Below are 57,671 nucleotides of genomic sequence, written 5' to 3'. Positions count from 1 at the left end.
ACCTGCCGGGGATCCCAGCTTTTGCTTTGTGTCGGACGCTTGACCCGCGTGATGGACCGTGGTAATCTATTTGCCGCACTGTTCGTAGGCAACCATGGTCGTATGCGAACAGAACATCTGCAGTCATGGTGAGTGTGGCGAAGTGGTTAACGCACCGGATTGTGGTTCCGGCACGCATGGGTTCGATTCCCATCACTCACCCCACGGTTCCTTGTGCCCGTAGCTCAGCTGGATAGAGTGCTTGACTACGAATCAAGAGGTCGGGAGTTCGAATCTCTCCGGGCACGCCAGAGCAAGAAACAACGAGGAGACGAACGATGCCGCGTGGGTATGCGGATCGATTCGTCTCCTCTTTTTTCACCTATGCCCGCGACGGAGAGACGGAGAGGGTCGGCTCGCTCACTTCTGATACGCCGACCATGGCGAGGGCCGTCAGCAGAACCACCTGAACTCCGTGGTGTCCATCCTCTGGATGATAGAACTCCTGCAGCGTGTGGATGCCGCCGCAACGACCACCCCCACCCAGAGTGACCGCAGGCACACCGAGATGAATAGGCACATTCGCATCGGTGCTGCTGGGCTCATCCAACGACGGCATGAAGCCAAGCGACCGAATGGCCGCCATCGCGTTCTGAACCGCCGGGCTGTCCACCGATTGTTGCCCCGCCGGCCGATTTCCAACCAACTCCACCGACACCTGTATCCCCTGCTGGTTCCATCGGGCGTTCTCAGCGGAGACCGCTTCATGGACACACGCCAGCAGATTGGACTCGAGGGCGAGCAGCGCGGGTTCTGAATCGGATCGGATATCCACCATCATCTCCGCCTCCGCCGCGATGGTGTTGATGGATGTGCCACCACGAACCACCCCTACGGTGAACGTGGTCTTCGGATTCTCCGGCACCTCCAAATCCGCGATGGCCGCAATGGCCCTCCCCATCGCGTGAATGGCGCTCGGGGTCCCGAAGTCGCCAAAACTGTGGCCACCCGGCCCCCGAAACGTGATGCGGTAACGATGACTCCCTGTGGCCAGGTACGTGATGCGATTCGGGGCGTCCGGTTCCACCGAGATGAACCCATCCACCTGATTCTCATCAAAGAAAGCTTTGACACCGCGCAAGTCTCCCAAGCCTTCCTCGCCCACGGTGGCGCCGAACCAAAGATCTCCCACAGTTTGTACGTTCGCGTGGTTCAACGCGCGCAACACGGCCAAAACCACGGCCAATCCCCGGCCGTCGTCCGCAATGCCCGGCGCGTACAGCACACCATTTCGTTGGCGCACCTCCGTGTCCGTTCCTTCCGGGAACACCGTGTCCAAATGGGCGGAAACAAACACAGTCGGTCCACGCCCCGCACCTTTTCGAACTCCGTACACATTCCCTGTCGCGTCCACTTTTACATCGGACAGGCCGAGCGACTCGAGCTCCGCCAGAAACGCCTGTCCCCTGTCATGTTCGTGGAATGTGGGCGCTGGGATTTCCGTGAGTCGGATTTGATCCTCCACCGTCCGGGCATGATCCGTCTCGGCGAAGGCCAGCGCAGCCCGCACCGCGTTTGCACCCATCAGCCGCTGAACGGCCTCCGTTGCGGCATCGCTATGGGTACGTGCCGTCGGTCGAGTATCATTCTTCATCACAAAACCGCCTCCTCGTTGTCGTCGACTGAATCCACAAAAACACGGCCCGCGCACGAAACGCGAGCCACACAGTATCCCGAATCAGCCGCGGTAGTTCACCGACCCGTTCACACAGGCCGGGAGCGGCTTTCCATCCAGTCCGGCCATGAGATTTTCCGCCGCAAGCAGAGCCATTCTGTGCCGCGTCTCGTGCGTGGCGCTCCCGATGTGGGGCGTAATCAACACGTTGCCGAGCGTGAGCAGCGGATGGTCTCCGGGAAGGGGTTCCGGATCTGTCACGTCCAGCGCCGCGTAAGCGATTTGCTTCGTCTTCAACGCTTCGTACAGCGCGTCGGTGTCCACCACCGCGCCCCGCGCCACGTTGACGAAGTAGGCGGTCGGCTTCATCCTCGCAAATTGTTCCTTCCCGAACATCCCGCGGCTCTCATTCGTCAAGGGGGCCAATACGAGCACAAAATCAGAGGATTCGAGCAGCGCATCGAATTCGCTGTAAGTGGTCCCCAGCACGGCGTCGTCGGACCGCTTCCGGCGATTGTGGTAAATGACCCGCATCCCGCTGGCCTGCGCCCGCTTGGCCACGGCGGCGCCGATGCTGCCCATGCCGACAATCCCCAGCGTCTTCCCGAACAAATCCACTCCGTAGGGGATGTCGTACCCGTTCTTCCACGCCCCGTTGCGCACCTGCGCCGCGCCTTCGAAGATGCGTCGCGCAGCGCACAGCACCAGGCCAAACGCCAGGTCTGCCGTGGCATCCACAAGCACGCCGGGGGTATTGCCAAACGGAATGCCCCGTCGCGTGCAGGCATCGATGTCCACATTGTCGTATCCGACCGAAGCCTGGCTGATCACGCGCAACTTCGGCGCATGCGCCAGCAGCTCATCATCCACCCTGACGTCTCCGGTCGTAAACAGCCCATCCGCGTCCTTCACCCACTCATACAGGAGCTCTCGCGGGATGGAGGTCGCCTCCTCCCAGCGTTGCACCGCACAGCGCCGGCTGATGACTTCAAGGGCCGATGGCAGTATTCTTCCGGTGACCACAACTTTGTACGACGCCATGCCACCATTCCTCCTTGTGCAGACACGTTCCCAGCCCGACAGATTCGCATCATCGCGGCTTGTCCAATGTTGTCAGGCTTTGTCTCGCTCAGTCTAACACACTTCTTGGGGAAAAGTTCCGGCGCTCGTGCGGATCAACCCCAGCGATGAAAGACACCGGACTTCAGATCCTGGTCGCTGACGGGTGTGTCCAGGAGATCCGGATCGAAATTCACGTGGACATTGACCGCCTGTTTGTTGCCATCTCCATAAATGTCCCCGTGGCCTTTGTTGGTTTTTTGATGCTGATCCCACCCAGTGTTGCTGCTGTCTCCCACAAACACGCCGCAATTCTGTTGCATCGTGTTCACGCCCAGCGACCGAAACCCGATGTTGGTCAATTGCGGCTGATGGTTGGATTGGCGCAAGAGATGCACATCCCTGTCGTCAATCGGCGTATCCACCACATCCGCGTCGTGAACCGCGCTGATATTCTGGTACAGCCAATTGGAAGATTCCACCGTTCCCAAGCCCGCATTCAACTTCGAATGGGCGCTCCAACCGTAAATGACGTTCTGCCCCGATACAAAGACGCCCGAGCAGGCTGAAATGTTTTGAATCTGCAAGTTGAGTGGCACGTTCGTCTGGCGAACTTCCATGGCGCTTCCCCTCCCGTTGGCAGTGGACCGACCGCTACCCCTGCACCGCCCAACACGTTTTCCAGTCCTGGTCCTGGATGACGCCATCCAAGACTTCCAGGCCATCGAAATTCACGCTTCGGGATCCCATGACGACATTGAACGATCCGTACAGTGACCCATACCCCGCGTTGTACTTGATGTGGGCATCCCAGCCATTGACGTTGATATCGCCAATGAACACGCCCGAATTCTGCTGAACCGCCAGCGCGTTCACCACCCCGAGCGAAATGATGGTCGGCATCCGCATTCCTCCTCGGCGCCTGTGCCGCGCCGTCACTGTCCCTCAAAGTCGATGGCCACCCGGTTGTCGACCACGTCATCCGCCGTATCTCTGGTCAGATAGACGACCAGGAGTCCGCTCCGATACACCGCGCGGACACCGTCGGTCAACACGCGCCCCGGCAGTTCAATCTCTCGTTCAAAGGCGCCGTGGTGGCATTCCGAGAGAATCACCGAATCTCCGCGGTGATGAAAACGCGCCGTGATATGCCCGCGCACCGACAGAATGTTCCCGCGCACCGCAACCTGTACGTCCTTGCTGCTCGTCAATCCCGGCAGTTCCATCACGGCAATCATTTCTTGACTCCCCCGGCCATACAGATCCACACGAGGAAACGACGAGGCATCCGAACCGTCCGAGTCAGAGAAGAAAGAGCCCCCATTGATGTTCGGCATGGGCAGGTTTTTAAAGAAATCCGGACCGAGGAATTTACGAATGTCTCCCAAATCTCCGAGGTTGTTGAGAAAGTCGAAGGGATTGTTGGATTTGCTGTTTTGATTTGCGGCCATGACCACCCCTCCAGCACTGCATCGAAGCTCCACCGCCTCGGAACCGTTGCAAACGCCCCACCACGGCAGACGTCAGGTGGTCGTCGTGGATGGATGACCCGGTGTGGGCGAATCCTGGATGAGTCTGCGCATCCACTCCGGCAGTTCTGACGAAGTGGGCGGTGCGCCCAACATGTCAACCGTGTCCGGATCGTTCAGGAGACTTCGAATTCCATGCACCACGTTGTTGTCGCCGCGGACGGATCCAAACCCCTGGTTGTGCTTTTTGAAACTGCGAAAATCAGATATCCAATTGTTCCCCATATTCAGACAGGACGCTCCTTCAATTTGGCCAATTCGAATGGCGCCAATGATGAATGTAGGCGATAGCGTGCTGGTCATCCGGTCACTCCTCACTGTGCGGCGTTGGGACGCTTCACTTTGAAGCCGTTGCCGGTATGTTCCATCGTCCACCCGCCATCCGCCGCTGCGGCGGCCTTTGGAGATGATTGCTCAGCAGACTTGAGACCGCCAATGTGAACGTCGCTTTTTGGGCGCACCACATCGGTTCCGAAGTTATTCCCCAAATTCAACGATCCGCTCAATTCATCAATATCCAGACTATCCAGTTTGAACACCAACTGTTCCAGTGCGCCTTTGTCCACGTGCAGACTTTGTACAATCACTTGGATTCTATGTTCCGACGCCTTGTCCAATGCTTCAATCAAGCGTTGGGTGAGCTGGAGCATCTGCTCTGCGGCGAGCTGTTCCGCTTTCTTTCTGCGCCCAAACACAACCCATCCTCCCGCCGGGGATACACTTTGCGGTTGTCCGCGACACCCGTCGATTCAGTCTATGTTTGTCCAGCGAAGATTTAGGACACCAGACCGCAAACGGTGGCGTCAGGACTGAGATGAAAACAGCCGGTTGGCATGGGACATCCGTATTCAGCGTACAATCCAGTGCAGGACCATTCAGGTTCCGAGGAGGAGTGGTATGCCGTCATTGATTGTGTTGGGAATGGTCAACCAGAACAGCCCGCAGCAGAACGCTGGATTATTTCTCGGTGAGGGAAACATTGGCGGTTGGGACTCAAACTACAAGCTGAATCAGGGGCACGGCAGTACATTTGGCGTTGGCAACGTGGCCCCTGCCTGGCTCAGCGTCAACGTGGATAATCTGGAGGTTTTTGATGGTGTCATGAACGACCAGGACCTCAAAGTCACCATGGCGGTCGATGTATGAGTAGTAGACGGCTGACGAAGGGGGCGAGGGAATGCCTTCACTGATCTTTTGCGGCGCACTCAATTTGAACACCGCCCAAACGAACGCCGGTTCTTTCATCGGAGAATACAATTTTTCCGGTTGGGATGCCAACACCAAGCAGAACCAGGGCGAAGGAACACTGTTTGGTTTTTTCAACTTCCTGCCACTTCACGCCAGTTTCAATATTGATAATCTCGAATTTGCAGACGGGGTCATCAATGACCAGGACGTGAAAACACTGGGAGCCGCCAACGTGTGACATGCGGGCTGTGGCGGAACACGCGAGCCACCGGCGTTCCACCACAGCCCGTCTGCTTATCCCCGCCCACAACCGCCCCCGCGACAAGGGATCCGTCCACACAATAACGAATGATGAAACAAAGGGAGACGCAATCGAGAGGGGGATGTGAATGAGCCCATTCCCACTGACTCCCACACCAGTCACGTGACATCCTGGCGCATGTCGCCGACGTCGCGGTAGCGCAGGTGCCAGGCGAATGCCTGTTCCAGTGCATGCGGCGTGTGTCCGCCGTATTTGGCCGCGATTTTCACATAATCCCACAGCATTTCCCGGTACATCGGATGCGCGCAGTGCTCAATGATTCGCGAAACGCGCTCTCTCGGAGCAAGCCCGCGCAGATCCGCGATACCCTGTTCCGTCACCACCACGTCCACGTCATGTTCCGTGTGATCGACGTGCGACACCATGGGAACAATTGAAGAAATCCGTCCACCTTTCGCCGTCGACTTTGTCATAAAGATGGACAACAGCGCATTTCGCGCAAAATCGCCCGAACCCCCGATTCCATTCATGATGTGCGTGCCAAGCACATGTGTCGAGTTCACGTTGCCGTAGATGTCGACTTCCAGCGCCGTGTTCATGGCAATGACGCCGAGTCTCCGAATCACCTCCGGGTGGTTGGAAATCTCCTGTGGGCGCAGGACCATCCGAGACTGGTACGCCTGCAGATTGTTCATAATCCGCTTGGCGTTGTGCGGTGCCACGGTGATGGCGCATCCGGAAGCGTAGCGAAGCTTGCCCGCGTCCATCAATTCAAACACCGCATCCTGCAAAACTTCCGAATACATCACCAATCCGTCGAAACGCGTATCCTTCATGCCGGCGAGCACTGCGTTGGCAACGGATCCAACACCGGACTGCAGCGGAGGCAGCGGCGACGGCAAGCGACCTCTCTTCAACTCGTGGCTCAAAAAGTCCATCAGATGTCCCGCAATGCGCTCCGTATCCGCATCGGGAGGCGCCAGTTCCACAAAGTGGTCCTCCCGGTCGGTGGGGACAATCGCCACGATTTTTTTCGGATCCACCGGGATGTACGGGGTCCCAATCCGCGAGTCCACCGACAGAATGGGAATGGGAGCGCGGTTGGGACGCGCGTGCGGCATGTAGATATCGTGAATCCCCTCCAACAACGGGGATTGCCTTTTGTTCCACTCAAGAATGATCTTATCCGCGTGGGCGGCAAATGTCGGCGCGTTTCCAACGGATGTGGAGGGCACCAGGTACCCGTCCTCCGTGATGGCCACCACTTCAATCACGGCGACGTCCAGATGCCCTAACGTACCCTCGCGAATCATTTCCACCGTCAGACTCAGATGTTGATCCACATACATCACGTCGCCGCGGTTGATGGCGTCGCGCATCGTGGATTCGGACTGAAACGGCAGTCGGCGCGCCACCACCCCCGCCTCCGTCAGCGTCCGGTCCACTTCCTCCGCCACAGACGCGCCCGTCCACAGGTTGATATGAAAAGGTCGTCCCAGGGCTTTCGCTCGGTCGGCCAACGCCATCGGCACCACCTTGGCGTCGCCGGCGCGGGTGAAGCCGCTGATGCCGACAGTCATCCCATCTTCAATACAGGCCGCCGCCTCCTCGGCGGTCATCACACGCGAGCGAAGCGCGGGCATGCGCAGATGTTCCTCCATCGTCATGAACGACTCCCCCACTCCTCGCTATTTGGCAATCAGCACAGGCCGCTGTACCGAATTGAGCACCGCTTCGACCACCGAACCTCCGAGCAGCCCGCTGCTTCGTCTGTTCGGTCCGCCGAGAATCAGGAGATCCGCGTCAAGTTCATTGGCGATACGGCAAATCGTTCGGGCAGGGTGCCCGGTCTCGTGCCGGAACCGGACGCGTCCAGGCCAAGGCCGAAATTCTCTCGACACAGCGTCCGCCAACTGCTGCTTCACAATCAGTTCGTGGCGCGGCAGCGTGACCTGACGCCCGATATCCGTACGGTAATACACCGGTGGTGTGTCATTGGACACATACAACACGGTCAATTGGCAGGTGCAGTCCATCTCCAAACACTTCTTGGCCAGCTTCACCGATTTCGATCCGGCATGGATTTTGTCCGCAGCCAACAAAATGTTCATTCGGAGCATCCCCTTCCCCGTCCCAGCGCCAATCCCGCCAGTCGGATTCAATGGACACAGCATCATTATCGATGCATTCACGCGCTCTTCGGAGAGCCGATTGAACGATTTTCACAGGTTGGGTCGGACCATGGCCGCCATCCCCCGAATGGACCACGCCGCCGTCCTGCCGCGATGTTCCTGCTGAAAATAGTCTTTTTTTCTCATGCAGCGAGCCCCTGTATTTAGTACACTCAGCCTAATTGGAACACTGAGTTGCAAGTCGGTCATCCTGGAATCCTGACGCCTGGTGATGAGAACATGACGAGACAAGCGGGGAATCGCGCAGACCATGAACGGCGGTTGGCAAAGTGGGACAGACATCTGATCCAGTGGACGAAGAACCACACCAATTTGCTGCTCCTATTGGTCAACCTGATCATCCTGATATGGACGTGCTTCGTGGGGATGGGCGAATATCTGCTCGGCATGGTGGTCATCGGTGCGCTCGGCTACTTCGCTGGACTGACCGTGTCCATCAGTGCGGTGCCCATCGCCGCAGCCGTCGACGTATTGTGGCTGCACCACACCCATGCAGCATCCGGAACCATCATGGTGGAATTGGTCGGTTACGTGAACATCGCATGGCTCGGATATCGCCACCAGCGCCTCAAGCAAACCCAACAACGGGCCATCACCGAGGCGTATCCGGACCAGGTGATGTCGTGGAACGCGGTCAATGAAATTCGATCATCGCTTGCCGCCATTCGCTTTCTGCTCTTTCCGCTGCACAGTGAGCACGCCAACAACAAAGAGCTTCAACAGGCGACGAACGAGCTGTCCCGCCTGGAAAAAATGTTTCAAGAGATGGAACATCAGCAGACCTATTCGGAGGGCCGGCGCAACGATTAGCCGCGCGGCCCTTCACGCCTCATCGGTACATCTGAAAACAACCGACACGCAAGCAACCCTATTTCCCATCAGTTTTGACATGTCTTGAGATATATACGAGATTCCGACATCTCGGCCGTAATCTGCTCCTCAGCGCGCCGGCACTTTGGGACAGCCCCTTCATCTCCGGAATGGCTGCAGCCGTTCGCTGATGGACCGCGTGGCGGGATACACTTCGGTGTATGCCCGGTACAGTTCGCGGTATCGCTCCACGTGCTCCGCGACGGGATGAAACGCCTTGGCCACGCGGATGAATGCATTGGCACAGTCCGCCAAGCTGTTAAACCAACCGCAGCCACACGCCGCAATCACCGCCGCCCCCATGCCCGGCCCCTGTTCGTTGGCCAACTTCAGAACGGTCGCGTTGAAAATGTCCGCCTGCATCTGCAGCCAGTCGTCGTTCTTCGCGCCGCCGCCGATGGACACAATGGTGTCAACGCGTTTCCCTTCCCTGCGGAAGATCTCGATGGATTCATGTAGAGAGAAGGTGATGCCCTCCATCACGGCGCGCACGAAGTCGGATCGTCTATGTGATCCGTCCACACCGATGAAACTCCCTCGAATCACGCTGTCGGCATGAGGCGTGCGTTCGCCAACGAGATACGGCGTGAACAACAGCCCGTTGGATCCGATGGGCGTGCTGCCCACCTCCGCCACCAACGCTTCAAAGCTTTCGTTCCTCGCAAACGTGTCCCGGAACCAACTGAGACTGAATCCGGCCGCCAGGGTGACGCCCATTGAATAGTAGGCGTTCGACTGAGCATGGTTGAAAAAGTGAACTTTCCCGCGATAATCCTTCGTTGCGTCGTCCTCGTAGGACAACACCACACCGGATGTCCCAATGCTGCAGAGCGTGGCGCCCGGAGACAGAATGCCCGCGCCCACCGCGCCGCACGCATTATCTGCACCTCCGGCAAACACCTTGGTTTCCGGGCGCAATCCCACGCGCTCCGCGAATTCGGGCAACAGCGTTCCCACCTCGGCGCAGGATTCGACCAACGGCGGACACAGATGGTCCGGAATTTCGAACCGGTCGCAGATTTCCTTGCTCCAGTGGGCATCGGCCACGTCCAGCATCAGCGTGCCCGCCGCATCCGAAAACTCCATGCAGACCACACCCGTCATCCGGAAGCGCAGATAGTCCTTCGGCAGCAAGAAACATCGCGCTTGCCGGAAAACGTCCGGTTCGTGCTGCATCACCCACAAAATCTTGGGCAGCGTAAACCCTTCCAACGCTGCATTCTTGGTGATGCGCAACAAATCATCGCCCAGCGCATCCGTGATCTGACGGCACTGCGGAGTGGTTCTCGTGTCGTTCCAGAGGATGGCGTTGCGCAGCACCTGCCGTTGTTCGTTCAGCAGCACCAGGCCATGCATCTGGCCCGAGTAGCTGAGCCCTTCCACGTCCTCCGGCCGAACTCCGGATGTCGCCATCAATTCGCCGAGTGCGGCGGCGGTTTGCTCCACCCACGACTCCGGATCTTGTTCGCTGTACCCTGACTGCGGTTGCAAAAGCGGGTAAGCCTTGGACACTTCCTGACACACCTCGCCCTGTTGGTTGACGAGGATGACCTTCACGGCGCTGGTGCCGAGGTCAATACCGATGACGTACTTCACTGCCATCCCTCCGTTCAGCAGGCTGTCAACGCATTCACCGCCCCCGCATCCGGGTCCCGCAATGCATCGATGAACCTGTGCTACAGCTTCATCACATAGCTTTTCGTAGGAATACAAGTTCCCCATCCCACATCCATCCGGTGGATACCGTGTGACCGCCGGAATTTGGTATCATCGGGGAGTCGGAACGACTGCACACGCAATGGAGAGGAGAACGACCATGGCCAGCATTCAGGAAACCCACTACCAGGGCGAGCGAGCCGTTCGATTCGGGTTTGGCCCCTACGAAGCGGTTGTGCTTCCGCAGATTGGCGCAAACCTCATTTCCCTCAAAGATCCCGCGCGCGGACTGTCCATCCTGCGCGAGCCGCACCCGGAGGCGATGGACGCATTCCGGGCGAATCCCACAACGCATGGCATCCCTGTGCTCTTTCCGCCGAATCGCATTCGCGATGGAAAGTGCACCATATCCGGCGTATCGTACACCTTTCCCGTCAACGAAACGTCCACCCACAACCACCTGCACGGCTTTTTGCACAGCGCCGCGTGGAACGTGGACGCGGCAGGCCTCACGGTCCATGACGCATTTGTCACCCTTTCCATTCACGTCGATGAACACCACGACGTATTCCGGTGGTTTCCACACCGATTCCGGATGACGCTCGAATATCGGCTGTCGGACGACGGACTGCGTCAACAGGTGACGGTTCACAACCTGGACACCCGTCCGATGCCTCTGATGCTCGGATTTCATACGGCATTCAACATCCCCTTCGCCGAACACAGCAGTGCCGACCACGTCACGTTTACCGCGACCATCGGCGAACGGTGGGAAATGGATGGCCGCATGCTGCCGACTGGACGGCGCCTGCCGCTCAACGCGCAGGAGGAAGCCATTCGCCACGGTGGTATCAGCCCATTCTTTGCTCCTCTGGACAATCATTACACCGCGAACCCCCAGGGCGGACACAACCGGGTCACCATGACGGATTCGCAGGTGGGGCTCCGACTCATCTACGACGTCGGCCTAAAATACCGTCACTGGATGATTTGGAATCACGGGGCCGATGGAACCGTGCTGTGCCCGGAACCGCAAACCATCGCCGTGAACGCGCCGAACCTGAACCTTCCCGACGTGGAGACCGGTCTGCAGATGCTTGAGCCCGGACAACAGTGGAGCGAAAACAGTCGCTTGTTCGTGGAGACGCTGCCGTTGTAAACCGCTGCAGGATCAGCCGGAATGCCGCGATCCCGTCAAAGGATGGGCGAGTATCTCGGCAATCCGGCGACCCATGCAGGATCAGAAGATCAGGTCTCCAACAGATATTGGTTCAAAATGGCCAGCAGTTGTTCCTGACGGCCGGAGCTGTGGACCGACAGTTCCTTGTCAAGAATGTACGCCTCCAGCGATGACAGCGTGGCGGTGCCGTTCACAATGGTTGCGCCGATGCCGTCCGAGTAGCTCTGATAGCGCTCTTCCACCACCTGTTCAAATACCTTGTCCTCCAGCAATTTGGCTGCCACCTGCAGGCCGCGGGCAAACGCGTCCATCCCCGCAATGTGGCCGTGGAACAGATCAACGGGCGTCATCGAAGCGCGCCGAACTTTGGCGTCGAAGTTCAAGCCTCCCTTGTGCAACCCACCGTTCTGCAGAATTTGATACATCGCCAACGTGGTGCTGTACAGATCCGTCGGGAACTCATCCGTGTCCCAGCCGAGCAGCGGATCCCCCTGATTGGCGTCCACGGACCCCAACATGCCGTGAATCCGGCTCACGTACAACTCGTGCTCGAACGTGTGTCCGGCCAACGTCGCATGGTTGGCTTCCAGGTTCAGCTTGAACCGGTCAGCCAAGCCGTGCGTCTTCAGGAACGCAATCGTCGTCGCCGCGTCGAAATCGTACTGGTGCTTGGTGGGTTCTTTGGGCTTGGGCTCAATCAACAGCTGTCCCGTGAATCCAATCTCGTCCGCGTAGTCCGCAGCCATCCGCAGGAGGCGAGCGAGATTATCCAGCTCCAGTTGAAGATTCGTATTCAACAGCGTCTCGTACCCTTCGCGGCCACCCCAAAACACGTAGTTCTCCGCGCCGAGCCGCTTGGCGACCTCCAGTCCTTTCTTGACCTGAGCGGCTGCGTACGCGAATACATCGGCGTTCGGCGAAGTCGCGGCCCCGTGCACAAACCGCGGATGGGAGAACAGATTCGCCGTGTTCCAAAGGAGCTTCTTTCCCGTGGATTTCATGTATTCTTCCAGCATATCGACAATTTCGTCGAGGTATCGATTCGTCTCACGAAGGGTGGCGCCCTCCGGCGCGATGTCGCGGTCGTGGAAGCAAAAATACGTGACGTTCAGTTTATCGAAGAACTCAAACGCCGCCTCCACACGCCGTTTGGCCAGATCCATGCCTTGATACCCGTCCCAAGGGCGAATCATGGTGGGCAGCCCAAACGGATCGTTCCCCTGCAGCGTGAACGTGTGCCAGTAGCTCACCGCAAAGCGCAGATGCTCCGCCATCGTCTTGCCGAGCACCCGCTCCTGTGGATTGTAGTACTTGAACGCCAGTGGATTGCGGGACTTTGGTCCCTCGTATTCCACCTTGGATACTTCTGGAAAGTACACCATGCAGCCATCCCTCCCGTGTGGTGAATCCGCCGCCTTCGTCTGATAGCGTTTTCAAACCAGAGAACTTACCCTTTGCGAAACAGCGACGGATCAAGTAAAATACAACCTATTAGTTCGTTTACTAAACTTATTTATATAGTATCAGAACATTTGAATGCCCGCAATGTGATCGTTGCAGAGAGTCGCGTTCATCCCTCACAATGAGAAACATACGCATGTCCGACACGGATGAGAAGGCGGTCATTGGAAGTGACAATTACAGGAGATCAGGCCTATATCAAAAATTTAAATCGCTCCATCGTCCTCAACCTGCTGAGGTTTCACAGTCCGTTGACCCGCGTGGAAATCGCGCGCAGGACGGGACTGACCAAAGCGACCGTATCCAGCATTGTGGACCAGTTGATCAAGGAGGCGTACGTGCTCGAGGTGGGTCAGGCTCCGTCCAAGGGAGTGGGCCGCAAACCGGTGTCCATCCGCTTCAATCCCGACGCTGGACGGGTGATTGGCGTTGACCTCGGCGTCGACTACTACCGCGTGTTGGTCCTCGATTTGTCGGCGTCCGTGGTGCAGCATTACGAAGGTACCCTGCACGACGCCAGTCGCGTGGACGAGGCGATGGAACCGATGCTGCGGGACCTCAAACGGGCCGTGGCGCAGTCGGGATCGACGCGGCTCGGTGTGATAGGCGTAGGCATTGGCATCCCGGGTCTTGTCGACGCCAAACGGGGCGTGGTGTTGAACGCGCCGAACCTGCGCTGGCGCGATGTCCCCCTTCGCGCCATGCTGGATGAGGCACTGGGGCTGCCCATCGTGATTGACAACGAAGCCAACGCCGGTGCGATTGGCGAACAGTTGTACGGCGCGGGCAAGGGTGTGGCGAATATGGTCTACCTCAGCTTGGCGAGAGGTATCGGCACGGGAATCATCCTCAACAACCAACTGATCCGCGGAGAGTCCGGGGTGGCGGGTGAATTCGGCCATATGACGATAGATCTGAACGGGCCCACGTGCTCCTGCGGAAACCGCGGCTGCCTGGAACTGTACGCCTCGGAAAAGGCGGTGGTCAATCGTTACCTCGAGTTATCGGGAGAGTCCCATGCCTTTGTGGACATCGTTCGCCGTATGGACGCCGGGGACCCATACGCTGTGGATGCGATTCGATTGGCCGGTCAGCACCTGGGCATTGGCCTCGCGTCTTTGGCGAACGGACTGAACCCGGCGCTCATTCTCATCAGCACTCGATTTCAATCGGTCAACCACCTGTTGACAGAGAGCATTTCGGCAGTCTTGCGCGAACGTTCATTCATTCACCCGTATTCTCCCCCGCGCGTCCAGGGATCCGCATTCGGTCCGTTGTCCTGCGCGATTGGTGCCGCATCGCTGGTGCTGCAATCGCACTTCTCCGGACCTTAGGCTGCGGGGATTCGCGGCACAGAGACAAACCGAACACGATGAGCACTTCGACTTACAGGGCAGCGGTTCGCTGTTTCAACGCGTTGGCCAACTGTTCGATGTGCTCCACCGCCGCAGCCAATTCCTGCGCGCCCGCGGCCTGCTCTTGACCAATGCCGGACACTGCCTCGGAGTGCGTCATGATTTGGCCAATCAGCGCCTTCAAGTTGTTCAGCTTTTCCGAAATCTCGAGCGCCGACCGCTTTGCTTCGTCCGCCAATCGGCGAATTTCCGCTGCCACAACGCGAAATCCACGTCCTTTGTCGCCGGCCCGGACCGCTTCGATGGCGGCGTTCAGCCCCAGCATGTTCGTCTCTTTGGAAATTTGTTGAACGGCCGCGTTGATGTCCGAAATCATGTCCATGTGCGCCAACAGTTTCTGGGCCAGCGCCACCGTTTCCACGTTGGATTCCGCCAGCACACCGGCGTGCTTGGCGAATTCTGTAGAGGTACCCGCCAAATCCATCGCTGTGTGCGATAGGGCATCCGACAACTCCAACCAATCCGCTCGCAGCACGGCGTTGCGCCGAGCCTCGTCATCCGCCTCGTACTGGGCCAACGTTAACACCATGTCAAACAGCGCGAGTCGGACCACGGCAGCGGCCAATGTCAGCGCTTCCTCCACGCCGATGCCCGGTATGCTTGGAATCCGCTGAATCGTTTCCGCCGTGTAGAAACGATAGAATCCCACGTAGTCCTCCGGTTGCAAGCCGATGCGCGCATGCACTCGTCCAATGTTGTATCGAAGCTCGACATACGCGGCATCAATGACGCCGGCCGACAGGGACAGGAAGTACTGTGACTGCATACGCTTGTTGCGCTCCAGATCGCCGTGGCGCATGAACTTTTCCTTAAGTCGCTCCACAGCGTGCACTTGTTCATAGAACCGTTCCACAACCTGAGATACGATTCGTTCAAAAAACGGTCGATGTTGGTGCAGAATTTGCACGTCCTGATCGGTGACGCCGACAATCTGAAGATACGTGAGCACACTCGGATCTTGTATACGAATCATGTCACTCTTTCCGCCTCCTAACCTCCCATGATATGGTCAATATACCAATTGTCTAATATTGCCGCAATCTGTCGATCATCGTGAATCGACAGATTTTGTGAATGTTCTGTTTCACTCATCATCCCCTCGACTGACGAATCGCCATCGGAGGAACCCATGTGTGACAAACGACACAGAATCGGACGAGGGCGTCCAGTAAAATCAGAACAGAACCAGGGTCTCTGGTCAGGGACCCGAATGTCCTCGGTGTTGAGTTGGGAATACCCGGGGTTCGCGGAAGGGTGAAGGCGATGAACAGAATTCTCCTGGCGATGAAAACCCCCACCTTGAGTGAGCGGGCGGTCGCCGTGATCCGTGACTTGATGCAGGCTTGGCCCAAGGCGGAGTGGATAGTGCTGCACGTGATTCCAGACATTCAGCCAGATTCAGTCTACCCTTACCAGGCCCTGCTGCCGCGGGAAGTGGCGAGGGAAAATGGCCTGGCAGATCAAATTGAAACGTTTGTCAGAACCACGTTGTTCCAGGATCATGTGGACAGAATGGAGTTTTGCACGGTGATTGGAAAACCGGCACCAAGCATTTGCGTTGTGGCGGAGGATCGGCAGGCAGACCTCATTCTGCTCGACCATCGCAGAAACGGAAAAGTCGACCGCATGCTGCTGGGAAGTGTTAGTTACGGCGTGGCGCACATGGCCCAGGTGCCGGTGTTGCTGATGAAATAGTCTAATGTGGACATTTCGTCGGGCGAAGACCCGTCCCGCTCCAACGCGGGGACCATCAAACCGGAGTGCGCGGGGTATCTGCCCCCCGAAACCGAGGGGCCCCATGCAGTACGGGTCCCGTTCAGTTCATACCGCGCCCACGGCAACGGCGTTCTCCGTAGGAAGCGCACGTCCCTCGCTGTCAAACATCAATACTCGCTTCACGTGAATGCCCACGCGACTGCCAACGCCGAGCGCGGCCGTTTGATCCGGACTGAGAGACGCCTGAATCTGCATCCCGCCCTGGAGTCGAACGTCTGCGGTGTAGTATGTTCCCTTGTACGTCAGGTGGATGATCTCGCCCTCAGCATTCACGCTGTTCCCTCTTTCGCCTCCCACGGGGGACAGTTGTACATCCGACGGACGAAACACGACGCTCAGCTTGGCCCCGTCGGCTTGATCCACAGAGAACATCAGGGGCCCGACCACCAATTTCCCGCGCTCAACCGTCCCTTGCCCGTGGTTGGCCTCGCCGACAAAATTCGCGACGAACAGACTCTTCGGCTGATGGTAGACCTCCTCCGGCGTACCGAGCTGTTCCAACCTGCCTTGGTTCATCACCAAAACTCTGTCTGCAATCTCGAGCGCTTCCTCCTGGTCATGCGTCACAAAAATGCTGGTGATGCCAATTTCGTCGTGGATCTTCCGCACCCATTTCCTCAACTCACGACGGATCTTGGTGTCGATGGCCGCGAACGGTTCATCCAACAGCAACACACTCGGTTCCGGCGCCAACGCACGAGCCAACGCCACCCGCTGCGCTTGCCCACCGGACAGTTGATGGGGGTAACGCGATTCCAGTCCGGAGAGGCGGACCAACTCCAACAAGGTGTGCACCCGTTCGCGGATGAACGCCTTGTCGCGCTTCTGTACGCGCAGGCCGAAGGCGATATTGTCGAACACCGTCATGTGACGAAACAACGCGTAATTCTGGAACACCACCCCGACGCCGCGGCGCTGGGGAGGCACCTGATTCACCACCTGTCCGCGAATGCGAATCTCGCCGGACGTGGGCTGGTCCAAACCGGCAATCAGGCGCAGGAGCGTCGTCTTGCCGCTGCCGCTGGGCCCGAGGAACCCTATCAATTCGCCTTCTTCCACACGAAACGTGACGTCGTTTAGGGCAGCCGTTTCCGCCGTAAATCGGCGAACGACCTGGCGCACTTCAATGCTCATGCCGTGAACCTCCTTTGCCGCTTTTTCAGGTACTGAAGGATGAGGAGAATCACAAAAGAGATGGCCGCCAACAAAAGCGACATCGCATAGGCCACCTGCATCTGACCGTCTTCCGTGGCTTGATAGATATAGAGTGTGGCCGTCTGGGTTTTCATGATGACACTTCCGGAGACCACCAATACCGCCCCGAACTCCCCCAGCGCCCGCGCGATGGTCAGCGTGATGCCATACCACAAACTCCAGCGGATGTTGGGAAATGTGACCTGCCAAAACGTGCGCCAAGCGGACGCCCCGAGGGTGAAAGCCGCTTCTTCCTCGGTCACTCCGGCAGCTCGCAGCACGGGTACCAGCTCACGCACCACAAACGGAAACGTGACAAACAGGGTTGCGAGCACCATGCCGGGAAAGGCAAACATCACCTGGGCGCCCTGCGCTTGCAGCCATCCTCCAATGAATGTGTTCGGCCCGTACACCAGCACCAAGGCCAACCCCGCAATCACCGGCGAGACTGCAAACGGCAAGTCGACAACCGCGTTGAGAATGCGCCACCCTCGCATGTGACGCCGGGCGATGTGGAGCGCTGCAAGAACGCCGAACACCGTATTGATGACAACGGTCAAGACGGTAATTTCCAGCGTCAAGCGCAGTGCAAACCGTCCTTCCGGGCTGGTCAGGGCCATCCAGACCTGATCCGCCCCTCCTTGAAAGGCACCGACAACAATGCCCACCGCCGGCAGGACCAGGAGCACCAGAAGCCAGAAATACACAAAACTATACAGTCCCATTCGCCGAATCATGGATCACCCTCCCCGCCTGACCGGGTGTGGATACCACCGAGGCCTGTCGCCATCCGCGCCGCTCCCGCCGTTGCAGCCACACTTCAGCCACCATGGCCAGCAGCGACAATACCAGCAGTACCACCGAGACGGCCGCAGCCCCTTGCGTATCGTAGTTCTCCAACAGGCCGTACAGATACACAGCGGAAATTTGCGTGTGCATGGGCAGATTGCCGGACACAATCACCACGGCGCCGAACTCCGCCAGCGCCCGGCTGAACGTCAATGCGAAACCGCTGAGAATGCCGGGACGGAGCGTCGGCAGCACGATGGACCAAAAGACCCGCGCGGGGCTCGCGCCGAGCGTGTAAGCCGCTTCCTCCATCCGCGCATCTTCGTGGTCCAGTATCGGCTGAACAGTGCGAATACTATAGGGCAGCGTCACAAACATCATCGCCAGCACAATGGCGAAGGGGGAATAGATGAGCTGGATCCCGTGTCTGGCGAACCAGGCTCCCACGGGGGACGCGGGGCCGTACAGAAACACCAGCATCAGCCCGCCGACCGTGGTTGGCACCGCAAACGGAAGGTCCACAAGGGCGTTCAGAATGGACCGGCCCGGAAGTTGCATGCGTTCAAACACGTACGCCACCACGGTGCCCGCCACCGTGTTGATGACTGCGGCGAGCAGGGCTGTCTCCAGCGTCAGCCGCAACGCCGCCACCCCCATCGGCTGGACGACAGCGGCTGCAAACGCGCCCCAGCCCGCCGCGAACGCCTGTTGAAAGATGGACGCCACCGGCAGCACAATCAACAGCAGTGCGTATGCGCCAACACTGAGAAACGTGACCCTCCCGCCAAGAGTTTTCATCACTTTGCCTCCAACACCTGATTCCACAAACCGCTGGTCGAGTACAACTGCTGATTGATGGTCGACCAACCGCCCAATTCTTTCACCGTGAACAGATCCTCTGGCGTCTTGAATTTCGCCGCGGCGCTCTGCTGCAGCGACGGCAGCACCGGCCGGAACCCGGCGGATTCAAAGATCTGCTGCGCCTGAGAGCCCTCGAGCCAGTCGATGAACGCTTCCACCACTTTTCGGTTGCCGTGCTTGTCAACGTTCTTGTCCACGAGAGCCACCGGATTTTCGATGAGCATGGTGGAGTTGGGCAACACCTCGTCAAACTTCTGGAGATTGTCGCTGGATTCCAGGATTTCATTCTCGTAGCTCACCGCCGCATCTCCGGTGCCATTGACAAACGTGGTCATGGACGCCTCACCGGACTTGTCCAATACCTTCACGTTTTTCACAATGTTCGCCAGGAGATCTTTGGCGGCCGCTGCCCCGCCGTGCCGCTCGGCGGCATAGTAAATCGCGTTGATATCCCACTTTGCCCCGCCAGATGTGGCTGGGTTGGGCAGGTCCACCACAACCCCCGGTTTGGCCAGATCCGCCCAGGATTCGATATGCTTGGGATTTCCTTTGCGCACCGCGATGGCCACCACCGAATCGGTCAGCATGCCGCCGGTCGGTGTATCTTTCCAGTTGTGCGTAATCAATCCGGCCTTCTGAATCTTGTTGATATCGTCCTCCAGCGAAAGAGCCGCCACGTCCACGGGCAATCCACTGGCAATGGCGCGCGCTTCTGCCCCAGATGCGTCAAACGAGGCCTGAAACGTGACGGTTTGCCCCGTCTTCTGTTTCCAATAAGCTTCAAATGCCGGAAACAACTTATTCTCGTAGACATCCTTTGTGACGCTATAGGAACCAAAGTAGATGGTAACTGGTTTGGAAGATTCCGTGCCGGTGGTCTGATTGTTTGTACTCCCACCAGAACCGCATCCAATCAACCCCATCGATGCTGTCAAAATCGCTGCAATTCCCGCTGCCTGTCGTTTCAAGGCGTTTCACTCCTCCCCCGCAACGAATACTGCTACGATACAAGACCGGTCAGGCGTCTGCGCGCCTGACGCTGGCATGTTGAATCATTGTGAAGAGTATATGCCCCGGACGTCACGGCGGCCAGCCAATATAATAGAATTCCGATGCATTTTGTTTATATTGTTCTGTTGTTATAACAAGTTGAGGGAGATGGCCAGGGGGTGGCCATACCATGCGGCGAAGACAGCGGCACGCAGTCCTGGGGCAACCGACGGATTCATTCTCGGGTCAGTTTCACCTCAAATTGATAACGGCTGGAAGGATAGCGAACTTCAGAAAATTCCACCGGCGTACCGGTTTGATCACAGGTGACTCGGCGAATCATGAGGATGGGTTCGTCACTGCGGACGTTCAACTCCTGCATGTCTTCGTACACGGCCCGTGTTGCCGAAACCTGTTGCGTCCCAAACGAGATTTTTACGCCATGCTGTTCAAAAAATCCGTAGACATGATTGTATGTGTCCCCGTGTTCCGCCAAAACGGCCAGTGTGGCTTGCGGCGGCGGAACCAGATAGGACGTCTCCCGAAATATCGGACTGTCCCCAACCGTGGCAACGCGACGGATTTGAATCACCTGCGCAGACGGCGCAATGCGCAGCGATTCAGCCACCGTCTGCGGGCATGTCATCGTGCGCAGCCCTTTGACTTCAATGTCCACCTGATATCCGCGGGCGCGCAGCTCTTCAGCAAAACCGTGCAGCTTGGATGCCGCCACAGAGTGTCTTTGATCCACGAGAAACGTGCCCTTCCCCTGCCGGCGCGTCAGATATCCGAGCGAAACCAAGTCCCCCACCGCCTGCCGCACCGTGATCCGGCTGACACCCATCTCCTGAGCCAACTCCGCCTCAGACGGAATCTGCTCACCCGGGCGCCATCTCCCAGCTTGAATTTCGCGGAGAATCTCGGCTTTCAAGTGTTGATACAGCGGAACACTCGTCTTCACACGCATCCCTCCTCAGCAATGTATGGATGAAATGGTTGCAGCGTGTGCAAAGCCCCCTGCTTCGTTTCAAACGGATCAAAGAACCAAAGTAGGACTGTGCATCCGATTATATTCCAATAAATCCGATGGATAAAGGTCAGTTTTGTCCTGTCGACGTCAAAATTCCATTTTCCTTTTCGGATCGTTCGGATTTTTGACCGTTTTTTGCATGCCACGAGCCCCCTTCGTTCCGTCTCCGGATTGACGTTCATCCAACGTTCATCGACCCCGTGCTCGGGATGATTCACGCGGCCGGTATCGACGGGGAATTCGGACGATGAGTTCGGTGGGAGGAATCCACTTTTTCAATCACATCGCCAGTGCCTTGAGAAAGAGGGTGAGGGTTTTGAAGTCAGAATTCAAGCGGGTGATTGTGGAAGGAGGTATGCCGCGGACGGTGGTACTGCTTCACCTGCCGTACGCTTTGTCAGGTGAAGCATCCAGCGGTATCCGTCCGCGGCATCAACAGGGTGTCAGGAATAATAGCCGGGTTCCGGCCATTGACCATTGAGGAACCAATTGCCGACGTTGCGCAGCTTGAACTCAGCGGGATTATGCAACGTATGTGTTCGAACGTTGCGCCAAAACCGGTCAAATCCGTAGTGCCCAGCCGTCGACCTGGCGCCCATCACCTCAAAGATGCGCGATGTGATCTCCAGCGCCGTGTTGCCGGCGTGCACGTTGGCCGCCGCCACCAGTACGGCGCATTCGCCTCTCTCCGCCTGCGTCAACGCGACATCTTTGGCCCAAATCTGGTCCAACGCGGCCGCCGCCTTCTCCACCAGACTCAACGCCGCCTGAACACTCGCCCACATCTCGCCGTAGCGGCTCTGCGTGGACGGTTCTTCGGCGGCGCTGGACACGCCGGAGCGATACCAGGCTCTCGCCTTTGTGGTGGTGTAGTTTCTCGCGGCCTCCAACGCGCCGATGGCGCTGCCCACGAACACGGAAGCCAGAATGCTCTGCGACAGAATCGGTGTCAATGTCGAGAACGCCGTGTCCTGCGCATACGGGCGAACCAGAATCTCTTCATCCTCCAACCTCAGGTTGTGGAACGACACCGTACCGCTGCCCGTCTGCCGCTGACCCATGCAATCCCAGTCATCGTGCACCTGCACCCCGAGGCGGCGGGTTGGCACCATGCCTTTGTAGAATTCGCCCGTCTCCCGATCCCGCCAGGATATCACCAGCATATCCGAATCAGGAGAACCGGAACTGAAGGATTTCGCGCCGTTGACAATGACCCCTCCTTCGGTCCGCTCTCCAATCGTACGGTCGTCCAAGGGGTTCACGGAATTGCCCCAGAAATAATTGTGCTTGACCGTTTCTTCGTAATAGCGCCGTTTTTGTTCTTCGCTGCCCGCCAGGTGCACCGCGGACAAGCTCAGGAAGTGATACCCGTAGAGGTGTGCCAAGGCGGCGTCGGTGCGGGCAAACTCGCGGACCACCCGCAACACCGCCGACCACGGTTGGCCGTCTCCGCCGTACGCAGCGGGAATCAGCAATCTCAACAGTCCACTCTCACGGATCCAATCGCGCTGCAGTTTCGGTGTCCCGCCACGCTTGTCGCGCTCCGCCGCGTCAACGCCAAATCGTTCCGCCAGAGCGACAGCGGTCTGCAGATAATCGTAGTTCTGGCCAGGGGGTGCGATGGACACAAGATCTCCTCCCTGCTTCAAGTCATTCGGCATCCATCAAAATCTTGCCACTCTGTCACCAGATGAGCACGGTGACCGCATAGACCACACCCACCCAAAGGAACGGTACAATGGTGTAACCCATCATCTGACGCACGTTCAAACGGGCCAAGGTCAGAATCGGAATCAGCCAAAATGGTTGGACGAGGTCGTTCCAGGAACACCCCATTTGCACCGCCATGCTGGTTTTGGCCATATCGGCACCGAGGCGCTGTGCCGCCTGTATCATGAACGGCCCCTGAATGGCCCAATGTCCACCCGAAGACGGCGCAAAGAAGTTAATCAGAAATGAGCTGAGCAGTCCGAAGAACGGAAGGGTGTGGACAGTGGAAATGCCAACCATCCATTTCGAAATGGCGACCGCCAAGCCCGAACCTTTCATCATCCCCATCATCCCGGCGTAAAACGGAAACTGCAGGACAATACCGCCAACACTGCGCACCCCGTCGGTCACCGCGCGCACGTAGGCGGCCGGCGTCCCGTGAAACAAAATCCCGAGGAAGAGAAAGACAGCGTTGAGCGTATTGATGTCGAACGATCCGCCTGTGTGGAAATGATAGATGAGATACCCTGCGCCGAGGAGCACCACCACCGCACTCAGCCACCACGTATGCTCCAGGCGTTCCGCGAACGTCCCTGTCCTCTGCACCGGTGCCGGCTGACTTTCCGTTTCCCAGGTGGCAGGATTGACGTCGAGCACATCCTGGGCTTTGGGATGAATCCACATGTTGAGCAGGGACAGCGTCACCATCAGGACAACCACGTCGACGAGCACAGCAGGCAAGAAGATGGTATGGGTCAGCGGCACCACACCGCCCATGGACGCGGCGAACGGGTTGCCCGCCGTCGCAAGCGTGATGGGAATGGTCGCTGATACACCGAGACCGTACAGAATCCAGCCGGAATAGGCGCTGGCAATGAGCAGTGGGTAGTGAATGCCGCGAATGCGTTTGGCCAATTGCTGCGCCATCAGGGTCCCTGCCACTAAGCCGAAGCCCCAGCTGATGTAGGAAGCGATGCCGGCCACCACGGTGGTGCAGACAATGGCGCCCTTCGGCCCGTGAACACGCGTTGCCACCCAGCCGAGCAACTTGGCCACGGGACGCGAAACGGCCAATGCGTAGCCAGTCACCACCACGAGCGCAACCTGCATCGAAAATTCGAGGAAATCCCAAAAACCGCTGGACCAGTCGCTGACCATGGCCGCCAGGCTCTGGTGGACAATCGTCACACCGAGCAAGATCATCACCAGCGTCAGGACAATCACCAGCACAAAGGGATCAGGCAGATACTTTTCCATTAAGACGGCGAAGAAGTACGTGATGCGTTGCAACAAATTCAGCTTTCCCGAGACGCGGGCCTCAGGCTGTGCCAGGAAAAGGTCCTGTTCCATGGTCATCCCTCCTTCGACTTGCCATCCTTCGTTTGGCAGGACCCTACCACGCCAGCAGTTCAGGAAGACGTGCCTGCCACGGCGCCGACATCGGCTGACTCGCCTTGCCCCTGGCGGCGGTACTGCCGCGCCGGATGATGATCCGGCAAGTGCCGGCGGCCGCCGTACAGATTGCCGCGCAGCGTGTCAGCCGCATAGTCGCGCCAGACCAAGCCCCGCGCCTGCAGCTCGGGTACCACCAGGTTGACAAAGTCGACAAAGGTGCCGGGCGTCACCGCATAGGCGATGTTGAACCCGTCCACATCCGCTTCATCCACCCATGCCTGCATGGTGTCGGCAATGGACTCGGGCGTGCCCACAAAGACTGGGCCACGGCCGCCAATCCCAATGAACTTCGCAATTTCCGCGACCGTCCACTGCCTGTCCGGATCCATCTTCGTGAACACCTCGACGGCCGAATAAATGGCCTCGTTGCGCACGTATTGCAAGGGCTCATCCGGCCCGTACTGAGACAAGTCGAGTCCGCTCCAGCCGCCGTACAGCGCCAGCGCACCGTGGTAACTGGCGTGCCTGGCGTAGTCCAGATACTTCTCTTCCGCCTCCGCCTGCGTCCGCCCCACAATCGGCGTGAACATGGAGAACACGCGAATTTCCGCAGGATCCCTGCCTATCTTCTCCGCCTCTTGCCGTAGCGCCCGGACATAGGTTCTCGCCATGGGGATGGTCGGCGCAATGATGAAAACGCACTCTGCGTGCTTGGCGGCAAAGGCGCGCCCGCGGGCGGAAGCCCCAGCCTGGTACAGCACCGGCGTCCGCTGCGGCGAAGGTTCGCACAGGTGAATGCCAGGCACGCTGAAGTACTTGCCCTGGTGCCCAATCTCGTGCACTTTGGCCGGATCTGCGTAGATTTTCTGATTGCGGTCGCGGACGACCGCATCATCTTCCCAGCTCCCCTCCCACAATTTGTAGCAGACATCCAAATATTCGTCGGCAATGTCATAGCGCGCATCGTGGCTGACCTGACGCTGCAAGCCCAGGTTGCGGGCGGCACTGTCCAAGTAGGAGGTGACAATGTTCCAGCCCACCCGGCCCTTGGTCAGGTGATCCAGCGTAGACATGCGGCGAGCGAACAGGTATGGGGGCTCGTAACTGACGGACGAGGTCACGCCAAAGCCCAGGTGTTTGGTGACCTGCGCCATGACCGGCACCACGAGCAGCGGATCGTTCACGGGAACCTGAGCGGCGTCGCGCACCGACGCGTCGCGCGAACCCTGGTAGACGTCGTATACGCCGAGCACGTCCGCCAAGAATACGGCGTCAAACCGCCCACGCTCCAACGTCCGGGCCAATTCGCTCCAGTACTCCATATCCGTGTAGCGATAGCTCTCGTCTGCAGGGTGCGTCCAGAGCCCCGGAGACTGGTGGCCCACGCAGTTCATCACGAATGCATTGAGATAGATCCGTCCATGCTTCACGTTTGTTTCCACCCCTTGTTGGATTCCCGCAAGCGATTCACCGGCTCCGCGTCGCCTCGCCGGTGCGGCCAGCTCCCATCACACACCCGCTTGACGAATCAAATCCCAGACCGGTTTCGTGTAACGCGCCTTGTCCGCGTTGACATATTGATTGGCGAACGTCCGGACCGGATCTCCCGCGTAGTAGCGCTCGTACAGTTGATGCCGCGCCCCCAGTTGGCTGCCAATGAGATCCCAGCCCAGTTGGAACAGCTTGATTTTGGCCTCAGCTGACACCCTGGCGCCGGCGAAATATTTGTCAATCAACTGCGACACGGAACCCGTGTAGTCCGTGGCTTGAGAGGGCACCTGCATAAATCCCCCGGCCCCGATTTGCTGCAGGATCTCAATGGCGCGTGGATAATAGCGGCTGTTCAGGTTGCGAGCCGTCTCCAAGAAGCCAATGGCCGGAATTTGATTGCCGAAGTCGTCGGTGTAGGAATGCACCTCCGACGCGATGGCCAGTGCCTGCAACGTGTCCACCTGTGTCAGCAGTTCGCCGAGCTTTTCCTGAACGTGCAGGAATCCATCCACCCCGATGGATTCAGCAATGGCGCAGGCCACGCCGGCCACAAACCGCAATTTGGCCGCCGCCCGGACCACGGTTTGGTGAAATGCGAGTGCGTTGGCGGACGTGTTCTGGCGCAGGCGCCAGACCGCCTCTGGGTTGTCCTTGAGCAGCACGCGTTCCCAGGGCACGAGAACGTCGTCAAAGATCAACACCGCGTCCATCTCGTCATAGCGGCTGCTGAGCGGATGCTGCACCGCATCCACGCTGGCGAACGACTCCCGACAGACGATGTGCAGTCCTTTGAGATTCGCCGGCACAATCAACGCGTGGGCGTATTGCGGATGCGCGCTGTCCACGTGGTGGAACGGGAAAATGAGAAAATCGTGCGTGTAGGGAGCTGCCGTGGCAATCATCTTGGCGCCGCGCACCACCACACCCTCGTGGTTTTCCGAAACAATGCGCAGGACCGCGTCCGGATTCTCTTCGTCGATGCGCTTGGCGCGATTGATCTGCGGATCGAGCAGTGCGGTGGTGAGAAACAGGTCCTGGTCGCGCGCCGCCTCGTAGTAGCGGCTGATTTTATCGGCGAAGTGCGGATCATCCTGGGAAAACGCATCCCGCACCGCGTACCAACCGGTGACCATGGAACGGGCGTAATCGGACAATCGGCTCATCACGCCGTGGGTCTGTTCAGCCCAGTATGTGAACGCGGCGGTTCGCCGAGCCAGGTCCTCCCGCGTTCGCGGCACCAGAAACGCGTTGTGTGCATATTGGCCGACACGGGGGCTTGGAAAACCAATTTGCTCACGAACGCCGGCGGTATCCAAACTGTCAAACAAGCGCGCAATCGTCTCCAGAGTGCCGGTGAAGGCGGGGTGCCGCGTCACATCGGGCACCTGCTGCCCGTCCAGCCAGACCGTACGACCGTCGTTCAAACTGTTCAAAAAACGCTGTCCCCTCGTCATGACGGTTCAGATTCCTCCATCCCTTTCACGAAGTGGTTGTCCCCGATTCAACCGCACCGTGTGGATTTGGAATCAGCTCGTTGGCAATCATCTCTCCAAACGGACTGATGTAAGTTCGTTCTTCTGGATTGCGCGGTACGTTGACTGGCAACAGCGGGAACAGTAATTCCGCGACGCGGTACGCTTCTTCCAGATGCGGGTAGCCCGAGAGAATGAACGTTTCGATCCCGAGATCGGCGTATTCCCTCATTCGCGCCGCGACGCTCTCTGGATCTCCCACCAACGCGGTCCCCGCTCCGCCGCGTACCAGTCCAACGCCCGCCCACAGGTTGGGGCTTATCTCCAGGTGTGACCGATCGCCGCGATGCAGTTGACTCATGCGCTGCTGCCCAACCGAATCCATGCGAGCGAACACGGATTGCGCGGCCGCGATGGTGTCATCGGTCACATACTGAATCAGTTCGTCCGCCGCTTGCCACGCCGCTTCCTCCGTTTCCCGGACAATCACGTGCAGGCGAATCCCGAAGCGGACTGTCCGTCCCGCTGCCGCGGCCAGTTCGCGTACCTTAGCGATTTTCTCCTTCACTTGCGCCGGCGGTTCGCCCCACGTCAAATACACGTCCACATGGCGCGCGGCCACCTGGATGGCGGCCGATGACGAGCCGCCGAAATAGAGCGGAGGATGTGGTTTTTGCAACGGCGGATAGAGCACCTCGGCTCCCTCTACGCGAAGGTACTCCCCTTGAAAGTCGGTCTTCCCTTCCTCCGTCAGCACCTTTCGCCAGATGGAGAGAAACTCATCCGTCACCGCATATCGTTCGTCATGGGACAGGAACAACCCATCGCCCGCGTTTTCCACCGGATCTCCACCGGTCACCACGTTGATGAGCAAACGACCATCGGAAAACCGATCCAGCGTCGCAGCCATGCGTGCGGCGAGCGTCGGCGACATCAAACCAGGCCGTACGGCCACGAGAAATTTGAGTCGTTGCGTCAGCGGCGCCAATGTGGAGGCCACAATCCAGGCGTCTTCGCAAGATTTCCCGGTCGGCAGCAGAACGCCGCTGAAGCCGAGTTCATCAGCGGCTTGCGCAATTTGCCGACAGTACGCGTGATTCACCGCGCGCGCACCCTTCCGCGTCCCCAAATAGCGGCCATCGCCATGTGTTGGGATGAACCAAAACAGTTCCACCAGGCACTCCTCCCTTCTCCGTCGAAGCTTCGGATTAATGCGTAGCAGCGCGAAGCAAGACCGGGTTCACCTGTTGCACCAGATGCTCCGCCGCCTCCGCCAAACGGGGCTCCAGGTCCGGCGCGACTTCGTAACCATCCAGAGAATCCAGTCGGGAAAACTGCGTCTCCAAACCGAACACGCTCTTCTCCAACACGGTCGCGCCAAGCACCGCCAACACGGGCTTCAAGGCGTATTCGAGCGCCAACAGGTGCGCGATGGTGCCCCCCACCGCGACGGGCAGCACTGGCTTATTGGCCAGGGCCCCGTTGGGCAGCAGGTCCAGATACGCCTTGAGGATGCCGGTGTACGCGGCTTTGTAAATCGGCGTTCCAACAACGACGGCGTCCGCCTCGCTAATCACGTGGTTCGCGCGAGCAATGGCTGGACTCTGGGTGCGGGCATGGAGCAGGTCGTCCGGCGGTAGATTCCGAACGTAAATGGTCTGCGTCTCAATCCCGTGCGTCTCGAGGCGCCGGCTCAGCCAGGCCAGCAGTGATGCCACTCTGGACGGCTCCGACGGACTTCCAGAAACCAATGCAATCCGTGTCATCCGTGAATCCTCCTCACCCTGGGTCCGCCACGGAAAATTCGTGGATGCGACGAGTATATGTGCCGCGTGGCCAACCGCTCAATGAAATATCGACAAAACAAAGCTGTTTTATCCGAATTGGATATAACGTGATGATGAGCTTGGATTTCGTCGGAGGGTGCCCAGGCAGGGGGTTTCATGGACGAACGAGATCGTGTTATAATTCCTGTAATTAAAATCGGATTACTTAGTATTGGAACTGACAATGAACTGTCTGCGATCGCCATCGGCATCACAGGCCCAAAAAGGGGGCTTGCATGTGGAATACTGTTGTCAACTTCATTGCGGGGATTATCAATTGGCACTCACCGTTCACCAACCAGAAGCCGCGCTGGGCAACGACGGGCAGCGCTGGCCGGCGGTGGTCATCTGTCATGGTTTTGTCGGTACGCGCATCGGGGTCAACCGATTGTTTGTGCAGGCGGCTCGCTGTTTTGAGCAAGCCGGCTACGCGGTGGTTCGCTTTGACTACGCGGGATGCGGCGAGAGTACGGGCCGGTACGGCGATACTGGGTTGACATCGATGGTGGACCAGACCCGCGCTGTACTTGAATATACGTCGTCTCTGCCGTTTGTGGACGCGGACCGCATCACGTTGCTCGGGCACAGTTTGGGTGGTGCCGTCGCGATGCTGACAGCCGTCCAAGAACCGGCCATTCGGCAAGTGATCCTGTGGGCGGCTGTGGCTCACCCGTATGCCGAGATCTGCGCCATCACCGGACCCGACGTGGTGCGGCGCGCGTACGAACAGGGCGGGGCCAACTACCTCGGCTACACGCTGAAACCCGGTTTCTTTGACTCGCTCAAGCGCCATTGCCCCGTCGACGCGGCGGCGCAGTTCACCGGCAACGCGCTCATCGTGCATGGTGCGGCCGATGCAGAGGTTCCCGTCCGCAACGCGTCGCTCTATTACCAACAGCTGGAGAGGCATGGCGCGTGCTGTCAACTGGAAATTCTGCAAAATGCGGACCACACGTTTTCCACCCCTGGCAGCGCCAGGGCGGTTCGAACGCTGACACGGTCGTGGCTACAGTCCCGTCGGTCGGCGGAATTCGATTGGAAAATCGTTTCTCTGGAAAATGGGGGGGTTGTGGATGGAAGGACGCACCGCCAAGGATTTTTTGACATACACCCTGTCCAGGCGACAGGTGGCCGAAAACCCACATCTGCTTCGTCGTATTCAACAGGAGATTGAGCAACACGAGATCAAGGTTGTGGACATCCAACGGAATAAAGAAGAACTGGTGATTTTCTACCGACGTCTGCGCAATCCAGCCGAACACCATCCCTTGGAGCCCGACCCGACGGCCCATGGGAAAGTGTCCCCCGGTCACTGGCGAAGTGGCCGGCTGGCGGGATGCTGAGGCTGTCCGCCGCCTTCGCCGCCGGCCGGCCCCGCTGCCACCATCAACCGATGATGAGGCCAATCTTTCCAAAGTTCCGGGTGTCCTGCAGCCGCGTCAACGCGGACACGGCTTCCGCAAGAGGAAACATCGCGTCCACAACGGGGTGAATCCGATGTTCCGACACGAATCGAAGCATCTCATCGAACTCCTCCCGACTTCCCATGGTGGAACCCTTGAGATTGAATTGGCCGTAGAAGAACGAACGCAGGTCAAAGCGCACTTCGTCGCCGGCTGTCGCACCGAATGTCACCAGTGTACCGCCCGGCTTGAGCACGGAAAAACACTGGTCGAACGTTGCCGCACCCACGCTGTCCACGACCAAATCCACCCGCTCTCCGTTCAACTGGGGCAGCCAGTCCTGCGTGGAATCGATGGCCATATCCGCTCCCAGACGGAGGGCGGATTCCCGCTTGTCGGCGCTGCGCGAGGTCACCACCACGCGGGCTTTGCGGGCCTTTGCGAACTGAACCAGGTAGGTGGCCACGCCACCCCCCACGCCGGGAAGCAGAACGGTTTGCCCCTGATGCAGCTCACCCCGTGTGAACAGTGCGCGATACGCGGTCAAGGCGGCCAACGGCAGGACGCCGGCCTCTTCAAAACTGAGATGGTCCGGTTTTTTCGCCACATGATCCGCATCCACCACGATGTACTCAGCGAATGTACCGTCGGTGGGGGAGCCGAGAATTTCGTAATCCGGCGGTGGCGCTGGCGTATTGCGGATCCACTTCAGCGCCGGATGAATGATGACCTCGTCCCCAAGCGCCAAATTCTCCACGCCCGATCCCAGCGCGTCAACGACGCCCGCGCCGTCGGAGCCGAGGATGACCGGCGGATTACCCGTCTTGGCGAGTGCAATCACCCGCAGATCGCGGCGGTTCAAGCCTGCGGTCCGCAATTGAATCCGGACCTGTCCAGGCCCCGGTTCGGGTATGGGAACATCCTTGTAACGCACACCGGCGAGCCCAGCCCCACCTTCAGCGACAATGGCCTTCATCATGTTTTCCTCTCCCCGCTTCCACTCCGATTCAGCTCGAAAGCAGCAGTTTTTTCATCTACTTCTGTAAGTATAGTGAAAACAGCCCCAATCGCAAGGCGACGGGGTATCGTTCATCGGTGGCGGCATGGATGCGGACCCTTCCTCACCGAAAGAGGGTGTTGCGGCCGTGGCGGGCCGAAACACCCTCTGGTTGCGATAACGTCCACAGGGACAACTATCGGAAAAATTACAGGTCGTAGTAGAGTTGGAACTCGTACGGATGCGGACGAAGACTGAGCGGCGCCACTTCGTTGTTGCGCTTGAACGAAATCCAGTTTTGAATGAAGTCTTTCGTAAATACGCCGCCTTCCAACAAGAATTCGTAGTCGGATTCCAGAGCCGCGAGCACCTCATCGAGGGAGCCCGGAACACTGCGAATCTTCGCCTTCTCGTCGCCGGACAGTTCATAGATATTCTTGTCCAGCGGACCATAGCCGAGTTCAATTGGGTTGATTTTCCGCTTGATGCCGTCGAGACCCGCCATCAACATCGCTGCGAATGCGAGGTACGGGTTGGAAGTACAGTCTGGTGTGCGGAATTCAATGCGCGCCGTCTTCGGCGAAACAGCCGCCACCGGAACGCGAACCGCGGCACTGCGATTCCCCTTCGAGAACACCAGATTGACGGGTGCTTCGAATCCGGGAACCAGTCGCTTGTACGAGTTCGTGCTCGGATTGGAGAAAGCCAGGATGGCCGGCGCGTGCTCGAGAATACCGCCGATATAGTACAACGCCAACTCACTCAGATTCGCATACTTGCCTTCCTCGTAGAACAGCGGCTGATCTCCGTCAAACAGGCTTTGGTGAACGTGCATGCCGGAACCATTGTCGCCAAAGATGGGCTTCGGCATGAAGGTCACCGATTTGCCGAATTTTCGAGCGACGTTGCGAATGATGTATTTGTAGGTCATGACATTGTCCGCCGTCCGCGTGAGGGTGCTGAAGCGGAAATTGATTTCCGCCTGGCCCGCCGTGGCCACTTCGTGGTGATGGCGCTCCACACGAATGCCGGCGTTCATCAACTCTTTGACCATCTCGGTTCGGATATCTTGTTGAGAATCCAGAGGCGGTACCGGGAAATACCCCCCTTTGTTCTTCACCTTGTAGCCGAGGTTCTTTTCCCCGGTTCCCGTGTTCCACATCGCTTCTTCGGAGTCCACCTGGTAAAACGCTCCCTGATGGCTGCTGTCAAAGCGAACGTCGTCGAAAATGAAGAACTCCAGTTCCGGGCCGAAATAGGCAGCGCTCGCGATACCACTCTGTTGGAGATACGCCTCCGCCTTCTCTGCAATATACCGCGGATCTCTGTCATACCGGGTGCCATTGGGTTCATAAACGGTGCATGCGAGGGATAACGTGGGGGCAGCCATGAACGGATCAATGAACGCGGTCTCCAACACGGGCCGCATGACCATGTCACTTTCCTCAATCCCCCGAAAGCCCTGAATACTCGAACCGTCGAACGCCACACCGCGCTCAAGCACTTCCTCGTCGATTTCAACCGCCGGAATGGTGACATGATGCTGCCGACCAGGAACGTCCACAATCCGGAAGTCCACCATCTCAACGTTGTTCTCTTTCATCAGCCTCAGTATGTCTTGTGGGGTCACCTTTTTTCACTCCTTAAGCGTGTGCTCAATAGTACTATAGAAATGAGGTGCAATTCCGTCAACACTTTATGTAAGGAAACATGACACGAATAGCGTATTTTTTGTTGAAATTGGCGACTGCCACCGCCCGCGCCTGCCGGAAGAACAAATGCGCGCTCCGTGCATCGGTGGATGCACGGAGCGCGCCTAGCCGACACCCTGATAACACGCTTGGTTTTCACGAAAACCTTCCACAAGTCAGCAGTCCGCCTGCCTGCGTATGGACTTCGAGCGATACACCAGCGCCATCCCAGACGCGAGGGTCCCCGCGATGGCTCCCCACAGCAGGTGGTGAAACGCCACCCCAAGCGCAGCCCCCATCGGCAGGAATGCGTCGGTGACATGCCACTTTGTCACGTGGATTGGCCTCCCATCCCGTCGCTTCATGAACCACATCACCCCTCACCGGTTATCCTGATTTTACCCACGTTCCAAATTCATTTTTCCATGCCTCTTTCCAAGTCGAATGGAAGCGGCGCCATCAACCCCCTGCCATTGACATGCGTTCCATCGACCACGTCCTCACAACCGACTTGCTGTTCACTTGGATGCATGGTGGTCCCATGCCCGCCAACCCTGGAAAGAACGCCCTCGTCGTGTCAACTTCGCAAAGAAATCCGACGCCTTTATGTTAGATAATATAACATAAATCGTTGACTTTCCTATAGCTCGCTGGTATGTTTACAATAAAAAATTCAGTGAATTCCGGAGGTGTGGTAATGGCTAAAGCGTTTCGTTCGAAATGGGCCTTATTTCTGGCTTCATTCTTTGGCCTGCTGTCCATTCCGTGCGTAAGTTTTGCTGACACAACATCCAAGGTGGATACTGGCGACACGGCCTGGATTCTCGTGTCTTCCGCGCTCGTGCTGCTGATGACGCCCGGCCTGGCGTTCTTCTACGGCGGGTTGGTCCGCGCCAAAAACGTCATCACCACCATGCTCCAGGTCATTGCGGTCATCCTCGTGGTGTCCATCCAATGGGTCGTGATCGGTTACAGCTTGGCGTTTGGCCCTGACTTCCATCACATCGTGGGTGGCTTGCAGTGGTTCATGCTTCACGGCGTCGGCGCGCAGCCGGACAGCGACTACGCGGCGACCATTCCGAGCATGGTGTTCAGCATCTTCCAGATGATGTTTGCCATCATCACTCCGGCCCTCATCGTCGGAGGATTGGCGGAACGAGTCAAGTTTTCGGCATTCGTCCTGTTCACCGTCCTCTGGGCCACACTGATTTACGATCCGCTCGCCCACTGGGTCTGGGGCGCCGGCGGTTGGCTGCATCAACAAGGCGTGCTCGACTTCGCGGGCGGTACCGTTGTCCACATCTCCTCCGGCGTCGCCGGGTTGGTGGCGGCCATCTACCTCGGTCGGCGCACGGAACTGGGCTCCGGTTCCATCAAGGCGCACAATGTGCCGTTTGTCCTGCTCGGCACCGCGCTCCTGTGGTTTGGCTGGTTCGGGTTCAACGCGGGCAGCGCCCTCGGCGCCAATGCGCTGTCGGCCGACGCCTTCATCACCACCAATACGGCAACCGCTGCGGCATCCATCGGTTGGATGATTGCCGAGCGGCTGCGCACCGGCCACGTTTCGCTCGTCGGCGCCTGCGCCGGCGCCGTGGCGGGGTTGGTCGCCGTCACGCCGGCCGCTGGCTTCGTGACCCCCGGCGGATCCATCATTCTCGGTGTGCTCGGCGGCGCCATCTGCTACTGGGCATCCACCTTCATGAAGGCGAAGCTCGGCTACGATGACGCGCTGGACGCCTTCGGCGGCCACGGTATCGGCGGCACCTGGGGCGCCATTGCGACTGGACTGTTTGCCACCACGTCAGTCAACTCCGCGGGCGCGAACGGCCTGTTTGCAGGCAATCCGCACCAGTTGCTGGTGCAGCTCATCGGCGTGGCGGCCACCTGGGCGTTCTCAGGCATTGGCACGTTCATTCTGTTGAAAGTGGTCGATCTCATCATGGGACTCCGTGTCACCAAGGAAGAGGAGCTCATGGGCCTGGATGTGGCGCTGCACCACGAGTCGGCCTATCCGGAGCAACTGACCCGCGAAGAACTTCCGAAAATTCTCGGGACCCCGCCAATCACCATCCCAGCCAAGGACTGACCCGACGCTCGGCCCCGTACGGCTTTTGGTCATGGAACCAGGGATTCAGAAGAGGGCCCGGCACACAGGTGCCAGGCCCTCTTCTCTCGCTGGGCGGGCGTTGTTGCATCGCCGCACGTCACAGCGTCAGATACTGTTCCCACTCCCACGGATGCACGGTTTTTTCGTACTGTTCCCACTCGAGGAGCTTTGCCTGAACAAAATGGTGATAGGCGTGTTCACCGAGGGCGTCGCGGATGATCTCGTCTTCTTCGAGCGCCTCCAACGCCTGTTCCAAATTTCGCGGCAGGGTGGCAATCCCCTCGCGAAAGCGCTCCTCTTCCGACATCGACGCCACCGATGCGTACACGGGCGGCGGCGCGTCCATATCATTTTGAACGCCGTCCAATCCCGCTTTCAACGCCACCGCGAAAGCCAGGTAGGGATTGCAGGACGGATCCGGAGAGCGGAGTTCAATTTTTACACCCGTCCCCTCCTCCACCGCGACCCGGATGAACGGCATCCGATGTCTCGTGGACCAAAAGATGTGAGACGGCGCTTCAAACCCGGGAACCAAGCGTTTGTAGCTGTTCACCACCGGATTGGTGATGCAGGTGAGGGCTGGCGCGTGACGAAGCAGACCGGCGATGTACGACTGCACGGTGCGGCTGAGCGAAAATGTGCCATCCTCGCGCGCTTTGCCCCGGTCAGCGGAAGAGCGTTCCGCGGGCAAAACGAAGTGACAGTGCATGCTGCACCCGTCCTCGTCCTGCAGCGGCTTTGGCATGAACGTGGCGTGCAGGCCATGTTTGCGGCTGATGGTCCGAGCCACCAGCTTCGCGGTGGCCACGTTGTCTGCGGCCGTCAGAATGTCCACCAAACCGAAGTCGATTTCATGCTGGCCCGGCGACGTTTCATGGTGGGATCCGGCCACGTCCATCCCCATGCGCTCCAGCGCCAGCACAATGTCGCGCCGGCAATTTTCGCCCGCATCGGTGGGTGCGATGTCGAAGTAGCCGCCGAAATCATTGGGCTCGGGTGTGGGTTTGCCCCGGGCATCCTGCTTCAGCAGGAAGAACTCCAGTTCCACACCCACCCGGCACGCGTCGAGTCCGGATGCTGCAGCTTCGGAGACGACCCGTTGGAGAATCGCACGCGGATCCCCCGCGAACGGTCTGCCGTCCGGCAGGCATACGTTGCAGATGAGACGGGCCACGGTGGCGTCGGTGAACGCCGGCGGAAAGACGAGCCACGTGCGCAGATCCGGTCGGAGGTACATATCCGACTCTTCAATGCGGACGAATCCCTGGATGGAGGAACCGTCGAACATGATGCGCCCATCCAGGGCATCCTCGAGCTCGGTCACCGGAATTTCCACATTCTTCAGGATGCCAAACAGATCTAAGAATTGCAGCCGCACAAACCGGACGCCGGCACGTCGGGCGGCCGCCAGGATTTCGGATTTGTTGAACATGCCGCATCTCTCCAGGAATGGGGATATCCGTCGTTCCCACGATGGGACACGGACGAACGTTTGACGTTATGCAGAAAGTTCTGGATAGTATTATATAACGAAGAGAAACGAGGCGTACGGACATGATTGCTTTTCCACCGCCGGATGGCGCCCTGTTTTCCCCAGACCAAGACGTGGATGCCCGAACGCAATACATTCGGAGTGTGCTCGAATTATCTCAGTCCTACCTGTCGGACGGCGGGGACCTGCTGGTCTGGATGGACGCCTTCCAACGGTGGAGAACGCGAATGCTCGAGCTCGGATGGGAAGCCACCGTTCCTGCGAAACACCGGCTGCACCTGCAGCACATTCGCTTTGGTTCGGCGGCCAGAGGCGAAGAACTCCCAGGCAGCGACCTTGATTTCGCCGTGGTGTCGAACGGCCGACTGTCCACAGAGGATGTCATTTCACACATGCGGAAATTCATTCGCCTCATGCACGGGTTCGGTTTCCCGCCGTGCCAGGGCTTTGTGATGGGGAGCAACCCTCGCTGGGTCGGCACAGCGGCGGAATGGCAGCAGCGAATCCAAGAGTATCTGGCGTTTCCCGACTGGACGAATACGCGATACCTGTTCATCATGGTCGACAGCCGTCCGCTCGGAGCGGGCGAGGACGACTGGACTGGAGTTGTGGCGAACGTCCGCGCAGCCATCCGCCAGTCCCCATTCATCTGTTGGGAGATGGCGCACCTCGGGATCCACAAAAGCGTGGCGGTGACCCTGCGCGGTCAGGTGAAGACCACCCGGATGGAGGCGCAGGAATACTTCCCCGTTAAGGAAGGCCTGCTGAATCCCCTGGTGCAGGCGGTTCGCCTGCTCGCGCTGGTGAACGGCTGCGAGGCGCTGCCGACGCTGGAACGACTGCACTTCCTGCAGTCGGCGGGGCTGCTGACTCAAGATTTAGCGCAACACCTCCGAGAGGCGCTCCTGTTCGGATGGCGCCTTCGACTGGATCAACAGATGAACGATCTCCTCGCGCATCGGGAGCCGCAGGATGCGGTGCGTTGGCATGCGCTGAGCGAGGCAAACAAACGCGAGGCGGCGATCCACGTGCGCGCGGTCAAGACGCTGGAACGGATGGTGCACCGTACTTTTCCGAAACGCGGGGGATGAAGATGAGGTGGTTTCGAGGCGCCAATCGAGAATCGTCGCTGTATCGACCAGGAGTGTCAGAGGAGGCGGCGGCCGCCAGCGCGGTGAAGCTGTGGGAGTCTCCGCTCACGGCGGCGGACTACTTTGTCGTGGACATGGAAACGAGTGGATTCTCCGCGGAAAAGGACCTCATTCTGTCCCTCGCCGCCGCGTGTTTCACAGGCGTGGACCCACAGTTCACGGAAACCATGTACGAGCTCATCCGCCACGAGCACCTCGAAGGCGTGCCGCAGGCGGTTTGGAACCTGACGGGACTGTCGCCGGAACAGGTGAGGGCGGGCCGGGATTTGGAGCAGGTGCTGCGCCGCGTGCTGACCCTCTCTGTCAACCGGGTGTGGATTGCCCACCATGCACGCCACGAATTGTCTTTTCTGGGACGCCAGGCGCGCCTGCTGTGGAAGCTGAAACTGCGCCCCATCGTCGTGGATACGGCGGTGGTCGCCCAGGCCCTGGGCCGGATGACGAGAGTTCCCACCTTGGACGAGGTGTGCGCCTGGCTGAATGTGGACGTGCGGGATCGGCACAGGGCGGATGCCGACGTTCGCATGACGGCCGAGGTGTGGCGCAAAGAGATTGCGTTATGCCAACGCATCGGCCTTCGGACCATCGCAGAGGTGATGGACTGGACAAGTTCGCGGGCCTATTGATTGTGCGACCGCCGATTCCACGGCGAATCGACGCAAATGGCCGTCGGCGCAACGATGGCCAGACATTCCGTTTTGTTCTGCCGAATCCTTGGTGAACATTTCAATCCGATGCGGCGGGGCGGTCAGGCCGTTCCAACCGCAGGTCACGCATTGGCTGTGGGCCCGGGTCCTGCGGAACGCTGGCGCAGCCGTTGATTCAATGCCGCGGCGGAACGAAGGGCCGCTTCATCCGCCAACACGTCCCCCGGTCGGTTGCCCTCGCCAATCACCCATCCGTCCAGCGACATGCCCATGAAATCAAAGATGAGCTGAAACTGCTGAACCAGCGGCTTGGCTTTCTCGTGCGGATGATCGCCTCCAGCAATCACGACGTAGCCGGGGATGGCCTGCATCCGCTCACGAAAGCCAAGCCCCGGCTGGCGCAGGCTTTGGCTCCAGCGATCCACGAAGTTTTTCATCAATCCGGACATGCCGTACCAATACAAGGGTGTGACAAGCACCAAGGCGTCGTGCGCCAGGACTTCTTGAATCAGCGCATCGTAATCGTCGTCCACATCCGCAAATCCAGCGGGACTGTGCCGTTGGTCGACAATGGGTTGAATCTTCAAGTCCATGAGGTAACGCTTCGTGTGCGGTATGCCGTCCAAAACTCTGTCCGCCAACAGTTCGGAATTTCCTTGCCGGCGGGAACTGCCGTAGAGCACAATGGGTTTCATGTGAGAAGCATTCCTTTCCACCGCGGTTGACGCAATGACCATCGGTCACGACTCGTTCTGAAACAGCGATACGAGCCGAGACACCGCGCCAGCGTATTGCGGTTTGCTCCAATTGTTGTAAGACGGGTGCGGAATCCCCGTCACCACCTGCCATTGCGGAGATACCAGATCTGCCAGAGCGAAGAATTTTTGTGCGAATCGCCCGCAGGGCACCAGGAACAAGGACCTGTCCCACAGTTTGCGAAGCCGCTTGCGCAGGTTCTCGAGGAGGATATCCTGCGTCAGCGCGAGCGCCGGATCTTTGTACGACGTGGACTGACCAGCGGTGCGCAGGGTCTCCAGCGCGCGCAGCAGGTCCGCGTATTTCCGGACGACGTCCGGATTCCCATAGGCGCTTCCCTGCATGGGAATGTTGCAGACGTTCATCAGGCCGACTTTGTCCAGCGACGGACGATGCAGCTGTTCGTCGCGATTCTTTTTGACGATAATCCCCAAGGGCAGATGCCCGTACGCTTCGCCGAACAAATGGCGGCTCATGGATGCCCCCGAACTGCCGGACACCGGAGCTCCGTACTTGAGTTCCTGGACGTGCGGACTCTCCAACAGAAACACGAACGATGCAGTGGTTGGCACAATATCCGGCACCATGTACCCGTCCGCCAACTCGTTGCACGCTCGTCGCAGCGCTTCCTTCAGTTCTTCTTGCACATTCTGCATGGCCATGCGATGCACCACCGTGAAATGGGCAAAATTCCCCAAGAATCCATCGTCCCCGATTATAGCATACAGAGAAAGCGCCTCAGGCGAGGTTGCCCCCGCCTGAGGCCATTTGTGTCAAACCAGGTGCCAAGCCGGACGAAATCCGGACATCCTCCCGCCCGCGGGGTCAGTTGCGGGCCGCCAGCGCTTCCTGCACCGCATGCAGCGAGTGCGCCTCCTGCGCCGCCTGGTTGCAGGCGGACATGTACGCGTGCGCCACCGCGACGATGATATCCGGATGCACGCCCGTGCCGCGGAACGTCTCTCCGCCCATGGCGATGGTGACCGTCGCCTCGCCGTTGGCGGTCTCTCCGACGCTGAGCGAGTGCAGTTCCAGGTCCACAAACTCCGTCGGGAACGGGAAGGCTTTCTTCAGACTGCCAATCACCGCTTCCACCGGCCCACTGCCGGTGCACGAATGGCTCTCCTCCACCCCCGTCCGGTTGTCCCGCACCGTTACGGACGCCACCCGAACCTGGTCGTTCGCGGTCATCACCTGCATGTGCACCAGAGTGTACGACGTCATCATCTCACCCGTTCCCTCTGCCGCGAGCCGGATGAGATCGTCGTCGGACACCGTTTTCTTCGCATCGGCCGCGTCCTTGAACCGGCGAAAGACATCGTCCAGTTCCGGATCGGACAGATGAATCCCGAACTGGGCCAGACGATGCTGCAGGGCGTGGCGTCCCGAATGCTTGCCGAGCACAATCATATTGCGTGGAACGCCCAGTCGCTCCGGATCCATGATCTCGTACGTGCTGCGGTGCTTGAGCAGGCCGTCCTGGTGAATGCCGGACTCGTGCTGAAACGCATTGCGCCCCACCACCGGCTTGTTGTGCGCGATGGGAAAGTTCATCGTGCGACTGACCAGCCGACAGGTCTCGTAAATTTGCGACGGGTCGATGGCGGTGGCGAGCTGCAGCGCCTCGCCGCGCGTATCAATGGCCATCACCAGTTCCTCCAGGGAACAGTTACCCGTCCGCTCGCCGACGCCGTTGACGGTCACCTCCACCTGCTCAGCACCGTTCCGCAGCGCCGCGAGACTGTTGGCCACGGCCAGCCCCAGATCATTGTGGCAGTGGGCGCTCAGCATCACCCGGTCAATGCCGCGGACATTCTCCCGGATCCGTCGAAAAATGGCACCGTACTCCTCCGGCAGTGCGTACCCGACCGTGTCCGGCACGTTGATGATGGTGGCGCCCGCTTCAATCGCGGTTTCAATCATTTCCCAAAGAAACGCCTCATCGGTGCGGCTGGCGTCCATCGGCGAGAACTCAATCTTGTCGACAAACTGTTTCGCGTAGGCGATGCATTCCCGGGCAATCCGCAGCACCTCCTCGCGCGATTTGCGCAGTTGAAAATCCAGGTGGATCTGCGACGACGAGATGAACAGATGCAGGCGCCGCTTCGGAGCGTCCTCCGTAGCTCGCACCGCCGCGTCGATGTCGGAAAAAATCGCACGGGCGAACCCACAAATTTCAGCTCGGGTCGCCGCTCTCGAAATCGTCTGCACCGCTTCGAAATCGCCGGGGCTGGAAGCCGGGAAACCGGGCTCAATGACGTCCACCCCCAGGTTTTCCAACTGACGGGCAATCCGGACCTTTTCCTCGGGATACAAACTGCATCCCGGCGCCTGTTCCCCGTCACGCAGGGTGGTATCAAAGATCACAATTTGCCGTCGTTCCATCTGAACCGCCTCCCTGTGTTTTCGAAACTTCTGACACACCACCGATGCATCGACGCCGGTCCCGCGACGCTTGGCCCAGAAAGAAAACGGCCGCATCGACTCCCGAAAGAGACGATGGGCCGTTTCATCCGCCGCACCGCGGTACCACTCTTGTTGGCCTTCGCAAAGAAGGCCCGCTCCGCCCGCCACCGGATTGCGGCCACGCAAACGGGAGGAGTGACGGCGGCGGTCCAGGAACGGATTCTAGCGGATATCCTCGTCCCAGAAATGAAAAACGGACTTGATCTTCTCTCAAGAGACGATCAGTCCGTGACTGCCGCGGTACCACTCTTGTTGACATCGCATCCGGAACTAAACCTTGCGGTTCTCCTACGCGACATCCCCTTTGCGCCGCTTCCGATGGCGGCTCCCGTAACGCGGGCAAACGTCAAGGTATACTGGAATCACGTTCCACCTTGCCACTCCCGGGCGAGTTCGGTGGTGCACCGGACTGCGTCGCAGCGAACCGCAGCTCTCTGAACCGGTGCGAACGCCCTACTGCTCCCGTTCCTCGTGTTTGTGCGTATCTTCGATCCTTTGATTGTGACTCATCTTAATACAGAGCAGGGTAAAAGTAAAGCGAAAATTTCCACAACGACAGGGTGTCTTTGCGCACCCGATGAAGCGCGAGGGCGACGCCCGGTTTGAATCGCGCCGCAAGTTCGATATCATCATGATTGGAAGGTTCACTCCACGTTTCGATAGATCACGAGCGAAGGGGCGTTGCACATGGACGAACAAGCGAAGAAAACCGCGCTGCGAGGCATCTCCTACGGTCTGTACGTGATTGGCACCAAGGTGGGCGACGATGTCAACGCGTTCACCGGCAACTGGGTGACGCAGACGTCGTTCTCGCCGCCGCTGGTCGCGATTGCGGCGAAGAAAGGGACCACGTCCACCGAAGGGATCCACGAGAGTGGCGTGTTTTCGGTGAACGTGCTTGAGAGCGGACAGAAGGATTTGGCGTTCGCGTTTTTCAAACCCGTCTCCCGCGTCGGCAACAAGTTTGGCGACGTCGAATTCTACACGCAGACCACCGGCAGCCCCATCCTGAAGGACGCGCTGTCCTGGTTTGAGTGCAAAGTGGTGCACGAGTACGACCAGGGCGACCACGTGGTGTACATCGGAGAAGTGGTAGACGCTGGCGTACACCGCTCGGGCAACCCGATGACGCTGCAGGAAACCGGACTCTTCTACGGGGGATGACCCCAGCCATGATGGATTGAGGCCGACCGGCGGCGGGCGGAATCGAGTGGCGAGACTCACGCCTCCGCCCGCGGCCCGGCCAGGTCCACGCATGCCTCCCATCACAGCGGGTGTCCCCGCGATGATAAAAGTTCCAGCCCCTCCAACGCGGCCCACACAGTCGACAACTCCGCGGTGTTTCGCAGATTCATGCCCAGCAGTTCCTCAATATGCTTCAAGCGATACATCAGCGTGTTGCGATGGATGAACAGGGCCTTGGCCGCGTGGGTCACGTTCTGATTGAGTAACAGGTAGAGGCGCAACGTCTTCAGCAGATCGGCGTGTTCCAGCGCCAATATCGGGCCTAATGTGCGGTACACCCACTCGTACACCTGCTCCTCCGACAACTGCAGCAGCAGCGACGTCAATCCGCTGTGCCTCCGCGGCCGCACTACGCCGGTCACACAGGCGCGTTCCGCGAATTGCAGCGTGGCGTCGATGTCGCGCACCGCCTGGTCGAGCTCGTGCACCGTGGCCACCGAGGTCACGCATCCCCGCACGGCCAGCGGCGGCTGCATGCCGGCATGCGCCTGATACGTCTGCCATTCTCCCATCCACATTTCCAGTTGACGCTCCCACGCCTCGGCTGCGCTGTCCGGAAAAATGCCCACCAGCCCGCCACTGCGAAATGCCACAAAATCCATGGTCGGGCGGTACCGCCACATGCGCACCAGCATGAACATCCGCAGCACATCCATGTACAGGAATCGATCCGGCCCCGCCGCCAATTCCAAGCCGACCAGCGTGTACGCCGATGCCGCAGGCAGGCCGCATAGGGTGAGCAGATGCTCCACCTCCGCCGTGACCCCCTCCGCCAACAGCTTCTGAATCTTCTCCCCGCGGCGCTCCCCCTCCGTCTGCAACCAGCGCTCCAACTCGCTGAGCATGAGGACAATCGGCGCCACATCCGCGCTTCCCAGGGTCACCATCGGCCCAGCGCAGCGAATGCAGCCAAACCATCGACCGTTCAACGTGAGCGGAATGCAGTGCCATGCGAATGTGTTCCGCTCGCCTTCCGCCGCCCCTCCCAGTGCACGAACGGGCACCCCATACGGATCCTCCAGCACCATCGGCACGTCCGGAAACCGCTCGCGCAGCGCCTGCAACGTACGGTCCAGTTCCGCCAACAGCGTCTCCCCGCGCCGCAGGGTGGAGAAATGTGCGTCCGACCGCCTGTTTCCTCCGCTCGAAGGCACCAACTCTCGCATCCCAACCCCTCCTTTCCCCGCTGTCCGCCGTCCCCCGGCGGTCCGGCGGCGGCAGCCCAGCCCGCATCCAAACGAGCGTTGTATCCATGCACAAGAAAGGTTATGCAGATGCCTGAAAGTAACCGCTTTCAATCATTCCAAGGCCGTTATTTTATAGAATTCTCCGAGAAAAGAGTATCACAAATTGTGGCTTTCGGAGGTGGCATCCATGCCAGGGAATCGGGCTGTGGTGTACAAAGGACCAGGACGAGTCGGGGTGGAAACCATTGATTATCCGGAATTGGTGCTGAAGGACGGCCCCGGCGTCAATCCGCTGAATGTCGGCCGCAAGTGCGAGCACGGCGTGATTCTGAAAGTGATTTCGACCAACATCTGCGGCAGCGACCAACACATGGTCCGCGGCCGGACCACTGCCCCCGAGGGGTTGGTGCTGGGCCACGAGATCACCGGCGAGGTTATTGAAATCGGGCGCGATGTGGAATTCATCAAGAAGGGCGACCTCGTCTCCGTGCCTTTCAACATCGCCTGCGGCCGGTGCCGCAACTGCAAAACCGGCGACACCCACATCTGCCTGAACGTCAATCCCGACCGTCCCGGCTCCGCCTACGGGTACGTGGACATGGGAGGCTGGGTCGGCGGGCAGGCGGAGTACGTCATGGTACCGTACGCCGACTTCCAGCTGCTCAAGTTCCCGGATAAGGACCAGGCATTGGAAAAAATCCTCGACCTGACCATGCTCTCCGATATCTTCCCCACCGGCTACCACGGCGTGGTCAGTGCCGGCGTCACGACCGGATCGACCGTGTACATCGCCGGCGCCGGACCGGTCGGCCTGGCCGCGGCACACGCCGCCCAACTGCTCGGCGCGTCCGTGGTCATTGTGGGCGACTTGAACGCCAAACGGCTGGAGCAGGCCCGCAGTTTCGGCTGCGAAACCATCAACCTGAGCGAGCACGACGACCTCGGCGAACAGATTGAACAGATTCTCGGCGTTCCGGAAGTCGACTGCGCGGTGGACTGCGTGGGCTTCGAAGCGCACGGCCACGGCAAGAACCACACCGAGGCTCCCGCCACGGTGCTCAACTCCATCATGCAGGTCACCCGAGCCGGCGGCCGGTTGGGGATTCCCGGGCTGTATGTGACCGGAGATCCGGGGGCGCAGGACGAAGACGCGAAAATCGGATCGCTGAAAATCCGCATTGGTCTCGGCTGGGCAAAGGCGCACTCCTTCGTCACGGGCCAGACGCCGGTCATGCGCTACCACCGGCAATTGATGAACGCCATCCTCAGCGGACGGGCGAACATCGCCAAGGCGGTCAACGCGACCATCATCGACCTCGACCACGCCCAGGAGGGCTACCGCGACTTCGACCAGGGCGTGGCCCGCAAATTCGTGATCGATCCGCACGGCCTGGTCCGTAAACGCCACCCCGACCACGTGGCGGAGTTCGTGAACGGCTGAAGTGCAGGGCATGCATCGCCAGGACGGGAAACCGTCCTGATTTTTTTACGTCTCCACAACCTCGTCGCGGAACATCCCCCCGCCCACCTCGGCATCAGACGTGCGTTCTGAATAACAATTGTTTATAATGAACTAACAAGTGTTATTCAGTGAGCCTGGGAGGTGACCCCATGCCCCATCCGGACAAACGGCTGGACATCCTGCAGTGCATTCGTGAAAATCCGTTCATCTCGCAGCGAGAGCTGGCTGACCGGTTTCAGATCTCCCGATCCGCCGTGGCCGCTCACATCTCAGCCCTGATGCGGGACGGGGAAATCCTCGGCCGCGCGTACGTGTTTCCGGAACGGCGCGGTGTTCTGTGCATCGGCGGCGCGAACGTCGACCGCAAGCTTCAGACCCGCGCGCCACTCGTGTACGGTACGTCGAATCCCGCCGAGGTGGTGGAATCCCACGGTGGCGTGGCGAGAAATGTGGCGGAAAACCTGGCGCGCCTCGGACTGCCGCCCGCGCTCGTGACGATGGTGGGCGACGATAAGGAAGGGGAGGCGCTGTTGGCGCACGTCCGCGGGCTTGGCGTGGATGTCGGACAAACGATTCAAACGTCCGACGCTCGGACCGGGACGTACACAGCCGTGCTCGACGCGGACGGAAACCTGGCCGTTGCCCTTGCCGACATGGAGATTTACGACCGGTTCACGGTGGATCGCTTGGCGCCGAAGGTTCGCGTCATGGCCCAGTGCGCCGTGACGGTGGTGGATACCAACCTGCCCTCGGACAGTCTCGCGTTCGTCATATCGGCGGCGGCCGAGACGGGAACCCACCTGGTGGTGGCGCCTGTGTCGAGCCCGAAGGCGAAACGCTTGCCCGAGCGCCTGGACGGCGTCCGAACGCTGATTGCCAACCGGGACGAGTTGGCTGCCATCTCCGGACTGCCCGTGGTGGACGAGGCGGACCTTCAACAAGCCTGCACGTCGCTTCTCCGCCGCGGCTGCGCCACGGTGGTGGTCACTCTCGGCGCGGAAGGCGTCGCCTGGATGGACGAGGCGGGCACCTTCCAGCACCTGCCGGTGGACCGCGTACAGGCGGTCGACGTCACCGGCGCTGGAGACGCGTTCGTCGCTGGCTTTGCGTACGCCATGCTGCATTCGTTGCGCATTCGGCAGGCCTGTTGGTTTGGCGCGCAGCTATCCAGAATCACCCTGCTCACGCAGGAAACCGTAGCAACGGACATCACACCGAAACTTGCCCACACCTGGCTGGCGGAGTCTCGGTCCCTGGATTGAGGAGATGAAGAGATGAACCTGACGTTGGAAACATGGCTCAGTTTTTCAGACGAAGTGAAGGCGGCCAAAGCGGCCGGTCAACCGATTGTGGCGCTGGAGTCGACCATCATCTCGCACGGCATGCCGTATCCCACCAATGTGCAAACGGCGCGCGAGGTCGAGGCGATTGTGCGCAGCCACGGAGCGGTGCCCGCCACCATCGCCATCCTCAACGGACGCATCCGCGTCGGCTTGTCCGACGATGATCTGGAATTTCTCGGACGCCCGGAAAACCGCGACAGCATCGCCAAAGTCAGCCGAAGAGACCTCGCCTACGTGCTGTCGCAGGGCCGCCATGGCGCGACCACAGTGGCGGCGACCATGATCTGCGCGCGGCTGGCCGGTATTGAGGTGTTTGTGACCGGCGGCATTGGCGGCGTGCATCGCGGCGCCGAGCGAACGATGGACATCTCGGCCGATTTGATGGAATTGGCCCAGACCAACGTCGCGGTGGTGTGCGCCGGAGCCAAGTCGATTCTGGATCTGGGACTCACCCTCGAGTACCTGGAGACGCACGGCGTGCCTGTGGTGGGATACCGGACGGACGAGTTCCCTGCTTTCTACAGCCGCACCAGCGGGTTTCCCACCAACTTTTCACTGGAAACCCCCGCGGACATCGCTGTGTTTCTGCGGACCAAATGGGCGCTCGGCTTACAGGGCGGCACGGTCATCGCCAATCCGGTGCCGGAGGACGCGGCGATGAACGCCGCGGACATGGAATCCGTGATTGCCGAGGCCCTGCAGGAGGCGGAAGCCAAGCACATCCACGGGAAAGCCGTCACCCCGTTCCTCCTCGACAAAATCAAGGAACTCACGGGCGGAAAGAGCCTCGAGACCAACGTGGCGCTCGTCAAGAACAACGCGCACCTCGGCGCACAGCTGGCGGTGGAGCTCGCCAAATCACAGACGGCTTGATGCAGCCTGACACGCCGTGCCGGTCCGGACGACCAGCGCGGCGCGCAGAGCGTGTGAGCACGAACGGATCGTCCTCACACGCTCTTGTTTTGAGTTGCACCCGTCCCGATTCCGTATTACAGTATGAATACGAACGTGTGTTCGAGTTCTTAACGGGAAGAGGGGCGAAAGATGCGGCGAGGACCGGAGTTTGAAGAAATGCGCGCCAAACAGGTGATGAACCGGGTCACGGCGCCGAGCATGCCGTTTGAATGGTCGCTCAATCCATATCGGGGCTGCACGCATGGCTGCAGCTTCTGCTACGCCCGCTCCACCCATTCCTATATGGGGCTGACTGCGGACGATACGTTTCAGACGCACATTTTCGTAAAGGCAAACGCGCCGGAGGCCCTGGAGGCGCAGTTGAAGAGGATGGCCAAGCGGTTTCACAACGACCTGCAGGCGCTCGCTGTGCACATCGGGCGCGTGGCGATTGGCACGGCCACAGATCCGTATCAACCGGTGGAAGCCAGATGCGAGTTGACGCGGCGGTGTTTGATGGTATTGGCGCGGTATCAGGTGCCCGTGACAGTGACCACGCGCTCGCCGCTGATTCTGCGGGACATTCCCCTGTTGCAGCAGATGAACGTGGTGTCCATCCAACTGAGCGTGCACACACTCAACAAAGACATCTGGCGCAAACTCGAACCGGCGTCGCCCGCGCCGATGAAGCGCCTCGAGGCCGTGCGCGAACTGGTGCGCCACGGACTGCCTGCCGGCGTCTTCGTCGCCCCCATCGTGCCCTACCTGACCGATTCTGACGAGGACCTGGAAGCGGTGATTGGCGCCGCCAAGGCGCACGGTGCCACTTTTGTGGTTCCCTCCCTGCTGCGGTTGGCGGACGACGTGAAACCCTGGTTTCTGCAAACGGTGGCCCGCCATTACCCGGACGTGGCCCCGCGCCTTGAGCAGTTGTACAAGCAGGCATACCCTCCCCGCAGCTACGCCGAACGCGTGATGCAGCGCGCCCGAGGCTTGATGTTGAAGCACGGAGTCCCGACGCTGCGGTATGGCGAGCGTCCTTTACCGCCGAGGATACAGCCGGATCAGGCCATCCTACCGCCGATGAACAGCGATGACCGTCCATCGGAGCAACTGCGGCTGCCGATTTGAGGATGACGTCTGCGACGCTCTATTCACGTTGGTCGACAGGGGTTCAACCACCTCACTACACCAGGAACGCCTCCTGCTCCAACGTTCCACCGACATCCAACAATTTCCGTATCAAATCGTACCATAATGCGTAACGGGGCTGCTGAAGTAGAGTCTCCAATTTTTTGCGATAGCTGTCCGTGAATGGTTCAACAAAGTCAGCGAGCGTGTCCAGCCACTTAGGCTCCATCCGCCAGGGCGTCATGTCCGGCCAAACGGTGTCGCGCAGTAACTGACCAATCAGGATGCCACCGTAGTCGAGATCTCCCCAATGCTGGAAGACCACCTCAGCATGTCCACCGGAATCACCGAGGCAACCATGACGTACAACGTCCCATAGCTTCTTCAGAAATCTGCGCTTCGCAGGGCTTGGGAACCCGCCAAGATAAATCACCAAGTCGTCCGGTTTCCGATCCGTCCGGACGTAATATCGATAGTTTGCCTTGTTCTCGATGGAGAGGACACGACGCACCGCGCCCCATTCCACCACGTCCATACGCCCCAGTGATTCCGCATCCACCGCCACGCCCGTGGACACCGCACAGCAGTCGAGCCGGCGTCCGTTCTGCATCAGAACGAGCGGGCCACAGAACGCCACATCTTCATGCGCTACCTCTATCCCCACCTCGTTCAGCAGCACTGAAGCCTCGTCCTCGATCGTCCTGAATTCAGCACTCGCTTCCGTGGGTAGCCAATACTGGCGCAACAAGGATTCAAATCGGGAGCGAATGCCTTGTTCAAACGCTTTACTCGACTTGAGGTAGCGTTTGGAAAATAGACGCATGGCCATCACTTCATCCCCTTTGTCCACGAGGCCGGCCAACGACTCCAACAACAACTGCCGCTTCTCCGGCTGCGCCGGAAGCAGAGACTCCGGAATGGCTTTCTTGGCGTCCATCGCCGCCTCCACGTCGTCCAGCCAACGCTGCATCCAATGCGGCGTCAAACGCGTCCGATACGCAGCCAACTCCTCGCGGACGGATTGCAGCACATCCTCCTTTCGCTTGCGGCCCAATCCATCATAGACAAGATCTATCCCGTCCCATTGAAGGATGACGCGCGTAAGCAGATTGCCGCGTTCAAACCGATCCCAGTCCAATTCCACCCATCCGAGCCGTTCCAAGCGCTCAAGCGTGTCGTGCAAGGTTTTGCGCTCGTCGGGATCCATCCCGCCAGAACGATAGCGCGGTACCACCGCGTCTGTCATGGGAACCTGTACCCGCCGGGTCGTCCGCTCGCCCCGTAGAAACGCAGCACTGGTTTCGTACTTGTCCAAAAGCCTGTTCAGGATCACGCGCGACCACGGATCCAACTCATCCCACCTTGCCGCCACGGTTGCCCGTCACCGCCTCGTCCAACATGTCGAATTCCAGCACTTTGGTCTGGCTTTGTATACGCGTGACAATCAGCGTTCGATCCACCAATGGTGCGATGTCCGCCAATTTCTCCGTCGGCGCTGACAGAATGACCTGAAGGCCGAGTTCGCGAATCAGCTTTACGCTTTCGCGGATGCGCTGGTGGTCCATTTTGCTGTACGCCTCGTCGAACACAATGAGTCGCAATGTATTATCCGAGCCCACCCGACCGACGCGATAGAGTTGTACAAAGGATGCGAGGACCGAGATATAAAACGGAGTCTGCGTCTCCCCTCCGGATTTCTTCGCAATCACGCGCGACAGTCTGGACTCGCGTCCTTCCTCGTCCTTTACAATCAGGTCAAAGTTGAGGAACGTGCGATAGTCCGTGAAACGCTCCAGGTTTTTCTCCAGTTCCGTCATGGCCAACGGATCGGACTCATCCACGTCCACGATGTTGCGGAACAATTCTTCCACCACGTCCCCGTGCTTCTCCTGGAAGCTCTGCGAGAACAACCCGTATCCTTCCATCAACAGATCATCCATGATCATCTGGTAGAATCGGAGATACTGCGGATTCGGCGTGACCTGGAAACGATATTGATCTCGTCCAAAGGAAATACCCCGCAGGGCCGCGTTCAAATCTCGAATCTGAGCTTCCACGGTGTAGATGTTGCTCTGGAGCTTGCTCACAAAGTCTTCCTGAAACTGAATCTGGGCTCGCTCCTTCGCCTGTTTGATTTTCTCCTCATACTCTGTCAGATGCGACTCCACCAAGCGCTTCAGTTCCGTGGCATACGCTTCGTTGTCTTCCCGCTGAATATCGAATCCAGCCTGAAAGTCGCGGTTGTAGTTCGCGCGCAGTGACACCAGTTCCGCGAAGAGACTTTGTCGTCGGGTGAGGTCCGCCTGCACCTGCCGACCAAAATTCGCCAGTATCGCAGCAGGCGATTGTAAACGCGCCAACTCTTGCTGAAATTTCGGTTCCCCCTGTTCAGACACAAACGCCTCATCGTAATCATTGCGGATCTTACCAGCGGCCTCAGCTCGCTCCGCCTCCACCGCCGGACGACGTTCTTCCGCTATCCGCCTCACGTGCTCCGCCACCTGCGCTTGCTCGCGGAGCACCACGTCGCGATGTTTCTCCACTTCCGAAATCTGCGCCTCGCAGTGTTCAATCTTCTTTTCCAAGTCAAGCAGATACGACAGATCCAGTGCACCGAGTTCCGCAATCACCCGTTGCAACTCTTTCTGCATCGGAGGAATGCGCATCAACGCTTCCTGCGCTTCGCGGACATCCCGCAGATCCCCTTCGCTCAACGGTGCTGTCCGGGCCCAACCACTCGCCCGTCTCCCTCGTTCTGTCCAAGTCTCCACGTGACGGTCCACTTCGGCCAAACGCGCTGTCTTTTGCTCCAATTGTTGTGCAAGCGCGCGTTTACCAATGAATAGGCTCTCCCAACGTTTAGGATCTAACTGGCGTGCCACGTAGTTTTGGTACAGCATTCCGTCCGGAGTGATGGCCGTGTGATGCTTTCGGAGATCCTGTACCCGTTCACACTTCATGACCCGCCCCAACAGGTAGTCGGCATATGCACGTGCGTACGGGTTGTCCGTCTCCACCTCTTCCGCCAAACTGCCCGGCAGTCGATCCGGCTTTCGCGCCAGAATGCGTCCCACGTCGACCAGGCCCACATCATAAATGCGTCGTTCACGCTTCACGCGGTCGTACACTTCCAACGCCCGTTGGAAATGTTCCGGCGGAACCAGCAGGTAAAAGCGCTGCGTGTGCAGATATCCCTCTATCGCCCTGTGCCACGTGGGATTCGGAATATCCAACGCTTCCGCGAAGATGGTGACCGGCACGAACTCGCCCGTCTGTTCTCGGAGCGCATCGGCGATGACCTGCTGGAGCGACGTTACCTTGGGTTCATAAGGTTTAATTCCTTTCTTCAACTCTGCGATGACCTGTTGCAGTTCCTTAGACTCTTCCCTCCAAGCCGCCAAGGCAGACTCAATGGCGCGGCGGATTGTCTGAAGGTCTTCCGACGCTTCGCTGAACCGCAATGCCGCCTCCTCAAAGCCCGCCAAATCCACTTCACAAGCGCGTACGTCCAGATTGAGTAGCCCTTGGCCTTGAAGATCATATGGTTTTCGCAACTGGCGCATCGCATCGTTGATGCAGGCGCACGCGCGCTCCAGCGCGGCGCCGACATTGCCAAATTCCCGGTGCGCTGCCACAAGCGCCGCCCCATCCGGCGAGTGGTCAAACCATGAAACTGAACCGCGGACATCCGCCAACGTCGCCATCCACCGCGACGATACCTCCAGCAGCAAACGCTCCTGCCGTTGCAGCGATTGACGAATCGCCAGATACTCCGTTTCCAACAGTTTTTGCTGGTCTTCCAACCGTTGTTTGGTGGTGAACACGTCCGATCTCGCCTGTTCCTCGCGCCATGTGTCCCGTTGCGCCCGCAACTGTTTCAACCGAGCATCGTCCCGTTCCAACACACCGATGAGTTCCTGCAACCTTGCCTCATCCCGTGCAATCTCCTCGTCCATCCGCTGCAATGTATGCTCCAGTTCTGCCACACGCGCGCGGTCCAACAGAAATTCGTTGACCCGAAGACGCTCTTTGATCACCTCCACCGCTTCGGCCTGCTTGCAGATTTTCTCCAGCGCATCCACCTTTCGCTGGATATACCCGAGTTCCGCTTCCAGCCGTCGATAGTGACGGATGTTTTCCCGCATGTCTTCGATGTCCAGCCGGTGCTCCACGTCGCACACAAATTCGGAAATGAACCCTGCCACGTCCATGATGGGTGAGAAAGGCACCGCCTTGCGGAACAATTGAAAAAATTTCTCGCCCAGGTTGCCCATATGGCTTCGAAACATATCCTGGTACCGCTTGTTGGTTTCATACAGCTCAAATTTTCCCTTGCCAAGGCGCGCCCCCCACTGCCGTAGCTCCTGAATCCCCATGGGAATGTCGTCGCGGATGAAGTGAAACGCTGGCAATTCGTCCATCAGAGAGAAGAAGCGATGGTTGAACGTGCCGTCCGCTTCGCAATCGAACACCGCGCCCATACAGAAACGTTTCTTTTTCACCGTGTCGGTGAACTCGGCCACAACATAGCTGGAGAACGTCTCGTTCCCGCGCAAATATACGACGCCGGTCTCCTCACCTTCGCCGACCTCACCGTACAAATATCCACGCAACGTCCGCCGCGAGTTGTCGTTGGCTGCCTTATTGAAGAAGTGACCACTCGTATCCCCGAGGATGATCATTTGGAGCGCATCGAGAATGGTTGACTTTCCCGCACCATTCTTCCCCGTCAGAAACGTGACCGGTTCAAGGTGCAGCACATCGTGAACGATGTAGTGCCAGTTGATAAGCAGGAGCTTGTCCAATCGCTTCATGCGCGTTTCCGCGCCTCCTCACTGTCGTTGGTATCATACACGCCGGGCAACTCGTCTTCCCCTTCTTCCTCCGAATCCCACGGTTCCTGTTCTATCTTTTCGTATATCTGATTGATCCGCTCGTCCGAAACCAGAATGCGAATGGTCGGATACACAATCCATCGACTGTCCGGCTGCAGCCCCTCCCCATCCGTTCGTTCTATGACCGATAACCGACGCAGTTTCATCATGGTGGTCTGCAGCCGAACCATAGAGATTTTCTTTTCCGTAAATCCGAACGCATGCAGCTTCTCGTAGACGTCCCGCAACCAAATCAACACTTCACGCCGCCCTGAAACCTGCTCCAGTTGTTCGTCGTAGATGAGACGCAAGATAAAGAGGATGTAAGTGGTCAGTTTGTCGAGCGTCTGTCGATTACGGCCGTATCGGTTGTACAGTGCCATCACGCCGCGGAGACTATCCACCTGCAGAGCCCAGCCGCTCACCGCGAGGTACGCTTCCAACAACGGGCGAACGCGTTCCGCAAAACGATATTCGCGATTGCTCGTCAATCGCCCTGTCTGAGCATCCCAGACGTCCCTCAAGAGAAACGTCTGGTCAAACAACAGACTGAGCAAGCGGGAAAACTGCTCCTTATCCCGCTCCGGCAATGCCTCAAACTCTCGTTGCCAATCCATCATACCCACCTCCGTGTTCACAAGAGCACAGCTTGCCTTCCCGGCCCAAGGCCTGCCTCAATCAATGCTCGTCCTCTGTGGCGTCTCATATCTGTGGTCCGCAATCTTAAGGAATGTAATCGCGGGGATTTTGTACCGGCCAACCCGCACCGAGCGCTCCGCCTCATCCCAGGTGATGCGGTACGGAATGTCCGGTTCGTCCGATTTGATGACCGCCACCATTGTCCGCAGGTAATCCTCCACCTCGTTCAACCGCAAATCCCTCGCATGCAGCACCCCGTCTGCCGACATCCGCGAAAGAATGAACTGCACCACGCGTTCGTGTGAAAACAACGAATTCGCGCGCTCCACCAACTCACGCGCCTCTTCTGCGAACCTTGCATCGGCCACATCCGTCCTCGTTCGGAGCGGCTGCGGCTTCCCTCGCTGACGGCGTCTCGGCTCGGTGTAGAGCCCGTCTGGATCTGCCAATTCGACGCGGTAGACGGGAAGTTCCGCCATCGCCTGATACAACGGAGATGGCCTGTCGTCGGTCAGCTTCGGCGCACGTTTCAGAATTTCAACCAGCTTCCCCTTTGAATCCCGGTCCGTGTTGAGCAAGTATTGGATCCGCTCAACCGACGACCGACTGTACGCACTGTTCCGCCGATCAATTTCGCGGAGGAACGAGTCCATGGACTCAAAGCTGTCGATGATGAATTGAATCATCCGGATGATTTCGTACCGCGCTTCTCCCGCATCTATGCCTCCTCGGTGCGTCTGCATGGACTGGACCAGCAAATCCATCACCTCGACGTCAAGCAGCCAGTTGCGTAAAATGGTCAGAATACGCGGCCGAAACCGGTGGACACTATCCACCGTCTTCAAGGGATGATACGTTCTCGCAGCAACCAGCATCTGATATTCGTCAAAATGCTCCTGAAGCAGGCTGTGGATATCATTTCGTTGCTGAAGACTCTGATAAAATTTGTGAATGTTATGAAGCAGTGCGCGAAGACTCCCAAGTAAAGCCTGTGTATTGTCGAAAGCTCCCTGCAACGCCGGGAACATATAGTCCCGTTCCTCGTTCGCCGTTCGCAACACTGAGTAGGTGCTGTACACAAATGAATTGTACGGCTTGTCCACTGGATGGACAATGCTGTGGAGTACGTCCAAGATTGCGATGGCATAATCCGGAATGAGCAAGATCTCATCCAGCGAGCTTTCGTCCGGCACCGCTGTGAGCCAACCCGTTTCCAACAAACGCCGAACCAACGCATGTGCCCGTCCGGACAGCGTCGTCTCCGTGTCCGCTTCGGTGACCATCCCAGTTCGTCCCAGAGAATCGCCGGGATTGACCGTCTCTTCATCCTCCGGGTTTTCCATAAGTGCCATCAGGTCCGTCATCATGTGATGGACCAGATATCCCACCAAATCTCCTCTTTGAAAGCGCAACTCACCCTGATAGCACTCACGCAGCACCATTAAGGCACGAAAATAGATACTTTTGTTTTTGGAAGCCAGCAGAGAAAAAAACGACTCTGGTACAACGTCAAACAATCCTGGCACCGCGTTCACCCTGTCAATTCTTGATGATTCCATGGTAGCGAATTGTGTCGACGAAGTATACAACGCGGGGAAATTTGGATTGGCAGACACATTTGTGGATTGATCCGCGTACTCGACCACCCGTCGGATACGCATTGCGGATCGATGTCCCGTTACATACGAGAAATACCTCATCAGCATCACCGCTACAGAGCATTCTCTACTCAGACTGTCCAAAGCGGTGTACCGATATACAACAGGGTAAGCCCCCTTGTTCAAGGAGTCTTATTTTGGATCCCAAGGCGCTCCTTAATCGCTTGCTGAAGAAGCTGTGAAAAGTTGATTTTGCGCTCTTCTGCAGCATCTTTCAGCCACTTCGGCAGCGTCACGTTGGTTCGTACAACTTTGTTGGCCATTTCGTCCCGAACCAAGTCCATCCATGCGTCTATGGGGACAATGAAAGTTCCAGGATCAAGTTGCAACGTCTCGGGACGGCTGGGTTCGGGGATGGGGTCATGGTGTTGCTCAGCCTCCCACAGGTAGCCTTCGAGTGCTTCCTGTGCCATGCCTTTGGCCTCTTCGAGCGTGTCGCCTTCCGTGATGCAGCCAGGAAGATCCGGGAATGTGACGGTATAGCCGTTCCCGTTCTCGTCCGGCTCAAATACAGCCGGGAAAGTGTATCTATCCACGTTAAACCTCCTTCCGGCGGGACTATTGCAGAAGGTCTGCCTGCTTGAGTATTGAGTGTTACCATCAAACCTCCGAAAGCTCGCATTGCGGTTTCCGGCGGTTTGATGTTTCTCTACCGAAATTTTAAGTCAACAATAAGACTAGTAACCCAACACCACCCAGTAAGATACAAATCACTCCACCAAACCGTGTTGAAAGCTTATAAACATTCGACGGCTCCGTGGCATCGTTTGACTTCCATTTCTCCGTGATCATCCAAGACCAATCCGGTCTAATCAGAAGAATCAGACCAAACAGCATAATTACTATAAGCCAAAATATCAAAATTGACCTCCCTCCCAAAAAACACCATCTTTTACACTGCGGTTTTCTGCAATTTTATTATGCGGTATACACCCCCCATTTAAAAATCTCTTAGAAAGGCGTTTAGACGCCTTCTTTTTTATCCTGTGGATTTGATGGATAACGCTTCGCGTTGCCCACAAGCTCCACAGGCACCATACAGGGGCTCTGGCCTGTCTTTGGTTTTAGGTCTTTCTTCGGATGTGGCACTTTAACTTTGCCGAGTTTACTAGGATGTCTGTAGTAATGGTGGCTACCCTTCACTGAAGACAAGTACCATCCGTCCGCGTTCAGGAGTTTGATGATTTCGGACGAAGAGTACGACTTCAATGGGCGAGCTCCCTTCTGAGAGTATTACAAAACACATTTTTTATACACACCAATGCTGTTGTGTGTATTTTTTATACGTGTTAATAGCCTGAATTCAAGCGAGGTGACCAGCATGGACTTCTACCTGGCCGTCGGCGGCATAAAACTGCGGCTTGCCCATGAACCCGGAGAACATCCATTTCCAGGACGATGCTCATACAGAGTCATACAATCTGTTGCTCACGGGCGGTGTGACGATGCCTCGTGGAACAGAAGTGTAGGCTGTCTCATGGGGTGGCATCCTGCCGGGCGCCAGAAGCAAAGGGCAGCCGTACGTGCA

The 57,671-nt window shown here is 58.6% G+C and carries 53 protein-coding genes, 2 tRNA genes and 1 other annotated feature; of the genes, 17 read left to right on the top strand and 38 right to left on the bottom strand.

The annotated features are described in order from the left end of the window. The first annotated feature begins 128 nt into the window (after positions 1 to 128). Both G463_RS0117680 and G463_RS0117675 read left to right on the top strand, forming a co-directional pair. Positions 129 to 204: transfer RNA gene (locus G463_RS0117680), tRNA-His, on the top strand. A gap of 9 nt (positions 205 to 213) precedes the next feature. Continuing rightward, positions 214 to 290: transfer RNA gene (locus G463_RS0117675), tRNA-Arg, on the top strand. 71 nt (positions 291 to 361) lie between these two features. Here G463_RS0117675 and G463_RS0117670 read toward each other — a convergent pair. The 7 genes from G463_RS0117670 to G463_RS22070 all read right to left on the bottom strand — a co-directional run bounded on the left by G463_RS0117670 (position 362) and on the right by G463_RS22070 (position 4,937). Further along, positions 362 to 1,633, bottom strand: coding sequence for a M20/M25/M40 family metallo-hydrolase (locus tag G463_RS0117670; protein WP_026976172.1), 1,272 nt, complete (start codon positions 1,631 to 1,633; stop codon positions 362 to 364). Positions 1,634 to 1,717: 84 nt separating this feature from the next. Beyond that, positions 1,718 to 2,695 carry a 2-hydroxyacid dehydrogenase gene (locus tag G463_RS0117665; RefSeq protein ID WP_026976171.1) on the bottom strand — a complete coding sequence of 326 codons (978 nt, stop codon included), beginning with the start codon at positions 2,693 to 2,695 and terminating at the stop codon, positions 1,718 to 1,720. 134 nt (positions 2,696 to 2,829) lie between these two features. Then, positions 2,830 to 3,333, bottom strand: a complete 504-nt coding sequence (locus G463_RS0117660; RefSeq protein ID WP_026976170.1) for a hypothetical protein — start codon at positions 3,331 to 3,333, stop codon at positions 2,830 to 2,832. Positions 3,334 to 3,367: 34 nt separating this feature from the next. After that, positions 3,368 to 3,616: a hypothetical protein gene (locus G463_RS0117655; protein ID WP_026976169.1), complete on the bottom strand. Its 249-nt coding sequence runs from the start codon at positions 3,614 to 3,616 to the stop codon at positions 3,368 to 3,370. A 32-nt stretch (positions 3,617 to 3,648) separates the two neighbouring features. After that, positions 3,649 to 4,164, bottom strand: a complete 516-nt coding sequence (locus tag G463_RS0117650) for an Hsp20/alpha crystallin family protein (RefSeq protein ID WP_035488151.1) — start codon at positions 4,162 to 4,164, stop codon at positions 3,649 to 3,651. Positions 4,165 to 4,236: 72 nt separating this feature from the next. Further along, positions 4,237 to 4,545 carry a hypothetical protein gene (locus tag G463_RS21405; RefSeq protein ID WP_051322431.1) on the bottom strand — a complete coding sequence of 103 codons (309 nt, stop codon included), beginning with the start codon at positions 4,543 to 4,545 and terminating at the stop codon, positions 4,237 to 4,239. A gap of 11 nt (positions 4,546 to 4,556) precedes the next feature. Next, positions 4,557 to 4,937, bottom strand: a complete 381-nt coding sequence (locus G463_RS22070; RefSeq protein WP_051322430.1) for a hypothetical protein — start codon at positions 4,935 to 4,937, stop codon at positions 4,557 to 4,559. 202 nt (positions 4,938 to 5,139) lie between these two features. Here G463_RS22070 and G463_RS0117635 point away from each other — a divergent pair, with 202 nt between their 5' ends. Then, positions 5,140 to 5,388, top strand: a complete 249-nt coding sequence (locus tag G463_RS0117635) for a hypothetical protein (RefSeq protein ID WP_026976167.1) — start codon at positions 5,140 to 5,142, stop codon at positions 5,386 to 5,388. Positions 5,389 to 5,419: 31 nt separating this feature from the next. After that, positions 5,420 to 5,668, top strand: coding sequence for a hypothetical protein (locus G463_RS0117630; protein WP_026976166.1), 249 nt, complete (start codon positions 5,420 to 5,422; stop codon positions 5,666 to 5,668). A gap of 182 nt (positions 5,669 to 5,850) precedes the next feature. Here the strand turns inward: G463_RS0117630 and scpC are convergent, their stop codons facing one another. After that, positions 5,851 to 7,353, bottom strand: coding sequence for a succinyl-CoA:acetate CoA-transferase ScpC (gene scpC / locus G463_RS0117625; RefSeq protein WP_035488192.1), 1,503 nt, complete (start codon positions 7,351 to 7,353; stop codon positions 5,851 to 5,853). A gap of 27 nt (positions 7,354 to 7,380) precedes the next feature. Next, the gene (locus G463_RS22065; protein ID WP_051322429.1) at positions 7,381 to 7,803 is read right to left on the bottom strand and encodes a universal stress protein; all 423 of its coding nucleotides are present in this window, start codon (positions 7,801 to 7,803) and stop codon (positions 7,381 to 7,383) included. Positions 7,804 to 8,103: 300 nt separating this feature from the next. On the opposite strand from G463_RS22065, the gene G463_RS0117610 reads away from it, so the two are divergent. Continuing rightward, entirely contained in the window at positions 8,104 to 8,694 is a 591-nt protein-coding gene (locus tag G463_RS0117610) for a hypothetical protein (RefSeq protein WP_026976164.1), read from the top strand. Between the two features lie 159 nt (positions 8,695 to 8,853). On the opposite strand, the gene xylB is transcribed toward G463_RS0117610, so the two are convergent. Continuing rightward, positions 8,854 to 10,350 (bottom strand): xylulokinase, encoded by a 1,497-nt coding sequence (gene xylB, locus G463_RS0117605; protein WP_026976163.1) that lies wholly within the window; start codon positions 10,348 to 10,350, stop codon positions 8,854 to 8,856. 220 nt (positions 10,351 to 10,570) lie between these two features. On the opposite strand from xylB, the gene G463_RS0117600 reads away from it, so the two are divergent. Beyond that, a complete protein-coding gene (locus G463_RS0117600; RefSeq protein ID WP_026976162.1) occupies positions 10,571 to 11,569 on the top strand; it encodes an aldose 1-epimerase in 999 nt (332 codons plus the stop codon). 89 nt (positions 11,570 to 11,658) lie between these two features. On the opposite strand, the gene xylA is transcribed toward G463_RS0117600, so the two are convergent. Further along, the gene (gene xylA, locus G463_RS0117595; RefSeq protein ID WP_026976161.1) at positions 11,659 to 12,972 is read right to left on the bottom strand and encodes a xylose isomerase; all 1,314 of its coding nucleotides are present in this window, start codon (positions 12,970 to 12,972) and stop codon (positions 11,659 to 11,661) included. A 249-nt stretch (positions 12,973 to 13,221) separates the two neighbouring features. On the opposite strand from xylA, the gene G463_RS0117590 reads away from it, so the two are divergent. Continuing rightward, positions 13,222 to 14,385, top strand: coding sequence for an ROK family transcriptional regulator (locus tag G463_RS0117590; protein ID WP_169725508.1), 1,164 nt, complete (start codon positions 13,222 to 13,224; stop codon positions 14,383 to 14,385). Positions 14,386 to 14,437: 52 nt separating this feature from the next. On the opposite strand, the gene G463_RS0117585 is transcribed toward G463_RS0117590, so the two are convergent. Further along, positions 14,438 to 15,439, bottom strand: a complete 1,002-nt coding sequence (locus G463_RS0117585) for a globin-coupled sensor protein (protein ID WP_026976159.1) — start codon at positions 15,437 to 15,439, stop codon at positions 14,438 to 14,440. A gap of 290 nt (positions 15,440 to 15,729) precedes the next feature. Between G463_RS0117585 and G463_RS22060 the strand changes: the two genes are divergently transcribed. Further along, on the top strand, positions 15,730 to 16,161 hold the full coding sequence (locus G463_RS22060) for a universal stress protein (RefSeq protein WP_051322428.1): 432 nt from the start codon (positions 15,730 to 15,732) through the stop codon (positions 16,159 to 16,161). Positions 16,162 to 16,287: 126 nt separating this feature from the next. On the opposite strand, the gene G463_RS0117575 is transcribed toward G463_RS22060, so the two are convergent. The 11 genes from G463_RS0117575 to ssuE all read right to left on the bottom strand — a co-directional run bounded on the left by G463_RS0117575 (position 16,288) and on the right by ssuE (position 28,940). Next, positions 16,288 to 17,376, bottom strand: a complete 1,089-nt coding sequence (locus tag G463_RS0117575) for an ABC transporter ATP-binding protein (RefSeq protein WP_026976158.1) — start codon at positions 17,374 to 17,376, stop codon at positions 16,288 to 16,290. Then, complete coding sequence (locus G463_RS0117570; RefSeq protein WP_051322427.1) at positions 17,373 to 18,173, bottom strand: sulfate ABC transporter permease; 801 nt, start codon at positions 18,171 to 18,173, stop codon at positions 17,373 to 17,375. Before G463_RS0117570 ends, G463_RS0117575 begins: the two co-directional genes overlap by 4 nt. Next, positions 18,148 to 19,023 (bottom strand): sulfate ABC transporter permease subunit CysT, encoded by an 876-nt coding sequence (gene cysT, locus G463_RS21385; protein ID WP_084171898.1) that lies wholly within the window; start codon positions 19,021 to 19,023, stop codon positions 18,148 to 18,150. Before cysT ends, G463_RS0117570 begins: the two co-directional genes overlap by 26 nt. Beyond that, positions 19,023 to 20,054, bottom strand: a complete 1,032-nt coding sequence (locus tag G463_RS0117560) for a sulfate ABC transporter substrate-binding protein (RefSeq protein WP_026976156.1) — start codon at positions 20,052 to 20,054, stop codon at positions 19,023 to 19,025. The genes cysT and G463_RS0117560 overlap by 1 nt, the downstream gene beginning before the upstream one ends. 257 nt (positions 20,055 to 20,311) lie before the next feature. Next, positions 20,312 to 21,037, bottom strand: coding sequence for a GntR family transcriptional regulator (locus tag G463_RS0117555; protein WP_026976155.1), 726 nt, complete (start codon positions 21,035 to 21,037; stop codon positions 20,312 to 20,314). A 512-nt stretch (positions 21,038 to 21,549) separates the two neighbouring features. Continuing rightward, positions 21,550 to 22,734 (bottom strand): acyl-CoA dehydrogenase family protein, encoded by a 1,185-nt coding sequence (locus G463_RS0117550; RefSeq protein ID WP_026976154.1) that lies wholly within the window; start codon positions 22,732 to 22,734, stop codon positions 21,550 to 21,552. Positions 22,735 to 22,789: 55 nt separating this feature from the next. Next, positions 22,790 to 24,166 (bottom strand): short-chain fatty acid transporter, encoded by a 1,377-nt coding sequence (locus G463_RS0117545; RefSeq protein ID WP_211227446.1) that lies wholly within the window; start codon positions 24,164 to 24,166, stop codon positions 22,790 to 22,792. Positions 24,167 to 24,225: 59 nt separating this feature from the next. Further along, positions 24,226 to 25,641 carry an LLM class flavin-dependent oxidoreductase gene (locus tag G463_RS0117540; RefSeq protein WP_245575951.1) on the bottom strand — a complete coding sequence of 472 codons (1,416 nt, stop codon included), beginning with the start codon at positions 25,639 to 25,641 and terminating at the stop codon, positions 24,226 to 24,228. Between the two features lie 78 nt (positions 25,642 to 25,719). Beyond that, positions 25,720 to 27,156 (bottom strand): 4-hydroxyphenylacetate 3-hydroxylase family protein, encoded by a 1,437-nt coding sequence (locus G463_RS0117535; protein WP_026976151.1) that lies wholly within the window; start codon positions 27,154 to 27,156, stop codon positions 25,720 to 25,722. A 25-nt stretch (positions 27,157 to 27,181) separates the two neighbouring features. Beyond that, on the bottom strand, positions 27,182 to 28,348 hold the full coding sequence (gene ssuD, locus G463_RS21375) for an FMNH2-dependent alkanesulfonate monooxygenase (RefSeq protein ID WP_051322426.1): 1,167 nt from the start codon (positions 28,346 to 28,348) through the stop codon (positions 27,182 to 27,184). 34 nt (positions 28,349 to 28,382) lie between these two features. Next, on the bottom strand, positions 28,383 to 28,940 hold the full coding sequence (gene ssuE / locus G463_RS21370; RefSeq protein ID WP_035488144.1) for an NADPH-dependent FMN reductase: 558 nt from the start codon (positions 28,938 to 28,940) through the stop codon (positions 28,383 to 28,385). Between the two features lie 298 nt (positions 28,941 to 29,238). Between ssuE and G463_RS21365 the strand changes: the two genes are divergently transcribed. Then, the gene (locus tag G463_RS21365) at positions 29,239 to 30,174 is read left to right on the top strand and encodes an alpha/beta hydrolase family protein (RefSeq protein WP_051322425.1); all 936 of its coding nucleotides are present in this window, start codon (positions 29,239 to 29,241) and stop codon (positions 30,172 to 30,174) included. A gap of 212 nt (positions 30,175 to 30,386) precedes the next feature. Here G463_RS21365 and G463_RS0117515 read toward each other — a convergent pair whose 3' ends face one another. The 3 genes from G463_RS0117515 to G463_RS21360 all read right to left on the bottom strand — a co-directional run bounded on the left by G463_RS0117515 (position 30,387) and on the right by G463_RS21360 (position 33,426). Beyond that, positions 30,387 to 31,382, bottom strand: coding sequence for a zinc-binding dehydrogenase (locus G463_RS0117515; RefSeq protein ID WP_342663835.1), 996 nt, complete (start codon positions 31,380 to 31,382; stop codon positions 30,387 to 30,389). A 226-nt stretch (positions 31,383 to 31,608) separates the two neighbouring features. Then, entirely contained in the window at positions 31,609 to 33,030 is a 1,422-nt protein-coding gene (glnA, locus tag G463_RS0117510) for a type I glutamate--ammonia ligase (protein WP_026976149.1), read from the bottom strand. Between the two features lie 237 nt (positions 33,031 to 33,267). Further along, the gene (locus G463_RS21360) at positions 33,268 to 33,426 is read right to left on the bottom strand and encodes a hypothetical protein (protein WP_156900302.1); all 159 of its coding nucleotides are present in this window, start codon (positions 33,424 to 33,426) and stop codon (positions 33,268 to 33,270) included. A 461-nt stretch (positions 33,427 to 33,887) separates the two neighbouring features. On the opposite strand from G463_RS21360, the gene G463_RS0117500 reads away from it, so the two are divergent. Next, positions 33,888 to 35,177, top strand: a complete 1,290-nt coding sequence (locus G463_RS0117500; protein ID WP_211227447.1) for an ammonium transporter — start codon at positions 33,888 to 33,890, stop codon at positions 35,175 to 35,177. A gap of 118 nt (positions 35,178 to 35,295) precedes the next feature. Here the strand turns inward: G463_RS0117500 and glnA (G463_RS0117495) are convergent, their stop codons facing one another. After that, complete coding sequence (glnA, locus tag G463_RS0117495; RefSeq protein ID WP_035488137.1) at positions 35,296 to 36,630, bottom strand: type I glutamate--ammonia ligase; 1,335 nt, start codon at positions 36,628 to 36,630, stop codon at positions 35,296 to 35,298. Positions 36,631 to 36,752: 122 nt separating this feature from the next. On the opposite strand from glnA (G463_RS0117495), the gene G463_RS21355 reads away from it, so the two are divergent. Both G463_RS21355 and G463_RS0117485 read left to right on the top strand, forming a co-directional pair. Further along, entirely contained in the window at positions 36,753 to 37,781 is a 1,029-nt protein-coding gene (locus G463_RS21355; protein WP_051322424.1) for a putative nucleotidyltransferase substrate binding domain-containing protein, read from the top strand. Between the two features lie 2 nt (positions 37,782 to 37,783). Next, positions 37,784 to 38,467 carry a 3'-5' exonuclease gene (locus tag G463_RS0117485; RefSeq protein ID WP_084171896.1) on the top strand — a complete coding sequence of 228 codons (684 nt, stop codon included), beginning with the start codon at positions 37,784 to 37,786 and terminating at the stop codon, positions 38,465 to 38,467. Between the two features lie 143 nt (positions 38,468 to 38,610). On the opposite strand, the gene G463_RS21350 is transcribed toward G463_RS0117485, so the two are convergent. From G463_RS21350 to G463_RS21340, 3 genes are all read right to left on the bottom strand, one after another. Next, positions 38,611 to 39,183 carry a flavodoxin family protein gene (locus G463_RS21350; RefSeq protein ID WP_035488134.1) on the bottom strand — a complete coding sequence of 191 codons (573 nt, stop codon included), beginning with the start codon at positions 39,181 to 39,183 and terminating at the stop codon, positions 38,611 to 38,613. Positions 39,184 to 39,228: 45 nt separating this feature from the next. Next, positions 39,229 to 39,942, bottom strand: a complete 714-nt coding sequence (locus tag G463_RS21345) for a hypothetical protein (RefSeq protein WP_051322423.1) — start codon at positions 39,940 to 39,942, stop codon at positions 39,229 to 39,231. A gap of 127 nt (positions 39,943 to 40,069) precedes the next feature. After that, a complete protein-coding gene (locus G463_RS21340) occupies positions 40,070 to 41,629 on the bottom strand; it encodes a 2-isopropylmalate synthase (protein WP_035488165.1) in 1,560 nt (519 codons plus the stop codon). Between the two features lie 291 nt (positions 41,630 to 41,920). Continuing rightward, positions 41,921 to 42,189, bottom strand: a binding site (T-box leader). A gap of 208 nt (positions 42,190 to 42,397) precedes the next feature. On the opposite strand from G463_RS21340, the gene G463_RS0117465 reads away from it, so the two are divergent. Next, entirely contained in the window at positions 42,398 to 42,874 is a 477-nt protein-coding gene (locus G463_RS0117465) for a flavin reductase family protein (protein ID WP_026976145.1), read from the top strand. A 101-nt stretch (positions 42,875 to 42,975) separates the two neighbouring features. On the opposite strand, the gene G463_RS0117460 is transcribed toward G463_RS0117465, so the two are convergent. Further along, a complete protein-coding gene (locus tag G463_RS0117460; RefSeq protein ID WP_026976144.1) occupies positions 42,976 to 44,121 on the bottom strand; it encodes a PucR family transcriptional regulator in 1,146 nt (381 codons plus the stop codon). A 208-nt stretch (positions 44,122 to 44,329) separates the two neighbouring features. Between G463_RS0117460 and fdhA the strand changes: the two genes are divergently transcribed. From fdhA to G463_RS21325, 4 genes are all read left to right on the top strand, one after another. Continuing rightward, entirely contained in the window at positions 44,330 to 45,583 is a 1,254-nt protein-coding gene (gene fdhA, locus G463_RS21330) for a formaldehyde dehydrogenase, glutathione-independent (RefSeq protein ID WP_051322422.1), read from the top strand. A 170-nt stretch (positions 45,584 to 45,753) separates the two neighbouring features. Beyond that, positions 45,754 to 46,866: a carbohydrate kinase gene (locus G463_RS0117450; RefSeq protein ID WP_026976143.1), complete on the top strand. Its 1,113-nt coding sequence runs from the start codon at positions 45,754 to 45,756 to the stop codon at positions 46,864 to 46,866. Positions 46,867 to 46,890: 24 nt separating this feature from the next. Further along, positions 46,891 to 47,820: a pseudouridine-5'-phosphate glycosidase gene (locus G463_RS0117445; protein ID WP_026976142.1), complete on the top strand. Its 930-nt coding sequence runs from the start codon at positions 46,891 to 46,893 to the stop codon at positions 47,818 to 47,820. A 171-nt stretch (positions 47,821 to 47,991) separates the two neighbouring features. After that, positions 47,992 to 48,972: an SPL family radical SAM protein gene (locus tag G463_RS21325; RefSeq protein WP_051322421.1), complete on the top strand. Its 981-nt coding sequence runs from the start codon at positions 47,992 to 47,994 to the stop codon at positions 48,970 to 48,972. Between the two features lie 55 nt (positions 48,973 to 49,027). Here G463_RS21325 and G463_RS0117435 read toward each other — a convergent pair whose 3' ends face one another. The 7 genes from G463_RS0117435 to G463_RS22620 all read right to left on the bottom strand — a co-directional run bounded on the left by G463_RS0117435 (position 49,028) and on the right by G463_RS22620 (position 57,352). After that, positions 49,028 to 50,323 carry a Wadjet anti-phage system protein JetD domain-containing protein gene (locus tag G463_RS0117435; RefSeq protein ID WP_026976141.1) on the bottom strand — a complete coding sequence of 432 codons (1,296 nt, stop codon included), beginning with the start codon at positions 50,321 to 50,323 and terminating at the stop codon, positions 49,028 to 49,030. 1 nt (position 50,324) lies between these two features. Further along, positions 50,325 to 53,786: an ATP-binding protein gene (locus G463_RS0117430; RefSeq protein ID WP_026976140.1), complete on the bottom strand. Its 3,462-nt coding sequence runs from the start codon at positions 53,784 to 53,786 to the stop codon at positions 50,325 to 50,327. After that, on the bottom strand, positions 53,783 to 54,463 hold the full coding sequence (locus G463_RS22055; RefSeq protein ID WP_051322420.1) for a DUF4194 domain-containing protein: 681 nt from the start codon (positions 54,461 to 54,463) through the stop codon (positions 53,783 to 53,785). The genes G463_RS0117430 and G463_RS22055 overlap by 4 nt, the downstream gene beginning before the upstream one ends. 57 nt (positions 54,464 to 54,520) lie before the next feature. Beyond that, positions 54,521 to 55,927 (bottom strand): Wadjet anti-phage system protein JetA family protein, encoded by a 1,407-nt coding sequence (locus G463_RS23300; protein ID WP_281171099.1) that lies wholly within the window; start codon positions 55,925 to 55,927, stop codon positions 54,521 to 54,523. 338 nt (positions 55,928 to 56,265) lie between these two features. Beyond that, a complete protein-coding gene (locus G463_RS0117415) occupies positions 56,266 to 56,679 on the bottom strand; it encodes a type II toxin-antitoxin system HicB family antitoxin (RefSeq protein WP_026976138.1) in 414 nt (137 codons plus the stop codon). A 124-nt stretch (positions 56,680 to 56,803) separates the two neighbouring features. After that, complete coding sequence (locus G463_RS23950) at positions 56,804 to 56,980, bottom strand: DUF6199 family natural product biosynthesis protein (protein ID WP_483756926.1); 177 nt, start codon at positions 56,978 to 56,980, stop codon at positions 56,804 to 56,806. Between the two features lie 126 nt (positions 56,981 to 57,106). Then, positions 57,107 to 57,352, bottom strand: coding sequence for a type II toxin-antitoxin system HicA family toxin (locus G463_RS22620; RefSeq protein WP_084171878.1), 246 nt, complete (start codon positions 57,350 to 57,352; stop codon positions 57,107 to 57,109). Positions 57,353 to 57,671 lie beyond the last annotated feature (319 nt).

It is taken from the genome of Alicyclobacillus contaminans DSM 17975, from assembly GCF_000429525.1.
In the GTDB taxonomy this organism is placed as follows: domain Bacteria; phylum Bacillota; class Bacilli; order Alicyclobacillales; family Alicyclobacillaceae; genus Alicyclobacillus_A; species Alicyclobacillus_A contaminans.
This window is presented reverse-complemented; position numbering and strand designations above follow the sequence as displayed.

What these genes read in the sequence shown, in the direction of transcription:
- G463_RS0117670 (WP_026976172.1), bottom strand. Translation starts at nt 1,633, where the DNA reads ATGAAGAATGATACTCGACCGACGGCACGTACCCATAGCGATGCCGCA.
- G463_RS0117665 (WP_026976171.1), bottom strand. Translation starts at nt 2,695, where the DNA reads ATGGCGTCGTACAAAGTTGTGGTCACCGGAAGAATACTGCCATCGGCC.
- G463_RS0117660 (WP_026976170.1), bottom strand. Translation starts at nt 3,333, where the DNA reads ATGGAAGTTCGCCAGACGAACGTGCCACTCAACTTGCAGATTCAAAAC.
- G463_RS0117655 (WP_026976169.1), bottom strand. Translation starts at nt 3,616, where the DNA reads ATGCCGACCATCATTTCGCTCGGGGTGGTGAACGCGCTGGCGGTTCAG.
- G463_RS0117650 (WP_035488151.1), bottom strand. Translation starts at nt 4,164, where the DNA reads ATGGCCGCAAATCAAAACAGCAAATCCAACAATCCCTTCGACTTTCTC.
- G463_RS21405 (WP_051322431.1), bottom strand. Translation starts at nt 4,545, where the DNA reads ATGACCAGCACGCTATCGCCTACATTCATCATTGGCGCCATTCGAATT.
- G463_RS0117635 (WP_026976167.1), top strand. Translation starts at nt 5,140, where the DNA reads ATGCCGTCATTGATTGTGTTGGGAATGGTCAACCAGAACAGCCCGCAG.
- G463_RS0117630 (WP_026976166.1), top strand. Translation starts at nt 5,420, where the DNA reads ATGCCTTCACTGATCTTTTGCGGCGCACTCAATTTGAACACCGCCCAA.
- scpC (WP_035488192.1), bottom strand. Translation starts at nt 7,353, where the DNA reads ATGGAGGAACATCTGCGCATGCCCGCGCTTCGCTCGCGTGTGATGACC.
- G463_RS22065 (WP_051322429.1), bottom strand. Translation starts at nt 7,803, where the DNA reads ATGAACATTTTGTTGGCTGCGGACAAAATCCATGCCGGATCGAAATCG.
- G463_RS0117610 (WP_026976164.1), top strand. Translation starts at nt 8,104, where the DNA reads ATGACGAGACAAGCGGGGAATCGCGCAGACCATGAACGGCGGTTGGCA.
- G463_RS0117600 (WP_026976162.1), top strand. Translation starts at nt 10,571, where the DNA reads ATGGCCAGCATTCAGGAAACCCACTACCAGGGCGAGCGAGCCGTTCGA.
- xylA (WP_026976161.1), bottom strand. Translation starts at nt 12,972, where the DNA reads ATGGTGTACTTTCCAGAAGTATCCAAGGTGGAATACGAGGGACCAAAG.
- G463_RS0117585 (WP_026976159.1), bottom strand. Translation starts at nt 15,439, where the DNA reads ATGATTCGTATACAAGATCCGAGTGTGCTCACGTATCTTCAGATTGTC.
- G463_RS22060 (WP_051322428.1), top strand. Translation starts at nt 15,730, where the DNA reads ATGAACAGAATTCTCCTGGCGATGAAAACCCCCACCTTGAGTGAGCGG.
- G463_RS0117575 (WP_026976158.1), bottom strand. Translation starts at nt 17,376, where the DNA reads ATGAGCATTGAAGTGCGCCAGGTCGTTCGCCGATTTACGGCGGAAACG.
- G463_RS0117570 (WP_051322427.1), bottom strand. Translation starts at nt 18,173, where the DNA reads ATGATTCGGCGAATGGGACTGTATAGTTTTGTGTATTTCTGGCTTCTG.
- cysT (WP_084171898.1), bottom strand. Translation starts at nt 19,023, where the DNA reads ATGAAAACTCTTGGCGGGAGGGTCACGTTTCTCAGTGTTGGCGCATAC.
- G463_RS0117545 (WP_211227446.1), bottom strand. Translation starts at nt 24,166, where the DNA reads ATGGAACAGGACCTTTTCCTGGCACAGCCTGAGGCCCGCGTCTCGGGA.
- G463_RS0117535 (WP_026976151.1), bottom strand. Translation starts at nt 27,156, where the DNA reads ATGACGAGGGGACAGCGTTTTTTGAACAGTTTGAACGACGGTCGTACG.
- ssuE (WP_035488144.1), bottom strand. Translation starts at nt 28,940, where the DNA reads ATGACACGGATTGCATTGGTTTCTGGAAGTCCGTCGGAGCCGTCCAGA.
- G463_RS0117515 (WP_342663835.1), bottom strand. Translation starts at nt 31,382, where the DNA reads ATGATGAAGGCCATTGTCGCTGAAGGTGGGGCTGGGCTCGCCGGTGTG.
- glnA (WP_035488137.1), bottom strand. Translation starts at nt 36,630, where the DNA reads ATGTTCAACAAATCCGAAATCCTGGCGGCCGCCCGACGTGCCGGCGTC.
- G463_RS21355 (WP_051322424.1), top strand. Translation starts at nt 36,753, where the DNA reads ATGATTGCTTTTCCACCGCCGGATGGCGCCCTGTTTTCCCCAGACCAA.
- G463_RS0117485 (WP_084171896.1), top strand. Translation starts at nt 37,784, where the DNA reads ATGAGGTGGTTTCGAGGCGCCAATCGAGAATCGTCGCTGTATCGACCA.
- G463_RS21350 (WP_035488134.1), bottom strand. Translation starts at nt 39,183, where the DNA reads ATGAAACCCATTGTGCTCTACGGCAGTTCCCGCCGGCAAGGAAATTCC.
- G463_RS21340 (WP_035488165.1), bottom strand. Translation starts at nt 41,629, where the DNA reads ATGGAACGACGGCAAATTGTGATCTTTGATACCACCCTGCGTGACGGG.
- G463_RS0117465 (WP_026976145.1), top strand. Translation starts at nt 42,398, where the DNA reads ATGGACGAACAAGCGAAGAAAACCGCGCTGCGAGGCATCTCCTACGGT.
- G463_RS0117460 (WP_026976144.1), bottom strand. Translation starts at nt 44,121, where the DNA reads ATGCGAGAGTTGGTGCCTTCGAGCGGAGGAAACAGGCGGTCGGACGCA.
- fdhA (WP_051322422.1), top strand. Translation starts at nt 44,330, where the DNA reads ATGCCAGGGAATCGGGCTGTGGTGTACAAAGGACCAGGACGAGTCGGG.
- G463_RS0117450 (WP_026976143.1), top strand. Translation starts at nt 45,754, where the DNA reads ATGCCCCATCCGGACAAACGGCTGGACATCCTGCAGTGCATTCGTGAA.
- G463_RS21325 (WP_051322421.1), top strand. Translation starts at nt 47,992, where the DNA reads ATGCGGCGAGGACCGGAGTTTGAAGAAATGCGCGCCAAACAGGTGATG.
- G463_RS0117430 (WP_026976140.1), bottom strand. Translation starts at nt 53,786, where the DNA reads ATGAAGCGATTGGACAAGCTCCTGCTTATCAACTGGCACTACATCGTT.
- G463_RS22055 (WP_051322420.1), bottom strand. Translation starts at nt 54,463, where the DNA reads ATGGATTGGCAACGAGAGTTTGAGGCATTGCCGGAGCGGGATAAGGAG.
- G463_RS23300 (WP_281171099.1), bottom strand. Translation starts at nt 55,927, where the DNA reads ATGGTGCTGCGTGAGTGCTATCAGGGTGAGTTGCGCTTTCAAAGAGGA.
- G463_RS23950 (WP_483756926.1), bottom strand. Translation starts at nt 56,980, where the DNA reads ATGCTGTTTGGTCTGATTCTTCTGATTAGACCGGATTGGTCTTGGATG.